General features: G+C 72.1%; 48 protein-coding genes and 1 pseudogene (2 of these 49 running past the window's edge). 24 read left to right on the forward strand and 25 right to left on the reverse strand.

Annotation, left to right across the window (positions count from 1 at the left end; all coding sequences use genetic code 11):
• The 7 genes from ABR737_RS41925 to ABR737_RS41955 form a co-directional block, all read left to right on the forward strand.
• Nucleotides 1-2663 carry the 3' portion of a SpoIIE family protein phosphatase gene (locus tag ABR737_RS41925; protein WP_350256384.1) on the forward strand. Its footprint begins 67 nt before the window's first position, so the window shows 2663 of its 2730 coding nt (coding positions 68-2730); its start codon lies beyond the left edge, outside the window; it ends in the stop codon at nucleotides 2661-2663.
• A 52-nt stretch (nucleotides 2664-2715) separates the two neighbouring features.
• Nucleotides 2716-3111, forward strand: a complete 396-nt coding sequence (locus ABR737_RS41930) for an SHOCT domain-containing protein (RefSeq protein ID WP_350256385.1) — start codon at nucleotides 2716-2718, stop codon at nucleotides 3109-3111.
• 156 nt (nucleotides 3112-3267) lie between these two features.
• Complete coding sequence (locus ABR737_RS41935; RefSeq protein ID WP_350256386.1) at nucleotides 3268-4098, forward strand: DeoR/GlpR family DNA-binding transcription regulator; 831 nt, start codon at nucleotides 3268-3270, stop codon at nucleotides 4096-4098.
• A 113-nt stretch (nucleotides 4099-4211) separates the two neighbouring features.
• Nucleotides 4212-5666, forward strand: coding sequence for a four-carbon acid sugar kinase family protein (locus tag ABR737_RS41940; protein ID WP_350256387.1), 1455 nt, complete (start codon nucleotides 4212-4214; stop codon nucleotides 5664-5666).
• Between the two features lie 25 nt (nucleotides 5667-5691).
• Nucleotides 5692-6795: a 4-hydroxythreonine-4-phosphate dehydrogenase PdxA gene (pdxA, locus tag ABR737_RS41945; protein ID WP_350256388.1), complete on the forward strand. Its 1104-nt coding sequence runs from the start codon at nucleotides 5692-5694 to the stop codon at nucleotides 6793-6795.
• On the forward strand, nucleotides 6792-8114 hold the full coding sequence (locus tag ABR737_RS41950) for an MFS transporter (protein ID WP_350256389.1): 1323 nt from the start codon (nucleotides 6792-6794) through the stop codon (nucleotides 8112-8114). The genes pdxA and ABR737_RS41950 overlap by 4 nt, the downstream gene beginning before the upstream one ends.
• A gap of 398 nt (nucleotides 8115-8512) precedes the next feature.
• Entirely contained in the window at nucleotides 8513-8731 is a 219-nt protein-coding gene (locus ABR737_RS41955; protein ID WP_350256390.1) for a hypothetical protein, read from the forward strand.
• 187 nt (nucleotides 8732-8918) lie between these two features.
• On the opposite strand, the gene ABR737_RS41960 is transcribed toward ABR737_RS41955, so the two are convergent.
• Nucleotides 8919-9239 carry a hypothetical protein gene (locus tag ABR737_RS41960; RefSeq protein ID WP_350256391.1) on the reverse strand — a complete coding sequence of 107 codons (321 nt, stop codon included), beginning with the start codon at nucleotides 9237-9239 and terminating at the stop codon, nucleotides 8919-8921.
• A 277-nt stretch (nucleotides 9240-9516) separates the two neighbouring features.
• Between ABR737_RS41960 and ABR737_RS41965 the strand changes: the two genes are divergently transcribed.
• Nucleotides 9517-10773, forward strand: a complete 1257-nt coding sequence (locus tag ABR737_RS41965; protein WP_350256392.1) for a cytochrome P450 — start codon at nucleotides 9517-9519, stop codon at nucleotides 10771-10773.
• Nucleotides 10774-10787: 14 nt separating this feature from the next.
• Here the strand turns inward: ABR737_RS41965 and ABR737_RS41970 are convergent, their stop codons facing one another.
• The 11 genes and pseudogenes from ABR737_RS41970 to ABR737_RS42020 form a co-directional block, all read right to left on the reverse strand.
• A complete protein-coding gene (locus ABR737_RS41970; protein ID WP_350256393.1) occupies nucleotides 10788-11987 on the reverse strand; it encodes an MFS transporter in 1200 nt (399 codons plus the stop codon).
• 133 nt (nucleotides 11988-12120) lie between these two features.
• Nucleotides 12121-13938 carry a M4 family metallopeptidase gene (locus ABR737_RS41975; protein ID WP_350256394.1) on the reverse strand — a complete coding sequence of 606 codons (1818 nt, stop codon included), beginning with the start codon at nucleotides 13936-13938 and terminating at the stop codon, nucleotides 12121-12123.
• Nucleotides 13939-14653: 715 nt separating this feature from the next.
• The gene (locus tag ABR737_RS41980; RefSeq protein WP_350256395.1) at nucleotides 14654-14944 is read right to left on the reverse strand and encodes a hypothetical protein; all 291 of its coding nucleotides are present in this window, start codon (nucleotides 14942-14944) and stop codon (nucleotides 14654-14656) included.
• Nucleotides 14945-15407: 463 nt separating this feature from the next.
• Entirely contained in the window at nucleotides 15408-15593 is a 186-nt protein-coding gene (locus tag ABR737_RS41985; protein ID WP_244417136.1) for a hypothetical protein, read from the reverse strand.
• A 330-nt stretch (nucleotides 15594-15923) separates the two neighbouring features.
• Nucleotides 15924-16997: a PP2C family protein-serine/threonine phosphatase gene (locus ABR737_RS41990; protein WP_350256396.1), complete on the reverse strand. Its 1074-nt coding sequence runs from the start codon at nucleotides 16995-16997 to the stop codon at nucleotides 15924-15926.
• Between the two features lie 216 nt (nucleotides 16998-17213).
• Complete coding sequence (locus ABR737_RS41995; RefSeq protein ID WP_350257129.1) at nucleotides 17214-20057, reverse strand: fumarate reductase/succinate dehydrogenase flavoprotein subunit; 2844 nt, start codon at nucleotides 20055-20057, stop codon at nucleotides 17214-17216.
• Nucleotides 20058-20211: 154 nt separating this feature from the next.
• The gene (locus ABR737_RS42000; protein WP_350256397.1) at nucleotides 20212-20994 is read right to left on the reverse strand and encodes an ABC transporter ATP-binding protein; all 783 of its coding nucleotides are present in this window, start codon (nucleotides 20992-20994) and stop codon (nucleotides 20212-20214) included.
• Entirely contained in the window at nucleotides 20991-21914 is a 924-nt protein-coding gene (locus tag ABR737_RS42005; protein WP_502964457.1) for an ABC transporter permease, read from the reverse strand. The genes ABR737_RS42000 and ABR737_RS42005 overlap by 4 nt, the downstream gene beginning before the upstream one ends.
• Nucleotides 21911-23377, reverse strand: a complete 1467-nt coding sequence (locus ABR737_RS42010) for an ABC transporter substrate-binding protein (RefSeq protein ID WP_350256398.1) — start codon at nucleotides 23375-23377, stop codon at nucleotides 21911-21913. The genes ABR737_RS42005 and ABR737_RS42010 overlap by 4 nt, the downstream gene beginning before the upstream one ends.
• A gap of 13 nt (nucleotides 23378-23390) precedes the next feature.
• On the reverse strand, nucleotides 23391-23618 hold the full coding sequence (locus ABR737_RS42015; protein WP_350256399.1) for a 4Fe-4S dicluster domain-containing protein: 228 nt from the start codon (nucleotides 23616-23618) through the stop codon (nucleotides 23391-23393).
• A gap of 103 nt (nucleotides 23619-23721) precedes the next feature.
• A pseudogene (locus ABR737_RS42020) lies at nucleotides 23722-24505 on the reverse strand (GntR family transcriptional regulator).
• A gap of 401 nt (nucleotides 24506-24906) precedes the next feature.
• Here ABR737_RS42020 and ABR737_RS42025 point away from each other — a divergent pair.
• Nucleotides 24907-25833, forward strand: a complete 927-nt coding sequence (locus tag ABR737_RS42025; RefSeq protein WP_350256400.1) for a DMT family transporter — start codon at nucleotides 24907-24909, stop codon at nucleotides 25831-25833.
• A gap of 69 nt (nucleotides 25834-25902) precedes the next feature.
• Here ABR737_RS42025 and ABR737_RS42030 read toward each other — a convergent pair whose 3' ends face one another.
• From ABR737_RS42030 to ABR737_RS42060, 7 genes are all read right to left on the reverse strand, one after another.
• On the reverse strand, nucleotides 25903-27336 hold the full coding sequence (locus tag ABR737_RS42030) for an aminobutyraldehyde dehydrogenase (RefSeq protein WP_350256401.1): 1434 nt from the start codon (nucleotides 27334-27336) through the stop codon (nucleotides 25903-25905).
• Complete coding sequence (locus ABR737_RS42035) at nucleotides 27329-28642, reverse strand: flavin monoamine oxidase family protein (protein WP_350256402.1); 1314 nt, start codon at nucleotides 28640-28642, stop codon at nucleotides 27329-27331. Before ABR737_RS42035 ends, ABR737_RS42030 begins: the two co-directional genes overlap by 8 nt.
• 107 nt (nucleotides 28643-28749) lie before the next feature.
• Nucleotides 28750-29871 carry an ABC transporter ATP-binding protein gene (locus ABR737_RS42040; protein ID WP_350256403.1) on the reverse strand — a complete coding sequence of 374 codons (1122 nt, stop codon included), beginning with the start codon at nucleotides 29869-29871 and terminating at the stop codon, nucleotides 28750-28752.
• A 5-nt stretch (nucleotides 29872-29876) separates the two neighbouring features.
• On the reverse strand, nucleotides 29877-30722 hold the full coding sequence (locus ABR737_RS42045; protein WP_350256404.1) for an ABC transporter permease: 846 nt from the start codon (nucleotides 30720-30722) through the stop codon (nucleotides 29877-29879).
• A complete protein-coding gene (locus tag ABR737_RS42050) occupies nucleotides 30719-31621 on the reverse strand; it encodes an ABC transporter permease (RefSeq protein WP_350256405.1) in 903 nt (300 codons plus the stop codon). Before ABR737_RS42050 ends, ABR737_RS42045 begins: the two co-directional genes overlap by 4 nt.
• Before the next feature lies 1 nt (nucleotide 31622).
• On the reverse strand, nucleotides 31623-32756 hold the full coding sequence (locus ABR737_RS42055) for a polyamine ABC transporter substrate-binding protein (protein ID WP_350256406.1): 1134 nt from the start codon (nucleotides 32754-32756) through the stop codon (nucleotides 31623-31625).
• 148 nt (nucleotides 32757-32904) lie between these two features.
• Complete coding sequence (locus ABR737_RS42060) at nucleotides 32905-34056, reverse strand: aromatic ring-hydroxylating oxygenase subunit alpha (protein WP_350256407.1); 1152 nt, start codon at nucleotides 34054-34056, stop codon at nucleotides 32905-32907.
• Between the two features lie 374 nt (nucleotides 34057-34430).
• On the opposite strand from ABR737_RS42060, the gene ABR737_RS42065 reads away from it, so the two are divergent.
• From ABR737_RS42065 to ABR737_RS42100, 8 genes are all read left to right on the forward strand, one after another.
• On the forward strand, nucleotides 34431-34859 hold the full coding sequence (locus tag ABR737_RS42065; RefSeq protein ID WP_350256408.1) for a hypothetical protein: 429 nt from the start codon (nucleotides 34431-34433) through the stop codon (nucleotides 34857-34859).
• Complete coding sequence (locus ABR737_RS42070; RefSeq protein ID WP_350256409.1) at nucleotides 34856-36130, forward strand: NADH-ubiquinone oxidoreductase-F iron-sulfur binding region domain-containing protein; 1275 nt, start codon at nucleotides 34856-34858, stop codon at nucleotides 36128-36130. The genes ABR737_RS42065 and ABR737_RS42070 overlap by 4 nt, the downstream gene beginning before the upstream one ends.
• 13 nt (nucleotides 36131-36143) lie before the next feature.
• Nucleotides 36144-36335, forward strand: coding sequence for a ferredoxin (locus tag ABR737_RS42075; protein ID WP_152104223.1), 192 nt, complete (start codon nucleotides 36144-36146; stop codon nucleotides 36333-36335).
• Nucleotides 36336-36337: 2 nt separating this feature from the next.
• Nucleotides 36338-38437, forward strand: coding sequence for an acetate--CoA ligase family protein (locus tag ABR737_RS42080; protein WP_350256410.1), 2100 nt, complete (start codon nucleotides 36338-36340; stop codon nucleotides 38435-38437).
• 42 nt (nucleotides 38438-38479) lie between these two features.
• A complete protein-coding gene (locus tag ABR737_RS42085) occupies nucleotides 38480-39652 on the forward strand; it encodes an acyl-CoA dehydrogenase family protein (RefSeq protein ID WP_350256411.1) in 1173 nt (390 codons plus the stop codon).
• Between the two features lie 68 nt (nucleotides 39653-39720).
• Entirely contained in the window at nucleotides 39721-40893 is a 1173-nt protein-coding gene (locus ABR737_RS42090) for an acyl-CoA dehydrogenase family protein (protein WP_350256412.1), read from the forward strand.
• Between the two features lie 127 nt (nucleotides 40894-41020).
• Nucleotides 41021-41887, forward strand: coding sequence for a 3-hydroxybutyryl-CoA dehydrogenase (locus ABR737_RS42095; protein WP_350256413.1), 867 nt, complete (start codon nucleotides 41021-41023; stop codon nucleotides 41885-41887).
• 32 nt (nucleotides 41888-41919) lie between these two features.
• Nucleotides 41920-42603, forward strand: coding sequence for a TetR/AcrR family transcriptional regulator (locus ABR737_RS42100; RefSeq protein WP_350256414.1), 684 nt, complete (start codon nucleotides 41920-41922; stop codon nucleotides 42601-42603).
• Between the two features lie 143 nt (nucleotides 42604-42746).
• Here ABR737_RS42100 and ABR737_RS42105 read toward each other — a convergent pair whose 3' ends face one another.
• On the reverse strand, nucleotides 42747-43748 hold the full coding sequence (locus ABR737_RS42105; protein ID WP_350256415.1) for a D-cysteine desulfhydrase family protein: 1002 nt from the start codon (nucleotides 43746-43748) through the stop codon (nucleotides 42747-42749).
• Between the two features lie 71 nt (nucleotides 43749-43819).
• Nucleotides 43820-44674, reverse strand: coding sequence for a FadR/GntR family transcriptional regulator (locus ABR737_RS42110; protein ID WP_350256416.1), 855 nt, complete (start codon nucleotides 44672-44674; stop codon nucleotides 43820-43822).
• A gap of 153 nt (nucleotides 44675-44827) precedes the next feature.
• On the opposite strand from ABR737_RS42110, the gene ABR737_RS42115 reads away from it, so the two are divergent.
• Nucleotides 44828-45727 (forward strand): carbon-nitrogen hydrolase family protein, encoded by a 900-nt coding sequence (locus tag ABR737_RS42115; RefSeq protein ID WP_350256417.1) that lies wholly within the window; start codon nucleotides 44828-44830, stop codon nucleotides 45725-45727.
• Nucleotides 45728-45777: 50 nt separating this feature from the next.
• Entirely contained in the window at nucleotides 45778-47136 is a 1359-nt protein-coding gene (locus ABR737_RS42120; RefSeq protein ID WP_350256418.1) for an APC family permease, read from the forward strand.
• Nucleotides 47137-47216: 80 nt separating this feature from the next.
• Here ABR737_RS42120 and ABR737_RS42125 read toward each other — a convergent pair whose 3' ends face one another.
• Nucleotides 47217-47609, reverse strand: a complete 393-nt coding sequence (locus tag ABR737_RS42125; RefSeq protein ID WP_350256419.1) for a PPOX class F420-dependent oxidoreductase — start codon at nucleotides 47607-47609, stop codon at nucleotides 47217-47219.
• Nucleotides 47610-47843: 234 nt separating this feature from the next.
• Here ABR737_RS42125 and ABR737_RS42130 point away from each other — a divergent pair, with 234 nt between their 5' ends.
• The 3 genes from ABR737_RS42130 to ABR737_RS42140 all read left to right on the forward strand — a co-directional run bounded on the left by ABR737_RS42130 (nucleotide 47844) and on the right by ABR737_RS42140 (nucleotide 52820).
• Entirely contained in the window at nucleotides 47844-48395 is a 552-nt protein-coding gene (locus ABR737_RS42130; protein ID WP_350256420.1) for a MarR family winged helix-turn-helix transcriptional regulator, read from the forward strand.
• Complete coding sequence (locus ABR737_RS42135; RefSeq protein ID WP_350256421.1) at nucleotides 48392-51019, forward strand: MFS transporter; 2628 nt, start codon at nucleotides 48392-48394, stop codon at nucleotides 51017-51019. Before ABR737_RS42130 ends, ABR737_RS42135 begins: the two co-directional genes overlap by 4 nt.
• A gap of 340 nt (nucleotides 51020-51359) precedes the next feature.
• A complete protein-coding gene (locus ABR737_RS42140) occupies nucleotides 51360-52820 on the forward strand; it encodes an SDR family NAD(P)-dependent oxidoreductase (RefSeq protein ID WP_350256422.1) in 1461 nt (486 codons plus the stop codon).
• On the opposite strand, the gene ABR737_RS42145 is transcribed toward ABR737_RS42140, so the two are convergent.
• Nucleotides 52799-53836 (reverse strand): LysR family transcriptional regulator, encoded by a 1038-nt coding sequence (locus ABR737_RS42145; RefSeq protein WP_350256423.1) that lies wholly within the window; start codon nucleotides 53834-53836, stop codon nucleotides 52799-52801. The genes ABR737_RS42140 and ABR737_RS42145 overlap by 22 nt on opposite strands.
• Nucleotides 53837-53952: 116 nt before the next feature.
• Here ABR737_RS42145 and ABR737_RS42150 point away from each other — a divergent pair, with 116 nt between their 5' ends.
• Nucleotides 53953-54579 carry a maleylpyruvate isomerase family mycothiol-dependent enzyme gene (locus tag ABR737_RS42150; RefSeq protein WP_350256424.1) on the forward strand — a complete coding sequence of 209 codons (627 nt, stop codon included), beginning with the start codon at nucleotides 53953-53955 and terminating at the stop codon, nucleotides 54577-54579.
• Between the two features lie 94 nt (nucleotides 54580-54673).
• Here ABR737_RS42150 and ABR737_RS42155 read toward each other — a convergent pair whose 3' ends face one another.
• Complete coding sequence (locus ABR737_RS42155; protein WP_502964458.1) at nucleotides 54674-56701, reverse strand: M3 family metallopeptidase; 2028 nt, start codon at nucleotides 56699-56701, stop codon at nucleotides 54674-54676.
• A gap of 199 nt (nucleotides 56702-56900) precedes the next feature.
• Between ABR737_RS42155 and ABR737_RS42160 the strand changes: the two genes are divergently transcribed.
• Nucleotides 56901-57338 carry a CBS domain-containing protein gene (locus ABR737_RS42160; RefSeq protein WP_350256426.1) on the forward strand — a complete coding sequence of 146 codons (438 nt, stop codon included), beginning with the start codon at nucleotides 56901-56903 and terminating at the stop codon, nucleotides 57336-57338.
• Nucleotides 57339-57592: 254 nt separating this feature from the next.
• Here the strand turns inward: ABR737_RS42160 and ABR737_RS42165 are convergent, their stop codons facing one another.
• Nucleotides 57593-57671: the end of a transglycosylase family protein gene (locus ABR737_RS42165; RefSeq protein ID WP_350256427.1), read on the reverse strand. Its footprint extends 650 nt past the window's final position; the window shows 79 of its 729 coding nt (coding positions 651-729); its start codon lies beyond the right edge, outside the window; the stop codon is at nucleotides 57593-57595.

Here is a 57671-nt window from a genome sequence, read left to right on the forward strand (position 1 = left end):
TCCTGCAGGTGGCGATCGTGGTGTTGCTCGTCGCCGCCGCCATCGCGGCGCTCGTGCTGCAGTCCAGGGCCGACGGCGACCGCGAGGCCCGCAACAGATCCGTCGCCGTGGCGGAGGCCTTCGCGAATGCGCCGGGCATCGAGGAAGCACTGAAAAGCGCCAATCCGACGCTGGTGCTGCAGCCGCGGACCGAGGCCGCGCGCAAGCGCTCCGAGGTCGACTTCATCGTCGTGATGAACACCCAGGGCATCCGCTACACCCACCCGATCCCCAACCGGATCGGCAAGAAGTTCGTCGGAACACTGCAGCCGGCGCTGTCCGGCGGGGTGGTCACCGAGCGGATCACCGGAACCATCGGGCCCCTCGTCCAGGCCGTGGTGCCGGTCTTCGGCCACAGCGGCAAGGACAAGGGAAAGGTCGTCGGGCTGGTCTCCGCCGGGATCACCGTCAACCGGGTGAGCGGCGTGGTCGACGACCAGTTCCCCCTGCTGTTCGGTGCCGCCGCCGGCGTTCTCCTGCTCACCACCGGCGGTACGGCGCTGGTGAGCCGCCGCCTGCGGCGCCAGACCCATGGCCTGGGCCCCGCCGAGATGACGCGGATGTACGAGCATCACGACGCGGTGCTGCACGCCGTACGCGAGGGCGTGATCATCGTGGCCGGCGACGGCTGCCTGCTGCTCGCCAACGACGAGGCACGCCGGCTGCTCGACCTGCCGCCGGACGTCGAAGGACGCCAGGTCGGCGATCTCGGACTCGACCCGGCCACCGCCCACCTGCTGGCCTCAGGGCGGGCCATCACCGACGAGGTCCACCCGGTCGGCGAGCGGCTGCTGGCGATCAACCAGCGCTCCACGGACCAGGCGGGCGGACCACCCGGCAGTGTGACGACGCTGCGGGACACCACGGAGCTCCGGGCGCTCACCGGTCGGGCCGATGTGGCCCGGGGCCGCCTGAAGCTGCTCTACGACGCCGGCACGGAGATCGGCACCACGCTCGACGTGGTGCGCACCTGCGAGGAGCTTGCGGAGTTCGGCGCGACCCGGTTCGCCGACGTCGTCACCGTCGACGTGGCCGAGGACGTGCTGATCGGCGAGGAGCCCACCGCCCCCACCGGCGCGGCCATCGAGATGCGGCGGACGGCCACCAGCGGCGCCCCGGCCGACAGCGGCCTCTACCCCGTCGGCAAGCTGATCCGGTTCGAGCCGGCCACCACCCTCGGCGCCAGCCTCACCAGCGGAAAAGCCGCCCTCGAAGCGGATCTGGCGGCGTTCTCCGGCTGGCATCTGCAAAGTCCGGGACGGGCCAGGAAGATCGTCGCGCACGGTATCCATTCGAGGATCGCGGTCCCGATGCGGGCCCGCGGGGTCATCCTCGGGGTGGCGATCTTCTGGCGCTCGCACAAACCGGAACCGTTCGAGGACGAAGAGCTCTCCCTCGCCGAGGAGCTGGTCGCCCGCGCCGCGGTCAGCATCGACAACGCCCGTCGCTACACCCGCGAGCACACCATGGCCGTCACCCTGCAGCGCAGCCTGCTGCCGCGCGGACTGCCCGAGCAGAACGCCGTGGAAGCCGCCTTCCGCTATCTGCCCGCACAGGCCGGGCTCGGCGGGCTCGGCGGCGTCGGGGGCGACTGGTTCGACATCATCCCGCTGCCCGGTGCCCGGGTGGCGCTCGTCGTCGGCGATGTCGTCGGGCACGGACTGCACGCCGCCGCCACGATGGGCCGGCTGCGCACCGCCGTGCACAACTTCGCCAACCTGGACCTGCCGCCCGACGAAATCCTCTGGCACCTCGACGAACTCGTCACCCGTATCGACCAGGACGAGAGCGCCGAGGAGGCCGAGGGCTCGGTCACCGGAGCCACCTGCCTCTACGCGATCTACGACCCGGCGTCCGGGAACTGCACCATGGCGCGCGCCGGGCACGTCCAGCCCATGTTCCTGCTGCCGGACGGCACCGCGGAGGTCGCCGAGGTGCCCGGCGGACCGCCCCTCGGCCTGGGCGGTCTGCCGTTCGAGACCTGGCAGCGGCAACTGCCCGAGGAGACCCGTCTGGTGCTGTTCACCGACGGGCTCGTCGAGGACCGGGACCGGGATCTCGACGAGGGCATGGCGCTGCTGAGCCGTACGCTGTCCGACCGGCCGGGCCGGACACCGGACGAGACCTGTGAGGCGGTGCTCGGTGCGCTGCTCCCGGAGCGCCCCAGCGATGACATCGCGCTGCTCGTGGCCCGTACGCGGGTGCTGGACACCGAGCACGTTGCCGACTGGGACGTGCCGCCCGACCCCTCGGCCGTGGCCCAGATACGGGCCGCTGCGGTCCGGAAACTGATCGAATGGGGCCTGGCCGAGGCGGCGTTCACCGCCGAGCTGATCCTCAGCGAGCTGGTCACCAACTCCATCCGGTACGCCGCGGGGCCCATCCGCGTACGGCTGATCCGTGACACCGCCCTGATCTGCGAGGTCTCCGACCGCAGCAGCACCTCTCCGCATCTGCGGCAGGCCGCCTCGATGGACGAGGGCGGCCGCGGCCTCTTCCTGGTCGCCCAGCTGGCGGAACGCTGGGGGACCCGCTACACCACCGGCGGCAAGGTGATCTGGACGGAGCAGGCGCTCACCGGCCTCGATCTGGTCGCGGAGGAGACCGACGGCGGGGATGCTTGAGCCGAGGGACGGACGAGTCCGGGGGCCCGAGCGAGCGCCTGAGGAGGCCGTGATGGATTACCCGCTGCTCAACGCCTTCTGGACCATGTGCCTGATCTTCTTGTGGGTTCTGTGGCTGATCCTGCTGTTCCGGATCATCGGCGACATCTTCCGCAGCCATGACCTCAACAACTGGGCCAAGACGGGGTGGCTGGTCCTGGTGATCGTGCTGCCCTTCCTGGGCGTCTTCATCTATGTCATCGCGCGGGGCCACGGCATGAGTGAACGGGAGGTCACGCAGGCCGAACGACAGCAGAAGCAACTGCGGGCCTACCTCCAGGACACCGCCGCGACCGGTGACGCGGCGGGTGGGCATGCGGACGCCCTGGCGAAGCTCGCCGACCTGAAGAACCACGGCGACATCACGGAGGAGGAGTTCCAGAAGGCCAAAGCGAAGATCCTCGCCTGACCGCGGCCCCGCCCCCCCCGGGCGGGTGGCGCCCGCCGGGGGCTCCTCGACCGGCTGCCCGACTGCTAACCTCGAATTGCGCGAAACACGCAACTTCCAGGGGGCGTCGAGCGCAGGGCGCCCGGCAGGCGACGGCAGGCAGAGGCGGGCAGCGAAGTGACCAGTGGAGAGCGCTCGGCCACCCGGCACCGGCGGGAGCAGATGGTGGAACTCCTCGGTGCCGGCGACCTCAGCGTGCACGATCTCGCCGCCGAGTTCGGCGTCTCGCTCTCCACCGTCCGCCGGGACCTCGCCACCCTCGCCGCGCTCGGCCGGGTCACCCGCACCTACGGCGGCGCGGTCGACCACCGGGCGGTGGAGCGCTCCTGGCACGACAAGGAACGCGAACAGCGGGGCGAGAAGGGTGCCATCGCCCGCACCGCCGCCGCGCTGGTCCGGGCCGGCGATGTCGTCCTCCTCGACGCGGGCACCACCGTCGCGCGGCTGGCCCATGAGCTGCGGGACCGCGGCGACCTCACGATCGTCACCAACGGCCTTTCCACGCTCGTCGAGCTGGCGGACGCGGAGGTGGAGGTGGTGGTGCTCGGTGGCCGGCTGCGGCGCCCCAACGAGTCGCTGCTGGGCACCCGGACCGATCAGACGCTGCGCCGGCTCACCCCGGACATCGCCTTCCTCGGCGTCGACGGTCTCGACCCCCGGCGCGGCATCAACTGCCCCGATCCCGAACAGGCCGCGCTCAAGGAGACGATGGCCGAGTGCGCCAGGGCCGCCTGGGTGCTCGCCGACCACTCCAAGCTCGGCGGGAGCGGGAGCGGGAGCGGCGTCGGGGGATTCCCCTACTGGGCGGCGATGCCGGCCGGTACGGGCCTGATCTCCGGGGGCGGCGAGCGGGAGCTGGCCGCTTTCACGGACGCGGGATGGTCGGTGTGTGCCGCCGTGGACGGTGGTCCGGCGCCCGTCGGAAGCGCCCGAGCGCACACCTCTTGACAGTCCGTCCGACGGGTCGCCACTCTGAATTGCGTGAACCGCGCAATCAATAATGCGTGGTCCCGTCACTTCGGGGTGCGCAGACGCTCCCGGAGCCGACAGGAGGAGACCTCGTGGCCCAGGTGCTCGTCATCGCGGACGACCTCACCGGCAGCAATGCCACCGGCGCGCTCTATGCGCGACTGGGCCTGCGGGCGGTCACCGTCGGCGCCCTCGCCCAAGTGGAGCGCTACGCCGACCGGGTGGACGTTCTCGTCATCAACACCGCATCGCGGCACCGGCCCCCGGACCGCGCCGCCGCGGCCGTCCGGGCCGCCGTCAGGACAGCGGGCGCGGCACCCCTGATCGTCAAGCGCGTCGACACCACTCTGCGGGGCAACCCCGGCAGCGAACTCGACCCGCTGGTGGACGTCCTGGCCGCCCGGGAACCCGCGGCCAGGATCCGGACGCTGGCCGTACCCGCCTTCCCCGACGCCGGCCGCACCACGGTCGGCGGACTGCATCTGGTCGACGGCGTCCCGCTGACCCGTACGCCGGTGGCCCGCGACCCGTTCGACCCCGTCCGGCACTCCCGGGTCGCGGCCGTGCTCGGCGCGCAGAGCGGGCGCAGCACGGGCGAGCTCGCCCTGGACGTGGTGGAGCGGGGGCCCGACGCGGTCGCCGCGGCGCTGCGGGAGAGCCCGGCCGAGATCGTGGTCTGCGACGCCACCGAGAACGCACATCTGCGCACGGTCGCGAGGGCCGCCGCCCGCCTCGCCGCCGAGGACCGGACCCGCTGGGTCGCGCTGGACTCCGGCCCGTTCGGCGCCGCCCTCGCCGGTGAACTGGGCCTGCGGCCCGCAGACGGCGAGCCCGCCCGCATCCTGGCGGTCGTCGGCAGCGTCACCGACCGCACCCGCGCCCAGCTGACCCGCACGGAAACCGCGCTCGGCGCCCGCTGGGCCGATCTCGACCCCGCCGCCCCTGACCCCGACGCGGTACTGGCCCGGTTGCGCGCGGCGGCAGCGGAGGGCGCCACGTTGCTCGGCGTCCGGGTGGCCGCCGGCCCGCCGGCCCCCGCCACCGGATCCGCTGCCGGTTCCCCTGCCGAATCCGCCACTGCATCCGCTGCCGGTTCCCCTGCCGAATCCGCCACTGCATCCGCTGCCGGTTCCCCTGCCGAATCCGCCACTGCATCCGCTGCCGGTTCCCCTGCCGAATCCGCCACTGCATCCGCTGCCGGATCCGCTGCCGGGTCCGCCCCTCGCGCCGCCGCCCGCATCCTGCGCGCACTCGCCGAGATCGCCCGCCGCGCGGTCGTCGAGCTGTGCCCCGGCGGCCTGTACGCCTCCGGCGGCGATGTCGCCGCCGCGGTCACCTCGGCACTGGGCGCCGACGGCTTCGCCATCGAGACCGAGGTGCTGCCGCTCGCCATCGCGGGGCACCTGGTGGGCGGCCCGCACGACGGTCTGCTCTTCGCCACGAAGGGCGGTCTGATCGGCGGCCCCGACGCCGCCCGTGACTGCCTGGAACACCTGCGCGCGGCCTGCACCCGGCACACCCTCGGCCCCACCCTGAGCACGGCCTGAACACCACACCCCGAAAGGCGCTCCCATGACCCAGCCTCCGACCCGGTCTCAGCAGGCGACCGACGACCGGACGGCCGCCACCGGCCGTTCCGCCTCCGACGGCCCGCTGCCCCTCCTGGCGGTCACTCTCGGCGATCCCGTCGGAATCGGCCCCGAGATCACCGCCCGCACCCTCGCCGACCCGGCGACCAGCGCCCGCGGCCGCGGCCTCGCCGTCGGTGACGCCGCTGTACTGCGCCGCGCCGTCACGGTCTGCGGTCTGGACGTGAAGGTCAACGCGGTCGGCACGCCCGGTGAGGCACGCTTCGAGCCCGGCACCATCGATGTGCTCGACCTCGGGATCGCCCCCGCCGGCCTCCCGTGGGGGACGATCGACGCGGTGGCCGGCCGTTCCGCCGTGGCCGCGATCGAGGCCGCCACCAGCGCCGCGCTGGCCGGCGAGGTCGACGGCATCGTCACCTCACCGATCAACAAGGAGGCGATCTGGGCGGCCGGTTCACAGCACCTCGGCCACACCGAGATGCTGGGCGAACTCACCGGCGCCGCCCACTTCGACACCATGTTCGTGGTCCGCGGCCTCAAGATCTTCTTCACCACCCGCCATGTCCCGCTGCGCAAGGCGCTCGACCAGATCACCGAGGAGCGGGTCGCCGCGAGCATCCGTCACGCCGCCACCGCACTGCGCGTCTTCGGCCATGACGACCCGCGGCTCGCCGTGGCCGCGATCAACCCGCACGGCGGCGAGGGCGGCCACTTCGGCGACGAGGAGATCACCGTCCTGCGCCCGGCGGTGGAGAAGGCGGCCGCCGAGGGGCTGGGCGTCGTGGGCCCGATCCCCGCGGACTCGGTCTTCCACCAGGGCCTCGAAGGCCGCTTCGACGGCGTGCTGTCCCACTTCCACGACCAGGGCCATATCCCCGCCAAGACCGTCGACTTCGACGGCACCGTGTCCGTCACCGTGGGCCTGCCGATCCTGCGCACCTCCGTCGACCACGGCACCGCGTTCGACATCGCCGGCAGCGGCCGCGCCTCCCACGGCACGATGGCTGCTGCCTTCCGTGCCGCCGCCGGCTTCAGCCGTTTCACCGACCGGATCCGCGCCGCCTACGGAACGGCGGCCGACCGGTGACGGACACCGGCCCGCAGCCGACCCCGCAGTCGCCGCCCGCGGCACCCACGACGCCCGCGCCACCCACGACGCCCGCCAAGCGCTGGGTCTACGTCATCCCGGTCGCCGCGATCATGTACATGCTGGCGTACCTCGACCGGAACAACGTCTCCGTCATCCTCCCCTACATGCACGGCGATCTACGGCTGTCCAACACCGACAAGGGGATGGTCGGCGGGGTCTTCTTCCTCGGCTATGTCTTCCTGCAGATCCCGGCCGCGATCCTCGCCCAGCGCTGGAGCGCCCGTAAGACCGTCCTCCTCCTCATGCTGGCGTGGGGGGTGGCCGCGTCGCTGTCCGGTCTCGTGCAGACCAAGTCGCAGTTCTACGCGGCCCGTTTCGTGCTGGGACTCTTCGAGGGCGGCGTCTGGCCCGCCGTACTCATCCTGCTCGCCTCGTGGTTCCCGCTGCGGGAGCGGGCCCGGGCCAACGCCTTGTGGATGGCCTGTCTGCCGCTCGCCTCGGTCCTGATGGCACCGCTGTCGGGGTGGATGCTCGACCAGGGCAGCTGGCGCTGGGTGCTGGTGCTGCAGGGTGTCCCGCCCCTGGTGTGGGCGGTGGTCTGGTGGTTCGCGGTCGCCGACCGGCCCGCGCAGGCCCGGTGGATCTCCCGCGCGGAGGCCGGTCACGTGGAGCGCGCGATCGCCGCCGACGAAGCCGCCAAACCACCGGCGGGCAGCGGCTCGTACCTCGATGCGGTCAAGCAGAAGCCGGTCCTCGTCCTCATCGGCGTCTACTTCTTCTGGATCACCGGCTTCTACGGCTTCAATCTGTGGCTGCCGTCGGTCATCAAAGAGCTGACACACGACGGCTCGTCCACCGAGGTCGGACTGCTCACCGCGATCCCGTTCACCGTGGCACTGGCCGTGATGATCGCCAACGCCGCCTGGTCCGACCGCACGGGCCGACGACGCCAGGCGGTGGCCGTCCCGCTCGTCGTGGGCATCGCCGCACTGCTGCTGGGACAGGCCGTGGACGGCGCTCTGCCCCGGATGCTGCTGCTGTGTGTGACGGCCGCCGCGGTCTACGCACCGTACGGACCGTTCTGGGCGATCCCCGGCGAACTGCTGCGCTTCGAGGTGGTGGCCGTCGCCATGGGGCTGATCAACGCCCTCGGAAACCTCGGCGGATTCGCCGGGCCCTATCTGGTCGGCTGGCTGACCGACGCCACCGGCTCCAGCGTGACCGGCTTCGCGGTGCTGTCCGCCTTCCTCGCCGTGGCCGTGGCACTGGTGACCCTGGGCCTGCGACCGGGCATACGCCCACTACGGCGTACCTGACAGCCCCCAGCGCATTTCTTCCGTAGATATTTTGACGGGTAATCAGATTTAAAAGGGCGATTGCTGTGCCTTTCTCCGCTGTCCGTCATCACCTCGAACGGGCGACGCCTGTAAGGCAATTCCCGGCGCACCGGTCCGCGTCCAGGGGGCCGCTCGTCTTCGCGGCCGAACGACCCCCGCTGGCGGGGAACGGGCTCTTCCCGTAAGCGTGTTGGGGGTGTACACGCCCTGCGGGAGAAGCCCGTTCGGTGTCGGCCCGACCGGGTGCGCCCTTCGTGCGGACCGGGGAACGATTACTCCGACTCACGCAATTAACGATGGGTCAGGTTTTGGGAGGTTCTGTGAAGGTGATTCCTGAAAAGGTCGATATACCCCTTTGATCCTCCTGAGGAGCACACATGCGCATCCGCGCCGCGATCGCAGCCAGCGCCCTGGCCACCACTATCGTCATGGGCGGTGCGAGCGCCGCCCTGGCTCACGGCAAGGACCGCCACCACCACAACCACCACGGTCACTACGCCTCCTGCTGGCTCTCCGCGGGCGTCCTCGAGCACGTCGGCCCGGTCTTCAGCGAGGGCTGCGAGAACGGCGGCTGGGGCGGCGGCAACCGGCGGTAATCCCGAGCGCTGTCCAGCCGGTGCCGGCCGAGAGGACCAGGAGTCCGCTTCGGTCGGCACCGGCTGTATGTCCGGGCTGCTCGCCGGGCCCGGAGCCTGCGTCAGCCGGCCAGGAAGGCCGGCAGATCGGCGTGGAAGTCCGAGACATGGCCGCGGGGCCCGTTGAGGCGGCTGTTCCCCGGGCCCCTCAACAACGGTCGGTCGACGGGACGTTGCCCCGCCGTCTGCGGACGCTCGCGACCAGCCCCGCGCCGGCCAGCAGGGTCAGACCGGCCATCGTGCCGAAGCCCATGAACACCAGTGGCTTGGTCCACGTCGCCGCCTCGGCGGGCTTCGCGGCCGGCCGGGCGGCACGGCCCACCGTCGAGGCCGCGCCCGGCCCTGCGGTGGCGCACACGGTGACGGACACCGCGGCGAGCAGCGCGACGAGAAGAGCGATGGGGAGAGCGACGGGGAGGTGCCCACGGCAAAGACGGCTCAGCGGGCCCGGGGCGGGTGGTGCGGACATGCGATTCTCACTTCTCCGCCTCGACGGGGAGGCTGCTGGATCGAGGTTGCCGGATCCCAGCGTTTCCGGCCTCGGCCGGAAGAGCGTGTCGTGGGAGGCAGAAGAGTGAAGGCGACCGCCCATCCGGGTGGTGGCCGGCCCTGCGGGGCATCCTGGCGCCCCGGCCCTTCGCTCAACGAAGCGCTCTGGACGGGCCCGGCGCCGTGCCCTAGCGTCACAAGCCGGCCGGGCCCCGCCGCGCGGGTCCGATTCCACCCAGGGAAGCCGAGGACACGTGGTGACCACTCTCCCGCAGCCGCCCGACATCCTGTCACCGGAGTTCGCGGCGGACCCCTATCCCGCGTACCGCATCCTGCGTGAGCACTATCCGCTCTTCCACGACAAGGGAACCGACAGCTATCTGCTCTCGCGGTACGAGGACGTGGCACGGGCCTTCCGCGAGCCGGTGTTCACCACCGACAACTACGAGTGGCAGCTCGAACCGGCGCACGGCGGCCGGACCCTCCCCCAGATGAGCGGCCGTGAGCACGCCGTGCGCCGTTCCCTGGTGGCCCCCGCCTTCCGCGGCCGGGAACTGCGGGAGAAGTTCCTGCCGGTCATCGAGCGCAACGCGAGGGAGCTGATCGACGCGTTCCGCGGTGACGCGGATGCCGATCTGGTGGGGCAGTTCGCCACCCGCTTCCCGATCAACGTGATCGTCGACATGCTCGGTCTGGACCGGGCCGACCACGACCGCTTCCACGGCTGGTACGCCTCCGTCGTCGGCTTCCTGTCCAATCTGGCCCAGGACCCCGAGACCGCGGCAGCCGGCCGGCGCGCCGGTGAGGAACTTGCCGCCTACCTGCGGCCGATCCTGGCCGAACGGCGTGCCGCACCCGGTGACGACCTGCTCTCCGGCCTGTGCACCACGGAGGTCGAGGGCACCCGGATGAACGATCAGGACATCACCTCGTTCGTCAGCCTGCTGCTGGCGGCCGGCGGCGAGACCACGGACAAGGCCCTCGCCGCCCTGTTCCGTAACCTGCTGGCCCACCCCGACCAGTTCGCCGCCGTACGCGCCGACCGGTCGCTGATTCCCGCGGCCTTCGCCGAGACCCTGCGCTACACCCCGCCGGTCCAGATGATCATGCGTCAGCCCGCTGCCGAGGTCACCCTCAGCGGTGGCACGGTCCCCGCGGGCGCCACGGTCACCTGCCTGATCGGCTCCGCCAACCGTGATGAGCGCCGCTACGCACGGCCCGCCGCCTTCGATATCTTCCGCACCGATCTGACCACCGCCACGGCCTTCAGCGCCGCCGCCGACCACGTGGCCTTCGCCCTCGGCCGGCACTTCTGCGTAGGCGCACTCCTGGCCAGGACCGAGATCGAGGTCGGAGCCAACCAGTTGCTCGACGCGTTCCCCGCCATGGGCTTCGCGGAGGACGCCGCGCCCGCCGACGAGGGAGTGTTCACCCGGGGGCCGGCCCGGCTGCGGGTGCGGCTCGGGCCGGGTGAGGGCGCGGCACGGACTGCCGGAGCTGCCGGTACTGCCTGAGGCTGCCGGGCAGTTCAGCCGGCGGCCGTCGGAGGCCGGCGCAGTACGTAGAGGCCGACGGTGACGGCCAGCGCGATGACGCAGGCGGCGAAGGCCAGGCCGGCGCCGCGCAGGCCGAGCACCAGCGTGAGCGCTCCGACGCCGACGACCGGCAGGGAGATGCCGAGGTAGGCAACGAGGAAGAAGGCCGAGATGGTGCCGCCCCGGTGCTCGGGTGGTGCCGCGCGGCCCACGGCGGTCAGACCGGCGCGGAACGCCAGGCCCTGGCCCATCCCGCCGCACACCGCACCGATGACCAGCACCGGCAGTGAGGTCACGGCCAGCGAGGTGGCGACGAGTACCAGGCCCGCCACCAGCACCAGGCAGCCGCCAGGAAGGGCCCTGCGCACACCGATCCGTTCCGTGAGCGACTGTCCGGCGGTCGACCCCAGGAACACCGTGAAGACGATGAGCCCGGCAACGGCCAGGTTGCGGACGCCCAGGGTCTGGCCGACGAAGCTCGGTGCGACCGCGGTGAACAGTCCCAGGAGGGAGAAGCCGGCGAAGGCGGCGACGGCCGCGGGGGTGAAGACACCCCGCACTTCGGGCGGCAGCCGAAGGGCCCGCGGCCGCAGTGTCCGTGGGCGGTGCGGATGCCCGACGGTCTCCGGCAGAAGCCAGGTCGCCGCGGCCGCCACCGCCACCAGCACCAGGTGCGCCAGGAACGGCAGGGTCAACGGCCACGGTGCGTACTGGGCCAGCAGGCCCGACAGCAACGGGCCGCAGCCGAGACCGCCCATGTTCGCGGCGGTGGCGGCAAATCCCGCCCGCGCTTCCTGGCCCGGCTTCGCCAGCTCCAGCACGGACGCCGTGGCCGCGCCGCTGAACAGCCCCGCGGCAAACCCGGAGAGCATCCGCCCCAGCAGCAGCATCGGCAGCCCGCCCTCGAAGATGAAGCACAGGGCACTCGCCGCCGACAACCCCAGGGCGCAGAACAGCACCGGGCGCCGGCCCACCTCGTCGGAGAGATGGCCCGCGAGGAGGAGCACCGTGATCACACCGAGGGCGTACACGGCGAAGACCACGGTCACCATCAGCTCGGAGAATCCCAGCTGCTCGCGATAGAGCCCGTACAGCGGGGTGGGAAGTGTCGTGCCGGCCATGCCGATCGCGAACACGCCCGCCGCCACCGGATAGCCGGGCCGCCAGGAGCCGCCCGTGCGATCGCTGATCATGGTCTCCAACGTAGGCTGCCGCCCGCCGTGGCGTCGAGAACCGCGGCAAGGACCCGCGGGCCGGGCCGTGGACGGGACGCAGGTGGTGCCCCCGCACGCGGCGGGGGCACCACACTGCACCTGGCCGGGGTGGTCAGTGCTGGGCGGAGGGTGCGTTGGCCGCCGTGACATTGACGGCGGCCCAGGCCTTGTCCACCGTCTTGTACTCGGTGCTCCCGGCGCCGTACAGGTCCTTGGCCGCGTGCAGCGTCGCGGTCCGGGCGTCATGGAAGTCGGTCGTGGAGACCATGTACCGGGTGAGCGCCCGGTAGAAGATCGCCGTTGCCTTCTTCCGGCCGATGCCGGTCACCTTCGAGCCCTTGTACGTGGCGGAGTCGTAGTGGACACCACCGATCGTCTTCTTGCCGCTGCCCTCGGCGAGGAGGTAATAGGCGTGCGAGGAGACACCGGAACCGCCGTGGACCTCTGTGTCGTAGGACGCCTTCGACCAGTAGTCGACCGTGCTCTCGAGCTTGTCGAGGGACGGCTTGTCCAGACGGCGCAGGAACTTCTGGTCGAGGCCCAGCTTCTCGCCCAGCAGGTAGTTCGGCGGGTTCTTCGGGTTGTTGGCCGAGAACTCGACCGCGCTGCCGAAGATGTCCGCCAGCGACTCGTTGAGGGCGCCGGGCTCGCCGAACGCGTTCCCCTCCTCGTCGGTGCGGGTGGGCTGCAGGTCGGCCGTTGCCTCGACGACACCGTGGGTGAGCTCATGGCCGGTGACGTCCAGCACGACCAAGGGCTTGGCGAACGTCTTGCCGTCGCCGTCGCCGTAGAGCATGCAGCCGCAGTCCGGGCTCCAGTAGGCGTTGCCCACCTTCTGGCCGAAGTGCACCAGGGCGTGTGCCCCGCGGCCGTCGTTCTTGATGCCGTTACGGCCGAAGGTCTTCTTGTAGAAGTCCAGGGTGCTGGTGACGCCGTACTGGGCGTCGACGGCGGCGGTCGTCCGGTCCTTCGTGGTGCCGTTGCCCCAGCGGTTGGTGGTGCTGGTGAACGCCTTGCCGTCGGTGAACTTCTTCGCCTCCTTGTCGCCGGCGTCCCGGGTCTCGGTGTTCCCTCGGGTGGAGTCCTTGAGGGTGAAGGACTTCTGCGCGGTCCGGGTGGTGGACAGCGGCACCTTGCCGACGAAGAGGGAGGCACCGGAGCCGGTGGCCGCGGACGGGAAGCCGGCGCTCCCGGCCGCCTTTTCCGTGGCGGACGGGGCCGCCGGGGCGGTGGAACCCAGGCCGGTGGCGGGGCTGAGCCGTTCGCCCCTGGCGCGCAACTTGGCCTGGACGGCGGGCGACAGGAAGGAGTCGTCGGCCGCGGTGTTGCTGAGCACCGCACCGGAGGCCGCGTCGAGGACGAGCGTACGGGCGCCGCCGGCCTCGGAGGTGCGGCTGCCGGCCACCTGCACCCGGTAGGCCAGCGTGGTCCGGTTCGCGCGGGCATCCACGACCAGTTCGGGCTCGCCGGCGCGGCCCTTCGCCACGGCGGCGGCCTTCGTCCTGGCCTGACCGGCCGACAGCTTCGGCTTCGCGTCGGGCACATCGACCTGGTGACGGTAGGCCCGGGTCACGCTCTCGTACGCCGACTTGGCGGTCAGGTGGATGACGAGGTCGCCACCGAGCACCGGCAGCCCGCGGTGGGTGCGGACGAAGCGGACGTGCTGCCGCCCGTCCGGATCGATGAGCGTGTCCGTGACCTTGAGGGTGTCCTTCTTGCCGACTCCGGTGGCCGAGGCGTGGGCGTACGCGGCGGCGCGGGCCGCCGCTACGGCCTTCTGCAGAGCGGGAGTTGAGGCGGAGGGGGAAGTGGCCGGCGAGGCCGCGGGGCCGGCGAAGGCGCTGCCTGCCGCCCCCGCGGTGAGAGTGGCGGCCGCCGTCACGGCGACGGCGATGGCCAAGCGGCGCCCGCGTATGTGGGGTCTACGCACTGCTGTGGGTCCTTAGCGCTGCGGGGGCGGTCGGCTGGCCAACCGCCCGTACGCGCGGTGCTGTTGTGCACCGCGGGGGCCGTGGGGCCCCGCGCAAACCCTGGTATGTCTGGCATGTGCATGTAAAGAGAAATGATCAGGATGCGAGATTTCTGATCGAGATTTAACAATTGGCAAACTTGAGATGGCCAAAAGTTGACCAACAGTGCTTCATGGGGAGAGACATGGAGTGGCGCCACTTGGTTGCTCGGGAGTCGAGTCGAATCGTCGGGCACTGGCGATTCGGTATCGTCCGCGTCGTCCGCCCTGCCTGACCGGTTGGCTTGGCTGGCCTTCACCGGAGGCGCGTCGATACGCGGCGGGCCGGCGCCGGGGCGAGGCGGGGGGGGGGAGCCGCCGGGGGAGCGCGGGGGAGGCGCCGACGGCGAGCTGAAGGCCGTCGGTCAGGTGGACGGCGCGGCGGGCGAGGCCGTGCCGGGTGTCGCGTGGCGCCGGCTGCCGGGCACCGCGTGGAGGCCGGTGGTCAGAGTGCTCCCGCTCCCGCGCTCACCGGTGGGGCCGCGTCGGCCGGAGGGCTCCTCCGACCGGAGGGGCCACGCTGACGAGCGGAGGCTCAGCTGACCTGTGGAGGCCGGAGTGACCTGTGGGGGGCGAGCCGGTCTGCGAGGGCGGCGTTGATCGTTCGGGTCGTGCAGACCCTTCGGGCCACGGCGGGCTACCGGTGGAAGAGTTCCTCCAGGGAGGCCTCGGCCCGTTCGCCGCCGCGGGCGGCTTCGACGACGGCTTGGTGGAAGGCGCGGCTGGCTTCTTCGGAATGGCACGGGACGGGGCTGCCGGACATGGTGTACCAGTCCGTGGCTCCGGTGTACTGCACAGCTACATGAGCCAGGTCGTCCGACCAGGTCGTATGGATGGTCAGGTCGCCGTTGATCACGCCGATCTCCGCGGTGTGAACCGCGCCGGGTAGCGCGTGGATCCCGACAGTGGTCCAAGATGCCCAGGTCATGGTGTTCCCCTCGGCGGCAAGGGACCCGGCCGGCCGCCGGGCGCGGTGACTCAAGTTTGGCACCTGAGGTGCGGGAGCGCACCGCATGCGGCGGCACAGATTCCACAACAGACGCGTGGGCCCCGGCGGGCCCTCCTGTCCGGCGGGTCGTACGCGCCGGTGCTCGGGGCGCCGCCGGGCCGGAACGGCAGCATTCCGGCCCGCGGTGGCCGGCTCTTCCTGGGTGAGGTAGGTGACTGCTGACGGGCATGGACCGGTCACCTTCCGTGCCCGGCCCGTGGGCAGCCCATCCTGCTATGTGTTCGACGGCCGGCCCTTGGCCTGCATCCCTCCGGCGCTCACCGCTCGATCCAAGTGCGAGGGTGGCTCCGGTACTTGGGCATCATCGTGCGCGTTGTCGGCGATGAGGGTCCGGGCCCCGGTGAGCAGCCGGGCCGGGGAGCGCCGATGGCGCGGCGGAATCTCAGTCGATGACCGTATGGAAGAAGGTGACGGCGGCCCCGAAGGCGGCGCCGCCGACGAGGGTGGCGGAAGCCGGGGTGCCGCCGTTGAAGAAGGTGAGTACACCGGCGCCGATAGCGGTGAGGGCGCCAAGCAGGAAGATGACGGCGGCGCGCTGACTCAGCAGGGTTGATCTGTTATCGGACACATCAACTCCCATCTGCGCGGGAGCGACGGATCGCTCGGTGCGGATGCTGATGCTCTGACTGATCCTCTCATCTCACTCACCCGATTTTCGGCAGCACACGAGGAAATCCGGAAAGAGCCACGGAAAGCATCAAGGCGGGGCCCGGGGGCGGGTGAGAGCGCAGAGGCCCGAGGGTCGCCGAACTCCCCCTGGTTGGCGGGATTTGTAGTGCGGTTCGATAGCGCAAGGGGGTGCCGTCCGAACTGACGGGGCCGGCATCGGCGCTTCGCGGTTTCCTTACGCCGGTCGCGTCCGCGAACAGTTGAATCGGCGGCGGCAGGCGGCGGCTCGTCAGCGTTCGGTGCTGCTTCCCCCTGGGGTGGGCCTCCCGCGGCCCGGCACCTGCCGGGTGATCGCGAGGACCGCCATATCGTCGTCGCGCGGCCCGCCGGTCCAGTGCTCGACATCCGCCGCCAAGCGGTCGATCAACTCCCGGGGGCCACGGAACGGGCCGTGGTCCGCCAGCTGTGTCGCGGGGTCGTAGAACGTTCCGGCGTGGTCCCTGGCCTCCGTCACCCCGTCGGTGAGCAGCAGCAGTGTGCTGCCCGCAGGGAACGGCCAGTCGGTGGGCCCGGTCCGGGCCGCGCCCAGGGCACCCATCCCCAGTGGCAGGCCCGGATCGTCGACCTCCAGCGCGCGCACCTCGTCGTCGTGGCAGAGGTAGGGCGCGGGGTGGCCGCAGTTCAGCAGCCGCAGCCCCGCGGCCCCCGGGAGGACTTCGCAGATCAGGGCCGTGATGAAGCCTTCGAGTCGGTTCTCCTCCGAGGTGTGCTCGCTCTCCCGCAGCAGTGCGTGCTCCATCCGGTCGGCCAGCGCCCTCAGGTCCAGCTCCTGCTCTGCGGCCTCGCGGAACGCACCCAGCAACACCGATACCGCGCTCACCGCCCCGAGTCCCTTGCCCCGCACATCGGCGATCATCAGCCGTACGCCGAACGGGGTGCGCTGCACGGCGTAGGCGTCGCCGCCGATCCGCGCCTCGCTCTGCGCGGCCTGGTAGCGGGCGGCGATGGCCAGCCGGCCGATACGTTCCGGCGGGGCGGGCAGTACGGCGCGCTGGGCCGCCTCCGCCACCGAGCGGACGACATCCAGATGGCGTCCGTAACGGGCGAGCACCCGGTTGACCCCGACGCCCATGAGCGCGGCGAAGAGGGTGTTGACGAGTTCCAGATGGCCTTCGAGGTTGTCGGCGGTGCCATCCTTCACCGTCAGCGCGAAGACACCCACGACGATGGCGGCGCCGATCGCCAGGGTGTGCCGCAGGGTGAGCAGCGCACCGGCCGTGACGCTGGCGGCCGTCAGCATCGGGTCGCCCCAGTAGTCCGCCGGTGAGAACGCGTCCCAGACGAGCCCTCCGGCGACCAGCACGCTCGGAGCGAACCGGACGTATCGGGGCCAACGCGGGGAGAAAAGGGGCATAGGGATTCCTGACCAGCCGTCCATGTCGGATAGCAGGAATATGCCTGTTTCGGGGAGATTTATACAGCGTGCTTCGGTGGTCGGGCGAGGCCCGCGGCTCGCCCGACCGGCCCCCTGCGCCCGCAGCCTTCGGCCACCGGCGTCGCGGGGCGGCCCGAACGTGTGTCACTCCTTCGAGGCGAGCCGGGCGTATGCGCGGACATCGGCGTCCGGGTCGTCCGCGACCGCGGCCCAGGCCCGGTGGACGTCTTCGCGGCCGGAGTGCGCACGCAGCGCGAGAACCCCGGCCTTGCGCACATCCGCGTGTGCGTCGCGGAGCGCGGAGCGCAGCGCGGACACGGCGAGCTCGGGGTCGGCGGCCGCCAGGGCCGTAGCGGCACCGGCCCGGACCTGCCAGGCCGGGTCGCCGAGCGCCGCGGCGGCCGCTGCGTCGTAGGGCGGCGGGCAGCCGGTGGTGGCCAGCGCCGCGAGCGCCGCGGCCCGTACGAGAAGATCCTCGTCGCGCAGCAGCACCGCCAGGTCGCCGGGGCCGCCGACCGTGCCGAGGCCGTGCGCGGCAGCTACCCGGACCTCGCGGGCGGGGTCCGCGGCGGCATGCCGCAGCGCATCGGAGGCATCGACGGAGACCAGGCCGCGGACGGCCTGGAGGCGTACCTCCACGGCCCGGTCGGTGAGCGCGGTGGCGAAGAGGGCCCGGTCGCCGAGGCGGAGCGCGCGCAAGACCTCCACCGCTGCCGAGCGGACCACGGCGTCGGGTCCGTGCAGGGCGGTGGCCAGCGGCGTACGCAGGCCGGGGTCCGGTGTCAGGACCTCGATCAGCTCCCGCAGCGAGGCAGCGGCGGCGGCCCGTACGGCCGGGGCGGGGTCGGCGAGGGCGCCGGCGAGGGCCCGGCCCGTGCCGGACGGGACGCTTTCGGTGAGCGCGTCGACGGCGGCGCGGCGGACGGCCGGGTCGGGGTCGGTGAGGTACGGCTGCAGGGTGCCGAGATCCGGCTGGTCCTCGGTGAGGGCGAGGAGTTCGAGAATGCGGGGGGACGCGCCGGGTGCGGACCCGGTATCGGGCCCGGTGGCGGTCGTGGTGTCGGCGCTTGGCACCGCTTCGTCCGGCACCGCTTCGTCCGTCGTCCCGGCGCCCGTCGTCCCCGCGCCCGCCGCCTCGGCGTCCGCCGCCCCCGCTCCGGAACCCGTGGATCCCACCGGCGGTGTGTCCCTCCGCCCCGCCGTGGCGACCTGCTCCGGGTGGACCTCGCCGAGGAACCGGGGGGTGCCGCCCACGGGGGTGTACTCGTCGACCGGGACGAGGTACGGCGCCACCGGGCGGGCCGTGAACTCCATCGTTCCGTTGGGTGATTTGCGCAGGTCGAGGTGGTGCAGCCAGTCGTCGTCCTTGCTCTCCGGATGGTCCGTGCGCTCGTGGTAGAGGCCCCAGCGGGACTCGGTGCGGGCCAGCGACGACCGGGCGGCCATCTCGGCGCAGTCGCGGATGAAGCCGACCTCCGCGCAGCGCATCAGTTCATGCGGGGTGCGGGCGCCCATGCCGGCGATCTCGGTCTGAATCCGAGCGAAGTGCTCGACGGCCAGCGACAGGCGGGCGCCGCTCTTGGGCGGGGCGACATAGTCGTTGACGAAGCGGCGGAGCTTGTATTCGACCTGGGGCTGCGGCGGGCCGTCGGGGTGGTGCAGCGGCCGGTAGACCAGTTCGTGGGCGGCCTGCAGCTGGTCGGCGGGCAACTCTCCCTCGTACGGCCGGTATTGGGCCGCGTCCGCGCCCGCCAGGTCGCCGAAGACGAATGCGCCGATCATGTAGTTGTGCGGGACGCAGGCCAGGTCACCCGCCGCGTAGAGGCCCGGCACGGTGGTGCGGGCGTGGTCGTCGACGCGTACGCCGGACGCCGAGTGCCCGCCGCACAGGCCGATCTCGGAGATGTGCATCTCCACGTCGTGGGTGCGGTAGTCGTGGCCGCGTCCGGCGTGGAAGGTGCCGCGGGTGGGGCGTTCGGTGGTGTGCAGGATCGTCTCCAGCGCGGAGACGGACTCCTCGGGGAGGTGGCTCAGCTTCAGGTAGACCGGACCGCGTTCGGAGGCGACCTCGGCCGCGAACTCCGCCATCATCTGCCCCGACCAGTAGTCGGATTCCCCGAACCGCTCGCCGTGCCGGTTGACCTGGTAGCCGCCGAAGGGGTTCGCGACATAGGCACAGGCCGGGCCGTTGTAGTCCTTGATCAGCGGATTGATCTGGAAGCACTCGATGCCGGTCAGTTCGGCGCCCGCGTGGTACGCCATGGCGTAGCCGTCGCCCGCGTTGGTGGGGTTCTCGTACGTACCGTAGAGATAGCCGGAGGCGGGCAGGCCGAGGCGGCCGCAAGCGCCGGTGGCGAGGATCACCGCGCCGGCCCGGACCGTGACGAAGTGCCCCGTGCGGGTGTGGAAGCCTGCCGCGCCGACCGCCCGGCCGCCGGAGGTCAGCACGCGCACCGGCATGACGCGGTTCTCGATGCGGATCCGCTCCCGCATCTCGCGGCGTCGCAACTGCCGGTAGAGGACCTTCTTCACATCCTTTCCCTCGGGCATCGGCAGCACATACGAGCCGGAGCGGTGCACCTGGCGCACCGCGTACTCCCCGTGCTCGTCCTTCTCGAACTTCACGCCGTACGACTCCAGCCGCTGCACCATCGCGAAGCCGCGGGTCGCGGTCTGGCGGACGGTGGACTGGTCGACGATGCCGTCGTTGGCGCGGGTGATCTCGGCGACATAGTCGTCGGGTTCCGCGCGGCCGGGGACGACGGCGTTGTTGACCCCGTCCATGCCCATGGCGAGCGCACCGGAGTGGCGGACATGGGCCTTCTCCAACAGCAGCACGCGGGCGCCGTGTTCGGCGGCGGTGAGCGCCGCCATGGTCCCGGCGGTGCCGCCGCCGATCACCAGGACGTCACAGGACAGCTCTTCGGCGGCGTCGAGGGCGGGGATCTTCGTGACTTCCGTGACTTCCGTGACGTCCGTGGCTTCCATGGCTTCCATGGCTTCTGTGGTCTCCGGGGCGGTGCCTTTCGGCAGTGCGGTGCCGTGCGGCATGGCGGTGCCTTTCGGTTGCCCGGTCACGTCGTGTGACGCGCCGGTCAGATCGGGTCATGTCAGTCGGGTCGTGAGGGTGGCCGGCATCGGGTCAGGGGGCGGGCCGGTCGGTCAGGGAAGCGAGGATTTCGCGGCGCAGGGCGGCCGTCGCCGGTTCGGCGTGCGCCGTGCGGGAGCGTGGCCGCGGGACGTCCAGCACCCGGCCGGTGCCCAGCAGTGCGACCCGGTCGCCGAGAAACAGCGCCTCGTCCACGTCGTGGGTGACGAAGACGACGGTGGCGCCGGTGCCACGCAGTGCCGTCACCAGCAACTGCTGCATGCCGGCCCGGGTCTGCGCGTCGAGTGCCCCGAACGGCTCGTCCATCAGGACCGCACGCGGCCGCCCGGCCAGCGCGCGGGCCAGCTGGGTGCGCTGCCGCTGGCCGCCGGAGACGTGGTGCGGCAGGCGCGCGGCGTGCACGCCGAGTCCGACCCGCGCCAGCCATTCGTCCGCCCGCGCCCGGCGCTCGGCGCGGGCCACGCCCCGGACGGCCAGGGGGAGTTCCACATTGGCGCGCAGGGTGCGCCAGGGCAGCAGCGCATCCTCCTGGAAGACCAGCGCCCGGTCGGCCGCGGGCCCCTCGACCGGCCGACCGTCCTGGCTCAGCCGGCCGCCGAGCAGCGGCAGCAGACCAGCCAGAGTACGCAGCAGGGTCGATTTGCCGCAGCCGGACGGTCCGACTACGGTAACGATCTCGCCGGGGGCGACATCGAGGTCCAGGCCCTCCAGCACGGGGGCGCCGGGCCGGCCCAGCACGGCGGCATCGAGGGTCAGACCGAGGCCCGGGAGGGCTTCCGGCGCCGCGGCCGCCGTGGTGATCTCGGTACGGGTCATGAGGACTCCCCGAGCGCCGAACGGCGCACCCTCCACCGGCCGACCTGCCATCGGCCGACCCGCCACCCGCCCCGGCCGCCCGTGGGCGGAGGGGAGCCCTCGGCGGCCCGCGGCAGCCACCGGGTCAGCCGGCGCCCCAGCAGTTCCACCGCCGTGGAGGTGAACCGGCCGAGCAGTCCGATGGTGGCCATCCCGACGAAGACCCCCGGGTAGTCGAGAATGGTGTAGTCCTGCCAGGTCCGGTACCCCACGCCGTACTCTCCGGAGATCATCTCGGCGGAGATCACACAGATCCACGAGACACCGATGCCCACCGACAGCCCGCCGAGGATGCCGGGCAACGCCCCCGGCACCACCACCGACCGCAGTACCCGCCACCGGCCCCCGCCCATGGTGCGCACCGCCTCCTCCCAAACGGGAGTCAGCGCCCGCACCGCGTGCCGGGTGGAGACCGTGACGGGGAAGAACGCGGCGGTGCACGTGATGAAGACGATGCCCTGTTCATTACTGGGGAACAGCAGGATCGCCACCGGCACCAGCGCGATCGCCGGTATCGGGCGCAGCACTTCGAGCAGCGGGCCGAGGAGGTCGGAGGCGAGCGGGGAGCGGGCGACCGCGATGCCGACGGTGACGCCGAGCACGGCCGCGAGGGCGAAGCCGCCGACGATCCGGGTCAGGCTGTCGGTGACGTCCTGCCAGTACGCGGCGGTGCCGAGCCGGCGGGCGAACGCCTCAGCCGTTTCGGTGACGGTGGGGAACTGGGAGAACCGCAACCACAGGTTGACCCGGAACTGGGCGAGCAGCTGCCACACCGCGAGCGCCGCGAGGACCGCCGCGGTGCGCCGGGCACGGCGGGTCCAGGCCCGGCGGCGCGGGCCCGCCCGGCCCGGCCCGGTGGTCGTGGAGGTGGGCGCGCTCACCGGGCCTGCTCCAGAGCGGCGGCGTAGCTGAGAGTGCGGGCACCGCGATGGTGCCGGGTCCAGGTGTCGGCGGTGGCGCGGGTGGCGAAGGGCAGCAGCCGGGCGCCGTCGTGGACCCAGACCGACTTGTCGGCGAACCAGCGGGTGCCGGTCGTCGCGTCGGCCACATACGCGGCCCGTACCGCGTCGCGATGGGCGGCGGCGAACCGCAGGAGGGCTTGTGGGCCGCTGAAGGAGTGGGTGCGGTCCTCGCCGCGCAGCCACACCTCGTCGGGCGACGGGTGTGCGGTGCTGCTCCGGGCCTTGGCGTACCCGCTGCCGTAACTCTGTTTGACGTAACGGTCATTGACAAACGAGTCAACGTTGACCGGCCCGGTCAGCTCGGCCGCGCGCAGCACCGTCACATCCTTCTTCAGCGCGGCGATCAGCTGTGGCTTGAGCGTGGGATCGAAGGTGGCGAGGCCGCCGGCGCCGTTGTAGAGGTAGACCACCTCGGGCGGCAGACCGGTGGCCTTGGCAACCCGCTGCGCGGCGTCGACGGGGTGGGTCTGCAGATAGCGCGTCGCATCCCGCTGTGCGGTGAGGAACGCCCTGACCACGGCCGGGCGTTGTCCGGCGAAGGCGTCCCGTACGGTCACACCGTGGAAGGTGGGCAGGCCGAGCGCGCCCCCGTCGTAGAGCGCCTGCGCCTTGCCCTGGAAGGCGAGCAGACCCGGCCAGGCCACGAACTGCGACAGGGCGTCCGCGCTGCCCGACTGGAGCGCCGAGGCACCCACGGCCGGCTGCTGGTTGAGCTTGTGAATGCCGCGTTCCGGATCGATCCCGGCCCGCTGCAGGGCCCGTACGAGAGTGCCGTCGGAGGCCGAGCCGACGCTGCTGGAGACCCTCTTGCCACGCAGGTCCGCCGGCGAGCGCAGGGCCGAACCCGGCTTGGTGACAATGGTGTTGAGCGCGCCGCGCAGGTTGTAGCCGGTGACGGAGACCAGCCGGGTGGGGGCGTGCAGCTGTGTGCCGCGGGCGGCGTTGAGGAGCAGCGGGAAGTCGCCCATCGAACCGATGTCGACCTTCCCGGCGACCATCTGCGCGGTGATCGGCGCACCGGTCGCGTAATCCTGCCACCGCACCTTGTACACCTTGCCGTCCCGCTTGCCCTGGGCGCGCAGCGCACGCTCGAAGGAACCGAGCGAGCGCAGCAGGGTGCCGGCGGTGACCGTGTTGATGGTCTTGGACTGGTAGCCGACGGTCACGGTGACGGTCTTGCCGTCCGAGGCGTCCGCGGTGGTGCCGCAGCCGCTGAGCAAGGCCGCCGGCAGCGCGGTCGCGAGCGCCGTGGCGAGCGACGCCCTGCGGCGCGCCGTACGCCGTGCGGTGGAGGAAGGGTCCGGCGAGCGCCGGAAGAAGGGCGAGGGCGGGAAGGAGGACGGGGACGGTGCGAACCGGGAGCCCGTGAATCGGGAGCTCATGGACGGGGGCCTCTCATCGCAACAGATAGGGCATGTTGACCGTGACCGCGCCGGTGGGGCAGCGTGCGGCGCACGGCCCGCAGTACCAGCACTCGTCGACGTGCATGTACGCCTTGTTGCTCGCCGGATTGATGGCGAGCGAGTCCAGTGGGCACATGTCGACGCACAGCGTGCAGCCGTCGATGCACTTGGACTCGTCGATGGTCACGGGCACGTCGGCGCGTTGGGGCGCAACAGGCATGGCGGTCTCCAGGGCATGGCGAGGGCGGGGGAGCGGGAAGCGGTGAGAGGAGGGGCGAGTGGGAAGTCGGCGGGGAAAGGGAGTCGGCGGGGACGGCGGCGGCTCAGAGCGTGCGGCGCAACAGGCCCCGCATGGTGAGGCGATCGCCGCGGAAGCGGATGAACTCCAGGTCGACGGGGGCGCCGTCGGCGAGATGGGTGAGACGTTCGAGCATCAGCACGGCGGTGCCGCGCGGGGCTTCCAGCACGGCGGCGGAGTGCGCGTCGGCATTGACGGCCTCCAGGGTGATCTCCGCGGTGCCCAGCGGTTGTCCGGCGGTCTCCTCGATCAGCCGGAAAACGTCGTTGTTCTCCAGATCGGCGTCGAGCAGGGGGAAGCCCGATGTGCATCGGGACATAGGTCAGGTCCAGGGACAGCGGCAGACCGTCGAGTCTGCGCAGTCGTTCCACGTACAGCACTTCGGCACGCGGCGGGATCCGCAGCCGCTGTGCCACCGGGGCCGGAGCCGCGACCGGGTTGATGGTGCGCACCTCATTGGTGACCCTGCCGTGCGGGTGCAGGGTCTCGGCGAGCCCCATCAGCCGGTCGAGCGCATGCGGGTACTTCCGGCACACCACCACCGTGCCCACACCCGGCTGACGCGCCACGAGCTGTTCGGCGCGCAGCAGATCGAGGGCCTGGCGGACGGTGTTACGGGACTCGCCGTAGTCCGCGCCGATCACCTCCTCGTGGGGCAGTACGCCGCCGGGGAAGCCGCCCCCGAGCACCTGGTGGCGCAGCAGGTCGGCGAGCTGCCGGGCGCGGTCCGCGCGGAGCCGGCGACGGCGCGCGGCCGCTACCGGAGTGGTGTGCTGGCGGGTGCGTGGGGCGGACATGCGGTGGACCATACCGACGAGATCCGGCCAGTGGTGTTGCCGCAGTGTTGCGCCACCTGCCACCGGTTGGGGCGAGCCTGTGACCTGGTGGTTCGACGCCGACGCGACAAGATCTGCCACCCCGGGTAGCAGGCGTACGGCACCTGGGAGGCGGCCGTCCGGCACCCGGGGCGCGGCCGTACGGCACCCGGGACCCGCCTGCCCGGCACCCGGGAACGGCCGCCCCGCACCCGGGAAACGTCCGTCCGGCCCAGCGAATGCGGCCCCCGGCGCCCGTGTCGCCGGGCGGTCCCGGCCGGCTGCCGGATAGCGTCGAGGACCGGTACAGCGCCGCACGCCGCCCGCCCGACCGCCGCCCGACCACCGCGGCGCGGCTCCGCCGGGTGCCCGGGCGGCCGACGAGGAGGTGGGCCGTGACCACGTGGCCGGCCGTGGTGTTCGCCGTGCTCGCGGCAGCCAGCAATGCGCTGGCCACGGTCCTGCAGCGGCGTGCCGCCCGTACGGTCCCGCTGTCCAGCGGACTGCGCCTCGGCCTGCTCGTCGACCTGCTGCACCGTGCGGTCTGGCTCGGCGGGATGCTCGCGGTCGTCGCCGCGGCCTGCTTCCAGGCGCTGGCTCTGTCCCAGGGTGCACTGTCGGTGGTGCAGCCCCTCTTCGTCCTCGAACTGCCCCTCGCCCTGCTCATCGGACGGGTCCTGCTGGGCGGACACATCCCCCGCACCGGCTGGATCGGTGTGGGGCTGCTCGTCGTCGGGCTCGGAACCGCCCTCGCTGCCGCCGCGCCCACCATCGGTACCACCCACGCCCCGTTCGACCGCTGGGTGCCCGCCCTGGTGGTCTGCGCCGCTGTGATCGCCACGGCGGTCGGTGCCGCGCTCCGCCGCGGGGCGGGCGGCGTACGGGCCGCCTGCTTCGCCGGGGCGACAGCGGTCGGGTACGCCCTCACCGCGGCCATGCTGAAGGACGCCACCCATGCCTGGCAGACCGGCGGGCCCGCCGCGTTCTTCAGCACCTGGCAGACCTACGGCTTCGCCGCCACCGGCGTACTGGCCATCTTCCTCCTGGAGAACGCCATGCAGTCGGGCCCGCTGACCGCCTCCCAGCCGGTCCTCACCCTCGGCGACGCGCTGGTGAGCCTGTCGCTGGGCGTCACCCTGTACGACGAACGGGTACGGGCCGGCTGGTGGCTGATCCCCGAGGCGATTGGCGTCGCACTGGTCCTGTGGGGCGCCGTGTTGCTCTCCCGCGTGGCGCTGGCCCGGGACCTGACAGGTGCTCAGGAGACGACACCGGCCGCCGCCCACGACGCGGGTACGGCGCCCGGACCGGCGGATACCTGAGCGCCGTGCGGTGCCGGGGGGCTACCGGACCCACCCGCGCCCGGTAGCCCCCACCGCACCACATGAGCCTCACAGCATGACGTGCTTGACCTGGGTGTAGTCCAACAGGCCCGCGAGGGACAGGTCGCTGCCGTAGCCGGAGTGCTTGACCCCGCCGTGCGGCATCTCCGACACCGTCGTCCCGTGGGTGTTCACCCAGACGATCCCGGTGTGCAGGGCGCGGGTGGCCCGCATGACGCGGGTGTGATCGGCGGTCCACACGCTCGCCGCCAGACCGAACCGGACCCCGTTCGCCAGCCGGACGGCCTCGTCCTCGTCGGTGAAGGGCTGCACCGTGACGACCGGGCCGAAGATCTCCTCCTGCACGATCTCGTCGTCCTGGCGCACCCCGGCCACGACCGTGGGGGAGTGGAACCAGCCCGCCCCTCCCGGTGCCGTGCCTCCCGCCACCACCTCGGCATGGTCCGGCAGTCGGCGCAACAACCCCTGTACGGAGGTGAGTTGGGCCTCGCTGTTGAGCGGGCCGTAGTCGGCGGCCGGATCGCCGGGCGGCCCGGTCCGCAGGGTGCGCGCCGCCGCCGCGAACGCGGTCACAAAGGCGTCGTAGCGGCGGTGGTGGACCAGGAACCGGGTGGGGGCGGTGCAGTCCTGGCCGGCGTTGTAGTACGCCACGGCCGCGAGCTCGGCCGCGGCGGCCCCGGCGTCCACGTCCTCGTGGACGAGAACCGGCGCATTGCCGCCCAGTTCCAGGTGCACCCGTTTGAGGTCCGCCGCGGCGGTGGCGGCGATCTCCCGCCCGGCCCGGACACTGCCGGTGACGGCGACGAGCCGGGGCACCGGGTGCGCGGTCAGGGACCGCCCGGTGTCGCGGTCCCCGCAGACCACATTGAGTACGCCGGGCGGCAGATGCTCCGCGGCGATCCGGGCGAGCAGCACCGTGGACGACGGGGTGGTGTCGGCGGGCTTGAGTACCGTGGTGTTGCCCGCCGCGAGCGCCGGGGCGACCTTCCACGCGGCCATCATCAGCGGGTAGTTCCAGGGGGTGATCTGCGCGCAGACACCGACCGGTTCGCGACGCAGCACCGAGGTGCGGCCCTCGGTGTACTCGGCCGCGGCCGCCCCCGGCAGATTGCGCGCCGCCCCCGCGAAGAAGCGGAAGGTGTCGATGACCGCGGGCAGTTCCTCGGTCCGGAACTGTTCCGGCGGCTTGCCGGTGTCCCCGACCTCGGCGGCCACCAGGGCGTCGGCGTGCTCCTCGACCGCCTCGGCGATCCGCAGCAGCGCCCGCTGCCGCTCGGCGGGAGTGGTCGTCGACCAGCGGACGAGAGCGTTCTGCGCGGCGGTGCAGGCCGCGTCCGTGTCGGACGGGCCGGAGCGCGGCGCGCTGCCGTGCACCTCGCCGGTGGCGGGGTTGACCAGGTCCATCGTCGCGCCGGAGGCCGCCGGGCGGCCCGTCCCCGCGAGGTGATTGCGGACCGGGGCGGGCTTGGGGTCCTCAGCCATGACGCAGCACCTCCCGTGCCGCGTCGCGGCCGGTGCGGACGGCGCCCTCCATATAGCCGGCGACCCACTGGTCGGACCCGCAGACGTAGAAGGGCGGTTCGTGTGTGCCGTGCAGCGGGCCGACGGCCATGACATCGCCGGGATTCCACTGCGTGACGTACCCCTGGGTCCAGGGGTCGGTGCCCCACAGCCGCAGATACGACGTGAACGGCTGGAAGGCCTCGGCACCGTAGAGGCGCGCCACGTCCGAGAGCAGTTCGTGGTCACGGACCGAGGCGGGCATGCCCAGCAGGACGCCGTAGCGCTCGGGCGGGATCAGCGCGGAGAGGATGCCCTCGCTCTGCGGCCAGGTGCTGCCGAGCACGCCTTCGCACTCGGAGAGACCGTTGAGGTCCCGGCTGCGCCAGAAGGGCTTGTCGTAGGCCGCGGCGAACTTGGCCGCGACGGCGTGCCGCTGGCGGTGCAGTGAGGCGAGCCGGGCCTCGGAGACGCCGGTGACGGCGATCGAGCGGAGCGGACCGACCGGCAGCGCGCTGACCACGGCATCCGCCGTCAGGGTCTCCCCGCAGGACAGCCGCACCCGGCAGCCTCCCGGCCGCACCGCCACCTCCTCGACGGGCGCTTCGAGCCGGATGCGGCGGCCGAGCTCCGCGGCCATGCGCAGCGCCACCGTCGCCGAGCCCTCGGCCACCCGCAGCCCCTCCCAGTCCTCGTAGGCGTAGGGATCGTCCCCGGGGACCGCGGCGTGTTTGCGCAGCGCGGAGAGCAGGGAGGTGCGCTCGTAGGAGCCGCTGGCCAGGGCGAGTTGGCCTATTTCCCAGAGCCGTACGACGGCGGGGCTCGCGCCTTCGCCGCGCAGCCAGGCGCCGACCGACAGGCGGTCGAGGGTCGCCGCGTGCGGATGGGACCACGGGTCCCCGGGGTCGACGGTCCGGGCCAGCGCGACGAAGGCGTCGGTGACCTTACGGTGGCAGGCCTCGTCGCCGGGGCCGAACCAGTGCGGCGGATCGCCCGCCGAGACCCCTTCCGCGGTGGCCCGCGCCATCTTGCCGGGCTCGGCGACATAGCTGGGAATGAGGGTCAGGCCGAGCTCCGCGGCCAGCGCGAGGTAGGCGGTATGGGCCCGGCCGACCACCTCGCCGCCGAGCTGGACCAGCCGGCCGTCGGGCAGCACGGCCTGCTCGACGCGTCCGCCGACCCGGTCGCGGGCTTCGAGGACGAGGACATCGGCGCCGGCCGCGCTCAGGTCACGCGCCGCGGCGAGCCCGGCGAGGCCGGCACCGAGCACGATGACATCGTGGTTCATGGGGAGGGCTTCCTTTGCTGTCGGTGAACGGCTGCTGGGGCGGGCGCACCAGGGCCCGGCCGGCGCAGCTGCCGGAGCGGGCCCGGGCTGATCCGGAGGGCGCGGCCCTACTCCAGGACCAGGCAGTGCTCCGGCCGCCAGCCGATCTCCACGCTCTCGCCGCCGCTCCAGCGGTCCTCCATGCGCGAGCGGTCGGTGTTCTGCTCCAGTACGGTCACCGTGACGCCGGGGGCGAGTTCGATCAGATAGGTGGTGGTGGGGCCGGAGTAGACGGTCTCCCGGACCACGCCCTGCACCAGCGCCATGCCCGGTTCGAAGTCGGAGAGCCAGATCTTCTCCGGCCGGACCGACAGGCTGACGCTGCTGCCGTCGGCCACACCACTCCGGTCGCCGACCGGGAGAGCCGGACCGCAGTCGAGGACGACCTGCCCGTCCCGGTAGGTGCCGGGGACCAGGTTGGAAGTGCCCATGAAGGACGCCACGAAGCGGCTCGCGGGGCGTTCGTAGACGTCCTCGGGCGTGCCGCACTGCTCCACGTGGCCCTCGTTCATCACCGCCACCCGGTCCGACATGGTCAGCGCCTCGTCCTGGTCGTGGGTGACGAAGACGAAGGTGATGCCGACCTCGCGCTGGATCTGCTTGAGTTCGACCTGCATCCGCCGCCGGAGCTTGAGGTCGAGCGCGGCCAGCGGCTCGTCGAGCAGCAGCACCTGGGGCCGGTTGACCAGGGCGCGGGCCAGGGCCACCCGCTGGCGCTGGCCGCCGGAGAGCGTACCGGGCTTGCGGTCGCCCAGGCCGCCGAGCTGCACCCGCTCGAGCATGGCGCCGACCCGCTCGCGGATCTCGGCCCGGCCGACGCCCTTGCGCTTGAGGCCGAAGGCCACGTTGTCGGCCACCGAGAGGTGGTCGAAGAGGGCGTAACTCTGGAAGACCGTATTGACGTTGCGCTTGTCCGGCGGGAGCGCGGTCACGTCCTCGCCGCTGAGCAGGATGGTGCCCGCGGTGGGGTCGGTGAAGCCGCCGATCATCCGCAGCGAGGTGGTCTTGCCGCAGCCGGACGGGCCCAGCAGGGAGAAGAACTCGCCGGCTGCGATGTCCAGGGAGAGGTCCTGCACCGCGTAGGAGCCGCCGTAGTTCTTGCTGAGGTGGTCGAGCCGGACGGCGGGCGGGGCACCGGCCGGGTCGCCGGCCGGGGCCGCGCCGGCGGAGGGGGTGTCGGAGGAGGTCATGGGTGTCACTTCCCGGAGAGCAGATCGAGGCCACCGCGGCGGCCGAACAGACGCGGGATGGCCAGGGCGAGACCGATGAGGCCGATGGAGCCGATGAGCATCAGCGTGCCGACCGCGTTGATGGTGGGCTGTACGCCGAACCGGATCGCCGAGTAGATGCGGACGGACAGCGGCTGCGGGTCCACGCCGGTGGTGAAGTAGGCCAGTACGAAGTCGTCGAAGACCAGGGCGAAGACGAGGACCGCGGAGGCCAGGATGCTGGGCAGCAGCGCGGGCAGGGTGACCAGGCGGAGCGCCTGCCACCGGGTGGCGCCCAGGTCCATCGCGGCCTCCTCCACCTCCGGGTTGAGGGCGGCGATCCGCGAGCGCAGGATCACCGTCACATAGGAGATGGAGAAGGTGATCTCCGCGAGCATCACGGTGCCGGAGGAGAGGGTGATGTCCATGCCCTTGAAGAGCAGCATCGCCGCGACACCGGTGACGATCTCCGGGGTGATCAGCGGGACCAGCATGATCAGGCCGGCCAGCGAGCCGAGTCGGGTACGGCAGCGCACCAGCCCCAGGGCCAGCGCCACGCCCAGGACCACCGAGCCCGCCATGGCCACCAGGGAGACCCGCAGGCTCATGCCGAGCGATTCGATCAGCACGTTGTCGTGGAAGAAGTCGGAGTACCAGCGGAGGCTGAAGCCCTTGAAGACGGTGAGCGACTTCTGCCCGTTGAAGGAGAAGAGGACCACCACGCCGATGGGGAGGTAGAGCAGCAGGAAGAAGAGGGTGGTGGCGGTGAGGGCGAGCCGGGGCTTGCGGTCGGTGCCGCGGCGGTGCCGGCGGTGCGGGGTGCGGAGCGTCATCGGGCGGCCTCCGCCTCGTCCTTGCGGGTGCGCCGGAGATAGCCGAGCATCCCGATGAAGAGCACCGCCATCATCAGCATGGTGAGGGCGGAGCCGAGCGGCCAGTTCTGGCCCTGGAAGAACTTGTCCTGGATCAGGTTGCCGATCATGATCTGGTCCGGCCCGCCCATCAGCTGGGCGCTCACGAAGTCCCCCATGGCGGGCAGGAAGACCAGGACGGCGCCCGCGGCCGCGCCCTGCCGGGTCGCCGGGAGGGTGACGAAGAAGAAGGTCCGCAACGGCCCTCCGTACAGATCGCGTCCCGCCTCGATCAGCGAGAGGTCCATCCGCTCCAGCGCCGCGTACAGCGGGATGATCATGAAGACGATGAAGCCGTAGACGAGCCCGGCGATGACGCCGACCCCGCTCTGCAGGATCTTGGTGTGCGCGTCGGCGAGTCCGACCGCCCGCAGCGCCTTCAGCACCGGGCCGCCGTCGGAGAGCACCACCGACCAGCCGTACATCCGCACCAGGTAGTTGGCGAAGAACGGGACGACGATGGCGGCGATCAGCAGATTCTTGAACCGCCCGCCGTGCAGGGCGATGGTGTAGGCGACCGGATAGGCCACGACCAGGCAGACGGCGCAGGCGATCAGGGCGAAGCCCAGCGAGCGCAGCAGCACGATGCGGTAGGCCGGGTCGGCCATGGCCGCGATGTTGTCGAAGTTGAACCCGAAGCGCGGGTTGCCGAGGGGGTCGGTGGTGCCCAGGGCCAGGGTGGCCACGAGGATCAGGGAGGCGATGAGGAACCCGGTCATCCACAGGGTGCCGGGAAGCATCAGCCAGGTCCACAGCCGGGTGCCGGACGCGGAGCGCCCGCGGCGGCCGGGGAGTGCTCCGGAGGGGGTGCGTTGTGCCATGTCAGCCGGCTTTCACGTGGGTCCAGGCGGTATCGCGGGCCTGCTCGCCCTTCGACGACGCATTGCGGAAGAAGAGATCGGCCTTGAGGTCGTCGGGGGCGACCAGGCACTGCGGGAACGGCTTCACGATCGAGGCGTAGACCTCCTCGCTGCCGCCGACCGGCATGGGGTAGCCGATGTACCGGATGTTCTTCCGCACGTTCTCGGGTCTGAGCATGTAGTCGATGAAGAGCATCGCCGTGCCGGGGTGGCGGGCGTTGGCGGGGATCGCGTAGCAGTCCGAGTTGATCGGCGCGCCCTCCCGCGCCACTTCGAAGCCGAGTACGGACGGGTCCTTGGCCTGTCCGAGCATCGCGGCCATGTCGCCGCTCCAGGCCTGGGTCATCGCCGCGTTGCCGTTGAGCAGGTTGTTGTAGCTGTCGCTGGAGAAGCCGCGCAGCCGGGGGCGCAGGCTCTGCAGCGCCTTGGTGATACGGGCGAGGTCGTGCGCGTCGGAGGTGTCGATGTCCAGGCCGAGCTTGAACGCGGCCATGCCCAGCACCTCGTCGCGGTCGTCGAGGACGAACACCTGGCCCTTGGCCCGGGCGCTCCACAGGTCGCCCCAGGAGCCGGTCAGGTCGTCGCCTATCCGGTCTTTCCGCCAGCCGATGCCCGTCTTGTACATGGTGAACGGGACGGTATGCGCCGAGCGGCGGTCGTACCAGGGGTCGGCGAAGTAGTGGTAGCGGCCGAACACCGCGTCGGCGTGGCGCAGGCGGGAGTGGTCGATACGGCGCAGCCGCCGGCCCTGGGCCAGCCGCTGCGCCCATTTCGCGGTGGGAAAGATGATGTCGTAGCGGTTCCCGGCGTTGAGCTTGGCGGCCATGCCCTCCATCGAGTCGAAGTTCGACTGGATGACCTTGACGCCGTACTCCTTCTCGAATCCGTCGAAGACGGCCGGGGCGACGAAGTCCGCCCAGTTGAAATAGACCAGGTCGCCGTCCGCCTTCACGTCGATCGGCTGGTCCGGATCGCCGAAGGCGTTGCGGTCCTCCGGCAGAAAGCCGCATCCGGCCAGGCCGACACCGAGAGCCGCGGCGGCGCCCGAGCGCAGGAACGCGCGCCGGGACGGAGATGGAGGTTCCTCGGGGGACATGGGGTCCTCTCCGTAGGGGATGTGCGCTGCTTCAGGGAGCGGTCACGGATGCACGGAAGCCCTGTCCGCCGTGCGGGACCTGTCAGCCGTGGCGCGGGGCGTGGCGCGCCGTGGGGGACGGCTCGTGGCGCTGTCTCACCGGTGGGGGTCAGCGCATCGCGCCACCGAGGTCGGTGCGTACCCGGTCGGCGAACCAGCCGACCGCGGCCTCGCGGCGGGACAGGGGGCCCGGCTCGAAGCCCGGGGTGCCGAGGCCCTTTTGCACCCGGGACACCAATTCGGCGTCTTCGTCATTGGTGATCCAGCCGATGTGGATGTTGAGCCGGCGCGCGAGCCGGGTCCGCGCACTCGTCCCGCGGCGCGTGTAGAAAGCGCCGGGGACGGCCACCCGGTCGACCGCCGTCGGTAGGGCGGTCCAGGCAAGCACATGGTCGGGGTAGAAGTCGATGAGCGTGTTGGGGTAGATCACCGCGTACCGCCAGATCCGCCGGTCGGCCTCGGTCAGCCCCGGCATGGGGGAGGCGAGGCGCTGGTAGAGACGTTCGGCCCAGTTGGAGGACGGCTTGTCGCGCAGCGGTGAGGCGAAGAGGACATAGGACTCGTCGATCTCGCTGGTGTAGCCCTGGTAGTCGAGCAGGCGCATCAGCCCGGGGTGGGCGACCGGGACGTGGTAGCCCTCCAGGTAGTTGTCGACCGCGACCTTCCAGTTGGCGTGCTGTACCTCCGCGCCGGCCAGGTCGTGGATGCGGTTGCGTCCGACGGGCACCAGATCGGTCCCCGCGTAGTGGCCGACGGCCTCCGCCAGCCCGGCGCACTGCTCCGCCAGCGGCACGGCGTCCGGATCGAGGTTGGCGAACACGAATCCCAGAAAGGACTCGACCCGGACCGGGAAGAGGCCGAGGGCGGGCTTGTCCAGGCAGGGGATCTGCCGTGCTTCGGGCGCGCCGACCAGCCGTCCGTCGAGCTTGTAGGTCCAGCCGTGATACGGGCAGCGGATGGCCTTGCCGGACGCCTCGGGGGCGGAGACCAGGCGGGTGCCGCGGTGCCGGCACACATTGAGGTGCCCGGTCAGGGTGCCGTCCTCGGTGCGGACGACCAGGACCTCGCGGTCGGCGACGGTGGCGGCGAGCCGTGCGCCGGGGCCGGGGAGATCGGACTCGTGGCACACGAGCTGCCAGGACTTGGCGAAGATGTGCCGCGTCTCGGCGGCGGCCGTGACCGGGTCGGTGTAGTAACGGCCGGACAGCGCCCGGCCGGGGACATCCTGAGGGGTCGGTGCCGTGGTGGCTTCGGGGTGCATCGGGTCACTCCTCCATGCCGCACGGGGTGCTGGGTGCCGAGGCGGCAGGGCGCGGTGAAAAGCCCCTGAACCGGCGCACCGGCGCCTCGGATTCCGTGCTGACTAATTGGTCAGTCAGATTGCTGGCGGGTTTCAACGAAGTCAAGACTTGTGTCCTGACTAATTGGTTAGTTAGCTTAGTGGCATCGTCGCTCCGGCGCTCCGCCGCACGGATCCCGGGCAGCGAGCGGGCGCGCCGCGCCCCGATCACGCAGGCCGAAGCCCCGTAACGGCACGTCACCGGCACCTCACCCCGGCGCCGGGTCACCAGGCTCCGCCCCCACCCGGCCGCCCCGGTCCGTGCCGGCACCCCACCCCTCTCCCCGGAGGCACGCATGAGCGGTCGTCGGAACCTGATCTGGCTCGGGCTCACCCCCGAACCCGAACGGGAGCTGCCCGCCACCGTCGCGGCCCTGCGCAGCGCCGCGCGGCGGACGCCGGACGTTCCCGCGGAAGCGGAAGCGGAAGCGGAGGCGACCGCGGCCGAACGGCGCCGCGTCGAGCGCCTGATCCTGCACGGCACCCAGCACGGCTGGCTCCGCTACCTCGCCGAGGTGACCGACCTCGTGACCGCGGTCGCCGGCCGTACCCGCCCCGGCGACCGCCGGGCCGCCCTCCGCGCGGCCGAGGTCGTGCTCGACCACCACCGCATGCTGATCGGCCTCCCCGGACCGGGGTACGACCGGACGGCCGCGGACCGCGGCGCCCTGGAACGCGCGGTGCGCACCCTGCGCACCACCCCACCGGACGGAGACCGAGGATGACCGGGACCGACTCGCTCCTACCGCAGGGGACCCCCTCCGTGCTCGGCGCGATGCCCGGCGTGACCGAGGACGCCAGGGCGTACCTGGCCGCCGGTGGCTACCGCCGGACGATCGGCGCGGCGGAACTCCTCGACCGCCTCGACGGCCTGCGCGGACGCGGCGGCGCCGGCTTCCCCACCGCGGCGAAACTCCGCGCCGTCCGCGACGCCGGGCCCCGGCCCGTCGTGGTGGCCAACGGCGAGGAAGGCGAGCCCGGCTCCGTCAAGGACCGCTGGCTGCTGCGGGCCCGCCCGCATCTGGTCCTGGACGGGCTGGCGCGGGCCGCCGAGATCACCGGCGCGGAACGCGGCTATGTCTACGTCTCCGACACCGCGGCGGGCGAACGGATCCGCCGTGCGCTCGCCGAACGGGCACCCCAACTGCCGTGCGACGTCGTCGACACCCCGCACACCTATGTCGCGGGGGAGGAGAGCGCCGTGGTCCGCCGGATCAACGGCGGCCCCGCCCTCCCCACCGCCAAACCGCCCCGCCCCTACCAGCAGGGCGTCGGCGGCGCACCCACCCTCGTCGCCAACGTCGAGTCCCTGGCCCGGATCGCGCTCATCGCCGCCCAGCCGGACCGCGGGCGCCACACGGCCCGCGCCACCCTGGTGACGCTCGCCGGCGGCGGCGCCGCACCCCTGCTCGCCGAGGTGCCCTACGGCTGCACACTGCGGACCCTGGCGCGGGCCCAGGGCACCCCCGAACCGGCCGGCGTCCTCATGGGCGGCCTCTTCGGTGGGCTGCTCGGCCCCGGCCGGCTCGATCTCGCGCTGGACCCCGACACCCTCACGGCCGCGGGCACGGCACTGGGCTGCGGGGCGATCCGCTTCCTCGCCCCCGACGAGTGCCCAGTCTCCCTCGTCTCCGCCGCCGTCGCCCATCTCGCCGCCGAGAGCGCCCGGCAGTGCGGCATCTGCGTCGCGGGTACCGGCTCCGTGCGCGACGCCGTCGGTGCGCTGACGAACGGCACGGCCGACGCGGGTCTCCTCACCCGGCTGCGGCGCTGGTCCACCTCGCTGCCCGGCCGCGGCGCCTGCGGTCTGCTCGACGCCGCGGCGGGCACGGCCGGCAGCCTCCTGCGGGCCTTCCCCGACCTGGTCCGCGCCCACCTCGACGCCCCCTGCCCGGGCTGCGCCGCGCCCGCCGACGCCGGCCGGCTCACCGTCCCCGTCCCCTACGTCGCCCGCCGCACCGTGCCCCGCCCCCGCTCCGCCGCCTCCCCCCGCTGAAAGGACGACCGCCGTGAAACTCCGTCTCGACGCCACCCGCTGCCAGGGCTACGGCCTGTGCCAGGAACCCGCACCGGACCTCATCGACCTCGACGAGTTCGGCTACGCCGCGGTCACCGCCGACCCGGCCCCGGGCGCTTCCGAGGACGCCGCCCGCGCCGCCGCCGAGGCCTGCCCCAACTCCGCGCTCCGGCTGGAGAGGTGACCATGGGACGTGACCTGTCGGCCCTGTTCGACCCGAAGTCGGTCGCGGTGGTCGGGGCCAGTGACGACCCGGCGAAGTACGGCCATGCGGTCGCCGCCCAGGCGCTGCGGGCACCCGACCGCCGCCCCGTCCACCTCGTCAACCGCCGCGGCGGCACGGTCCTCGGGCGCACCGCGGCCACCTCGCTCGCCGGGATCGGCGAACCCGTCGACCTCGTGGTGATCTCCGTACCGGGCCCCGGCTTCGAGGCCGCCGTCGACGACGCGCTCGCCTGCGGTGCCCGCGCCCTCGTCGGCATCACCGCCGGCTTCGCCGAGACCGGCGCCGTCGGGCTGGCCCGCCAGCAGGCGATCGCCGAGCGGGTACGCGCCGCCGGCGCCGTCCTCGTCGGCCCCAACTGCCTCGGCATCGCCGACAACACCACCGAGCTCTACCTCGCCTCGGACCGCTTCGCGCCCGGCGGCATCGCCCTGCTGAGCCAGAGCGGCAACCTCGCCCTCGAACTCCAACTCCGCTGCGCCCCGCACGGCCTGGGGTTCTCCCGCTTCGTCTCGCTGGGCAACCAGGCCGATGTCACCCTCGTCGACCTGATCGAGGACGCCGCCCGGCACGACGCCACCCGGGCCATCGCCGTCTACGCGGAGGACTTCGGCGACGGCCGGGCCTTCGCCGAGGCGGCCGCCGCCGCGGGCAAACCGGTGGTCCTGCTCACCGCAGGGCGGGGCGCCGCCTCCGCGCGCAGCGCCCAGTCGCACACCGGGGCCCTGACCACCTCCGCCGATGTCGTGGCCGCCGCCTGCCGGGACGCGGGCGTCGAACTGGTCGCCACCCCCCATGAGATGACCGTCGTCCTCGCCGCGCTGCACGGGGGGCGGCGCGCCACCGGACCCCGCACCGCGGTCTGCACCGACGGCGGCGGCCACGGCGCCATCGCCGCCGACGCCGCCGAAACCGCCGGGCTGGCCGTCCCCGAACTCGGACCCGCCGCACAGCAACGGCTCAGGACGCTGCTGTGGGAACAGTCCGCGGTGGGCAACCCCGTCGACCTGGCCGGGATGGGGGAGCAGAACCCGCACTCCTACGGCGACACCGTCGCCGCCCTGCTCGCCCTGGACGAGGTCGACTCCGTCCTGTTGACCGGGTACTTCGGCGGCTACTCGGCGGCGACCGGCGGCCTGGGCGGCCCGGCGGCCGAGAGCGGCACCGCGGGCGGCGGCAGCGCGCTCGCGGCCGGCGAGCTGGAGACCGCGCAGCAGATGGCCGCCCGTGCGACGAGCGCCGCCAAGCCCCTGGTGGTGCAGTCGATGTTCCCGGACGCCCCCAGCTGCCGGACGCTGGTCGAGGCGGGCATACCGGTGTTCGCCGCCACCGAGGACGCGGCCCGCGCGCTGGCGGCCATGACCCCGGCTCCCGAGATGCACGAGGCCGCCGGCCCGCCCGGCGTCCGCCCGCTGCCCCCGGCCGCACCGCCGCTGGACGACCCCGGCTACCACGGCATACGCGCCCTGCTGAGCGCCGCCGGGGTGCCCTTCCCCGAGGCCCGTGAGATCACCGACGAGGCCCAACTGCTCGCCGCGGCGGACGCGTTCGAGGGCCCCTTCGTCCTCAAGGCCCTCCACCTCCTGCACAAGTCCGACGCCGGCGGTGTCGCGCTGGGGCTGCCGGACCGCGCCGCGCTCGTCACCGCCTTCCGGGAGATGCACGCCCGGCTCGGCGCCGCCTCCTACTCCGTCGAGGCGATGGCCGACCTGACCGACGGCGTCGAGCTGATCGTGGGGGTGCACCGCGATCCCCGGTTCGGGCCGGTCGCCATGGTCGGCCTGGGCGGGGTGCTCACCGAGGCACTGCACGATGTCGCCTTCGCCCTGGCGCCCGTCCCGGCGGACCGTGCCGCACAGCTGCTGACCGGGCTGCGGACCGCCGCGCTCCTCCAGGGCGTCCGCGGCCGCCCCGCCGTCGACCTGGCGGCCGCGGCAGCCGTGGTTGAGCGCGTCACCACGCTCGCCGCCGCCCACCCCGAGATCGCGGAGATCGAGGTCAACCCGCTGCTCGTCCGCCCGGACGGCGCCCTCGCCCTCGACGCCCGCGCCGTACTGGCCTGACGCCCGCCCTGCCCCCGCCCCGCCCGCCGTTCCGGAGGAACCATGGACTTCCGCTACACCGCCCGACAGGCCGATCTCAAGGCCCGCGCCGCCGCCTACACCGAGCTGCTGTTCCCGTACGAGCAGCAGGCCGAGGAGGCCGGGGGACCGCTGCCCGCCGAAACCGTCCGCGAGCTGACCCGGGCCGCGATCGACGCCGGCGTCTACGCCATCAACATGCCCGAGAAGTGGGGCGGCCCGGGACTCTCGCTGCTCGACCAGGTCATCGTCGAGGAGGAATTCGGCAAGGTCACCAACTGCCTGTGGGACATCCCCTGGCGGCCGGCCAACGTGCTGGCGTACGGCACCGAGGCCCAGCGGGAGAAGTACCTCCTCCCCGTCATCCGGGGCGAGCGCTTCGACGCCTTCGCGGTGACCGAACCCGGTGCGGGCTCGGACCCCTCCTCGGGCACCAGCACCGCCACCCGTACCGAGGGCGGCTGGCTGCTCAACGGCGAGAAGTGGTTCGTGACCTGCGGCGACATCGCGGACTTCCTGCTGGTGCAGGCGGACGCCGGCCCGGAGCGGGCGGCCACCCTCTTCTTCGTCGACAAGCAGGCACCGGGCGTACGGATGACCCGGGTGCCGCGCTTCATGCACTCCGCGGTCAACGGGCACCCCGAATTCACCTTCACCGATGTCTTCGTCCCCGACGACGACGTGCTCGGCGGCGTCGGCAACGGCTACGAGCTCACCAAGGAATGGTTCACCGACGAACGGCTGATGATCGCGGCCAGGACGACGGGCGCCGCCGAGCGGGCCCTGCAACTGGCCCGCGACTGGGCGGTGGAGCGCAAGCAGTTCGGATCGCCGATCGCTGATTTCCAGCTGGTGCAGGGGATGCTGGCGGACTGCGCGGTCGATATCGCGGTCAACCGGGCCTACACCCACCAGGTCGCCTGGGAGGCCGACCAGCCGGGCGCCGACCCCAAGACGCTGCACGCCAAGGCCTCGACGGCCAAGCTCGCGGCGAGCGAGGCGGCGGGCCGGGTCATCGACCGCTGTGTGCAGATCTTCGGCGGCCGTGGCTACGACCGCTCGTACCCCGTGGAGCGCCTGTACCGGGAGCTGCGGGTGGACCGGATCTGGGAGGGCACCTCCGAGATCCAGCGCCTGATCATCGCCAACGAGCTCATCAAGCGCGGCACCCGCGCCCTCGACCTGCCCCTGCCCTGACCGCCGCCCGCACCCCGCCCGCCACTCGCCACCCGCACCCCGGCCCCTCACGACCTTCGAGGACTGACATGGACTTCCGTCTCACCACCCGCCAGGCGGACCTCAAGCGCACCGCGTGCGAGCTCACCGAGACCCTCACCGCGTACGAAACCGACTGCGAGGAGAACAACGGTCTGACGGCGCAGGACCACGCCGCCATCCGCGATGCCGTCCTCGCCTCCGGTCTGCAGGCCGTCAACATGCCCCGCGAGTGGGGCGGCGCCGGGCTGACCATCCTGGAACAGGCCATCGTCCAGGAGGAGTTGGGGCAGCTCACCGGCGCCCTGTGGGACACCGTCTGGCGCCCCGCCAACGCCCTGCGCTTCTGCACCCCCGCCCAGCGCGAGCGCTACCTCGAACCGGTCATCCGCGGCGAGCGCCGCGACTGCTACGCGGTGACCGAGCCCGGGGCCGGCTCCGACCCGCAGAACCTGGCGACCACCGCGACGCGGACCGCCGACGGCTGGACACTGAACGGCGAGAAGTGGTTCGTGACCGTCGGCGACCACGCCGACTTCATGATCGTCCTCGCCGCGGCGGGCCCGGACCGGGAACCGACGCTCTTCCTCGTCGACAAGGACACCCCCGGCATCGAGATGACCCGGGTGCCGCGCTTCATGCACACCTTCGTCTACGAGCACCCCGAGTTCACCTTCACCGAGGTGCACGTCCCCGAGGACGCCGTGCTCGGTGGCGTCGGCAAGGGCTATGACATCACCCGGTCCTGGTTCACCGAGGAGCGGCTGATGATCGCGGCCCGGACGACGGGGGCCGCCGAGCGGGCGCTGCGGCTGGCCAGGGACTGGGCGGTGGAGCGCCAGCAGTTCGGGTCGCCGATCGCCGACTTCCAGCTGGTGCAGGGGATGCTGGCGGACTGCGCGGTCGATATCGCGGTCAACCGTGCCTATGCGCACCAGGTCGCCTGGGAGGTGGACGAGGGCACCGTCGACCGCAAGACCCTGCACGCCAAGGCGGCGATCGCCAAGCTCGCGGCGAGCGAGGCGGCGGGCCGGGTCATCGACCGCTGTGTGCAGATTTTCGGCGGCCGTGGCTACGACCGCTCGTACCCGGTGGAGCGCCTGTACCGGGAGCTGCGGGTGGACCGGATCTGGGAGGGCACCTCCGAGATCCAGCGCCTGATCATCGCCGGCGAACTGGTCAAGCGCGGCACGGGCGTCCTGCAGCTGCCCACCGCCTCCTGACCCCGGCCGGGTACCCCGCCCACCGGGCGGGGTACCCGGCCCGGCCCCCCGCTGTAATCCGCCCGGCACCACCCACTCGCCGGGCGGGGCCCGCGAAACGTCCCGGAACACCGGCCGAGGAGGAGCGATGTCCGAGAGTGCAGTCGACAGAATCGGGGTCGTGGGCTGCGGCCTGATGGGCTCCGGCATCGCCGAGGTGTGTGCCCGTGCGGGCCGGGAGGTGTGTGTCGTCGAGACCGGACCGGCCGCAGCGGACGCCGGGCTCCGCCGGATCACCGGCTCCCTGGAACGTGCCACGGCCGCCGGCAAACTCTCCGACCGGGACCGGGACTCCGCGCTCGCCAGGATCACGGTGACCACCGACCTGGCCGCGCTGGCCGACCGCGATCTGGTCGTCGAGGCCGTCGCCGAGGACGAGAGCGCCAAGCTGGCCGTCTTCACCCGGCTCGACGAGGTGGTCCGGAGCCCGGACGCGATCCTGGCGACCAACACCTCGTCCCTCCCCGTCATCCGCCTCGCCGCCGCCACCGCACGGCCCCAGCAGGTCATCGGCCTGCACTTCTTCAACCCCGTGCCGGTGCTGCCGCTCGTCGAGCTGGTGCCCTCCCTGCTGACCGGTGACGACACCACCCGCAGGACACACGCCTTCGCCGCCGACGTACTGGGCAAGGAGGTCGTGCACGCCGCGGACCGTGCCGGTTTCATCGTCAACGCCCTGCTCGTCCCCTACCTGCTGGACGCGGTGCGGATGGTCGAGTCCGGCGCGGCCTCGGCGGGTGACATCGACCGCGGGATGCGGCTGGGCTGCGCCCACCCGCTGGGGCCGCTCGCGCTGGCCGACCTGATCGGCCTCGACACGACACGGGCGATCGCCGAATCGCTCTACGAGGAGTTCCGTGAACCGCGCTACGCGCCTCCGCCGCTGCTGGCCCGGATGGTGGAGGCGGGCCTGCTCGGCCGCAAGTCGGGCCGGGGCTTCCACCCCTACCGATGAACCCGGCATGCGACGGACGGCCGAAGGCGGTGATGCGGGAAGATGGACGGGACGGGCCCGCAGAGCCCGCCGAGGACACCGACACCGACCCGGGGGGCACTCACGTGGCCAAGGCTGAACGCACTCTCGAAACGCGGGAACGGATCCTGTCCGCCGCGTGCGAAGTGATCGCCGAGGTCGGCTTCGAGAAGATCCGGATGCGGATGGTCGCGGAACACGCCGGCGTGTCCACCGCCCTGCTCCACTACCACTTCGAGAACCGTGAGCGGCTGTTCGCCGAGGCGATGACCCACTCCTTCGCGCAGACCGGCACGGAGCTCGAACGGGACGCCGACACGGTGCCCGCCTCCGTGGTCCTGGCCCGCATCCTGCACAACATGCTGCCCACGGATCCCGAGCTGCGACAGGACTGGCGGCTGTGGCAGGAGCTGTGGGTGCGGGCCCTGCGCGACGAGACCGCCCGGCATTTCGCCGTCGACCTGTACGACCAGCTGCACACCTGGATCGGCGAGGCCATCCGGCGGGGCATCGCGTCGGGCGAGTTCGCCGACTGTGATGTGGAGGCGGCCAGCACACTGCTGGTCGCCCTGAGCGACGGGTTCGGCATCCGGCTGATGCTGGGCGATCCCCGGACCGACCTCGCCCGTGCCCAAGCGGCCATCTGGCGGGCGGTCGCGGGGACGCTCGGCGTGCCCGACGCCTTCCCCGACATCTGATCTCTTCCCCGGGCAGGCCGCCGCGGTCGGACGGCCGCCCGGCCGAGGCGGCCGAGGACAACGGTCCCGCCGGGAGACCCGGCTCCCGGCGCGGGGCGGCTCAGGCGTTCCCCCTGCCCCGGTCGGCGTCCGCCCCGCCGTGCTCACTCGTGGATCGGAAGGACCGTGAGCGCTTCCTGGCACCGGGTGACGGCATCGCCGTGGCCGAACAGACCGGGCAGCCCGCCGGAGTGCAGCAGGACGGTGCGCCGCCCGGGTGCCACGCTTTCGTCCCGCACCGCCGCCCGCAGTCCGGCCAGCGCACGCCCGGTGTAGACGGGGTCGAGCGCGATGCCCTCCGTACGGCCCGCCAGTGTCAGGGCGTCCATCGAGTCCTCGGTCAACGTGCTGTAACCGGCGCCGACTTGATCACGCCGCAGGTGCAGGGCCTCCGGTGCGTGGACGGTGCCGGACAGCGCGGTGACCAGGCTGGTGACCGTGCCCGCCGGGTCACGCACCGCGCCGCAGTCGACGCCCAGCACCTTTTCGGGGCCGAGGGTGTCCACCAGGCCGGCCATCGTGCCCCCGGAGCCCAGGGCGACGACGACGGTGTCCAAATCGGGGGCCTGGGCCAGGAGTTCACGCCCGCACTCGGCATAGCCGTACGCGCCCAGCGGGCTGGAGCCGCCCAGCGGAATCACCGCCGGAACGGCCCCCCGCTCCCGGAGCCGCCGCGCCACTTCCTCCGCCGCGGCCGCGAGCCGGTCGCCGCCCACCTCCCCGGCCCAGACGACGGTGGCCCCGAAGAGGCCGTCGAGGACGAGGTTCCCGGAGGCCGAGGAGCCGTCCGCGCCGGCCAGCACCAGGACCACATCGAGCCCGAGCCGCGCGCCGGCGGCCGCGGTCAGCCGGGCGTGGTTGCTCTGTGCGGCGCCGGTCGTCACCAGGGTCGTGGCGCCCTCGGCGAGCGCCGCACCGCAGATCCACTCCAGTTTGCGGACCTTGTTCCCGCCGCCACCGAGACCGGTGAGGTCATCGCGCTTGATCCAGAGGTCGTCCGCCCCGAGGCCGAGCGCGCGGGCCAGCCGCGGCGCCGGCTCCAGCGGGGTCGGCCAGGTCGCGAGCGCTGCCCGCCGGGGGGTGCCGTGGTCCGAACTCATCGTCATGCCCTTCCGTCTTTCCTGCGGTGCCGGTTCGCCGGCCAGGGTGCCATGCCGTACCCGGCGCCGGACCCCGCTCAGCCGGCGGCCGCCCCGCCGGCCTTCGCCCCGCCGGCCCCGGCGGCCTCCGCCCCGGCGTCGTCCATCAGGCCCACGAACATCGTCCGGTGCAGCCGGCCGACATGCTGCCGGGCGACCTCGGCGGCGGCCACCGGGTCACCGCGGCGCAGGGCGTCGACCAGGGCGCGGTGCTCGCAGTTGGACCGCCGGAGGATGTCCAGCGGATACGGCAGGTAGTAGCGGTAGAGGTCCCGCAGCACCGCGCCGTACGGTGCGGCGGCGAAGGCGACGCCGGTGGCCTCCGCCACCGCCAGGTGGAAGCGCTCGTCGTGGCCGCGGAACTCGGTCCAGCTGCCGGCCTCGTCCATCGCGCCGACCAGCCGGTCGAGGGCATCGAGGGCGGCCCCGTCGGCGTGCAGCGCGGCCAGATGGGCGACCCCGCATTCGAGGACGAGCCGGTGGTCGATCAGCCGGTGGACCTCGGCCGCTGCCGCGCGGTAGGCCGCGGCCTCGGTGACGGTCCCCTTCGCGGGCCGCTCGGCGACCAGGGTGCCGCCGGTCCGTCCGCGCCGGCGCTCCAGTACACCGTCGGTGTGCAGCGAGGCGAGCGCGCGGCGGACGGTGATGTCCCCGACGCCCAGCGCGGCGGCGATCTCGTCGGTCGGCGGAAGGCGCTCACCGGGGGCCAGCAGGCCGAGCTCGACGGCGAGGGCGATACGGGCCCGCACCGTGTCCAGGGCGGAGAGTCGCTGAATGCCGCCCAGCGGCGGGGCGTTCAGGCCCCGCATGGCCTCGGGCTCCGTGGCCTCGGGCTCCGTGGCCTCGGGCTCCGTGGCCCCGGGCTCCGTGGCGTCGGGAAGGTGTCCGGGCATGGCTCAGCCTAACAAATATCTCATGATGAGATCTCTTGAATAAGAGCTCATCTTGCTCTAATTTCATCCGGGTCGCGCCGCCGCCCGGCGGCCCGTCGTCCGACACCCCCGCCGACGCCCCCGTCCGGCCCCTGAGAACGCAGGTGAGGCCCCATGTCCCGACCCCTGCCCGTAGCCCTCGTCCAGGCGCCGCCCCGCCCGGCCACGGCACCCCTGTCCGGCTTCGCCGAGGAGGTCGGGGAGCTGATCGCCCGCTTCCCGCAGACCCGGCTCGTGGTGTACCCCGAGCTGCATCTGTGCGGGGTGACCGGCTCCGCCGACGCGTCCGAGGACCAACTACGGGCGGCGGCCGAACCGCTGGACGGCCCCCGTGCGCGGCAGCTCGCCGAGCTCGCCGGTGACCTCGGCATCTGGCTGGTACCCGGCAGCGTCTGCGAACAGGGGCCGGCCGGCGAACTGTTCAACACGGCGCTGGCGTTCTCGCCCGAGGGCCGTCCTGCCGCCTCCTACCGCAAGATCTTCCCGTGGCGGCCGCACGAGCCCTATGTCCCCGGGGACCGCTTCGTCGTCCTCGACCTGCCGGGCACCGGCCGGGTCGGCTTCTCGATCTGCTACGACGCCTGGTTCCCCGAAGTGGCCCGCCACCTCGCCTGGATGGGTGCCGAGGTGATCGTCAACCCCGTCATGACCACCACCGCCGACCGCGCGCAGGAGCTGGTGCTCGCCCGCGCCAACGCCATCGTGAACCAGGTGTTCGTGCTCAGCGTCAACACCGCCGGCCCCACCGGCACCGGCCGCAGCCTCGTCGTCGACCCCGAAGGCCGGGTCCGCACCGAGGCCTCCGGCGAAGGCCCCGCCGTCCTCACCGACGTGCTGGACCTCGACGACGTCACCCGGGTACGGGAATTCGGCACGGCAGGCCTCAACCGCATGTGGGACCAGTTCACCGACGCCGACGCTCCGCTGGAACTCCCGCTCTACGACGGACGCATCGACCCAAGCCGCTGGCGGCCCGCCGGACCCGCCCCGTTTCCTCCCGGCACGGGCGGCTGACCCCCCGACCCGCCCCTCCCCGTACCACGGCACATCCCCCGGAACCACCCATGGACCCCTCCCCGCACACGCTCGCCCGCACCCTCACCCTCAAGTCCGTCGTCCTGTTCGGGCTCGCGTACATGACCCCGCTGATCGTCCTGGGGACCTTCGGCGTCGTGGCCGGCACCACCGGGGGCGCCGTCCCTACGGCGTACCTCCTCGCCCTGTGCGCCATGCTGTTCACCGCGCACAGCTACGGGAAGATGGCGGCCGCCCACCCGGTCGCGGGCTCGGCGTACACCTATGTCAGGGAAGCCATCGACGGACGCGTCGGCTTCCTCGTCGGCTGGGCGACGCTGCTGGACTACTTCTTCCTGCCCATGGTCATCTGGCTCATCGGCGGCGCCTACCTGCAGGCCCAGTTCCCCGGCGTCCCGTTCTGGGTGTGGATCCTCGGCTTCATCGTGCTGACCACGGCGCTGAACATCCGGGGCATCAAAACCGCGGAACGCGTCAACGACCTGCTGATGCTCTTCCAGTTCCTGGTGATCGCCTTCTTCGTGCTGCTGTCCCTGCGGCACGTGGTCCAGCTCGGCGGAGCGGGCGCGCTCGCCGACGCCACACCCTTCGCCAACCACGCCACCACCCTGGCCGGCATCTCGGCCGGCGCCGCCATCGCGGCCTACTCCTTTCTCGGCTTCGACGCGGTCACCACCCTCACCGAGGAGACCATCGAGCCGGAACGGACCATGCCGCGCGCCATCCTCCTCGTCGCGCTCATCGGCGGCGGGATCTTCGTCGCGGTGGCCTATGCGACCCAACTCGTCCACCCGGGCAGCGTGTTCACCGATGCCGACTCCGCGGCCTTCGAGATCGCCCGGGGCATCGGCGGGGACGTCTTCGCGTCCGTCTTCCTCGCCGGGCTGGTCGTCGCCCAGTTCGCCTCCGGCATCTCGGCCCAGGCCAGCACCTCCCGGCTGCTGCTCGCCATGGGCCGCGACTCGGTCCTCCCGCGCAAGACCTTCGGGTGGATCCACCCCCGGCTGCGCACCCCCGTCTTCAACATCCTGCTCACCGGCGCCGTCGGCCTCATCGCCCTGCGCATGAACGTGACCACCTCCACGTCCTTCATCAACTTCGGCGCCTTCACCGCCTTCACCTTCGTCAACCTCAGCGTCCTCGCCACCTACCTCCGCCGCCGCCGGGCCGGCGACCGCCCCCGCGTCCTGCCCTATGCGGTCGCCCCGGTGATCGGCGCCGCGGTCGACATCTGGCTACTGGTCCACCTCGACACCAAGGCCCAACTCCTGGGCCTGGCCTGGCTGGTGATCGGCATCGCCTACCTCGCCCACCTCACGAAGGGCTTCCGCAGGCCCCCGCCGAAGATGGACCTCACCGAGGACTCGCGTGCTGCCGCGATCACCTAGTCAGGGGAGACACCCCTTAGAGCCCGTGGCCCGGAGTGCCGTCGCGGCGGCACTCCGGGCCACGGGCCGCAGTATCCGCCTCAGCCCGTGCCGCTGATGCTCTCCGGTGCGATGACGAAGAGCACCCGCTCCTCGTTGCGGCCCCCGTACCAGGGGTAGGGCGTGCCGAGGTACTTCTGGGCGAGCTGTTCGATGTGCTCGACGGCGCCCTCGGTCGTGGTCTCGACCACTCGGCCGCGCACCTGGAAGTAGCGCGCGGGGTGGTCCGGGTCGCAGACGGCGACGGCCACACGGGGGTCGCGGGCGATGTTGCGGGTCTTCACATGGCTCCGGACGCTGTTGATCAGCACATGGGTGCCGTCGGTGTCGACCCAGGTCTGGGTCACCTGCGGGGAGCCGTCGGGCATCGAGGTGGCCAGAAAGCAGGTGCTCGGCCGGCGGAGCAGCGCGAGCAGTTCAGGGGAAAGGTGCACAGCGGTCTCCCGGCCGGTCGGATGGGGCGAAGGGCTGTCCGGTCTGCCGGCCCGCCGGACGTACCTTCTCACCCCCACCCCCTCTCCCGTGCTCCCCACCCCTCTCCCATGGGTCCACCTCCTCGCCCACAGACAGGTGTCGGGGTGCGAAGCATTCACTTCCAGCCGCTATGCTTGCTGGATACAAGCAATGCATTCAGCGGATCGACCGCTTCACCGCGAAGGATCACGACGATGAGTAAGGGCACGGTCCACGCCTGCGACCGGGCTGCTGTGCAGGTCACCGCCTCCTCGGGGCTGGACGAGGCGGCCGCCGGGCTGGGAACGGAGATCGTCCGCTTCTCGCGGCTGATCGCCGCGTGGAAACAGCGCGCCAAGACCGACGGAGGCGCCGCCGACCGGGTGCTGCTGGCCAGGCTGGTCGTCGGCGGGGACCAGCGGGCGACCGACCTGGCCGCCGACGCGTTCCTCGATCTGTCGACCGTCAGCCGCCAGGTGCGCTCGCTGGTCGAGCGGGGACTGGTGACCCGCCGCCCCGATCCGGAGGACCGCCGCGGGTCCTTGCTGGCGGCGACCGACGCGGGACGCGCCGCATTCGCGCACTACCGCCGTCAGCGCGATGCCGAACTGGCCGCGCTGCTCGCACCGTGGTCGCCCGAGGACCGGGCCGACCTGATCCGGCTGCTGGGCCGTCTCAACGAAGACATGGCAGAACGACAACACACACGGCTGGGCCCCGGGGGAGACCAGGGCAGGGCCGTGGAGCAGGGAGACATACGTACATGAGCACAGCCACCTCCCCGCCCGCGGCGGGAGCCGAGGCGATACCCGAACCCGGGACCCTGAGCCACCGTCAGATCCTCACTATCCTCAGTGGCTTGATGCTGGGGATGTTCCTGGCCGCGCTCGACCAGACCATCGTCAGCACCTCGATCCGGACCATCGCCGACGATCTGCACGGCCTCAGCGAGCAGGCCTGGGCGACCACCGCCTACCTGATCACCTCGACGATCGCCACCCCGCTGTACGGCAAGCTGTCCGACCTGTACGGGCGCAAGCCGTACTACCTGGCCGCGATCACCATCTTCGTCGCGGGCTCGGTGCTGTGCACGTTCTCCACCTCGATGACCGAACTCGCCGCCTTCCGGGCGGTGCAGGGCCTGGGCGCCGGCGGTCTGATGTCGCTGGCGCTGGCGATCATCGGTGACATCGTCCCGCCCCGGGAACGCGCCCGGTACCAGGGCTACATGCTGGGCACCTTCGCCACCTCCAGCGTGGCCGGCCCGCTGATCGGCGGGGCGCTCGCCGGACAGGACCAGCTGCTGGGCATCACCGGCTGGCGCTGGGTCTTCCTGGTCAACGTGCCGATCGGCATCATCGCGCTGTTCGTGGTCGCGAAGGTGCTCAACATCCCGCACACCCGGCGCGACCACCGCATCGACTGGTGGGGAGCGCTCACCATCTCCGTCGGCGTCGTACCGCTGCTGCTCGTCGCGGAGCAGGGCCGGGAGTGGGGCTGGGACTCGTCCCGGTCGATCGCCTGTTACGCCATCGGGGTCGTCGGCATCATCGCCTGGATCTTCGTCGAGCGCCGGATCGGCGACGATGCGCTGATCCCGATGCGGCTGTTCCGCAACGGCACCTTCAGCAAGACCAGTCTGCTGTCCGTGCTGATCGGTATGGGCATGTTCGGCGGGATGCTGATGATCCCGCAGTACCTCCAGATCGTGAAGGGCGCCAGCCCCACCAAGTCGGGCCTGGAAATGCTGCCGCTGATGGCGGGCATGTTCATCGCCTCGATCGCCTCGGGCCAGATCACCTCGAAGACCGGCCGCTACAAGATCTTCCCGATCATCGGCACCGCGCTGATGGTCGCGGCGATGCTGCTCTTCCACTTCCGGGTCCAGTGGGACACCCCGCTGTGGGAAACCATGGTGTACATGCTGGTCTTCGGCCTGGGCCTGGGCGGCTGTATGCAGACCCTGGTGCTGGCCGTGCAGAACGCGGTGCCGCCGCGGGACATGGGCGTGGCGACCGCCTCGTCCACGTTCTTCCGTCAGATGGGCGCCACGGCGGGTACCGCGATCTTCCTGTCGGTGCTGTTCAGCACGGTCGGCGACAAGATCTCCTCGGCTTTCAAGAGCGCCGCCTCCACCGAGCGCTTCCAGGCCGCACTGCACGACCCCGCGGTGCTGCACGACCCCGCCAACAAGCCCGTGCTGGACATGCTCAAGCACCCCGGCAACGGCAACTCCTCGGGCGTGCTCAGCGATTCGTCGTTCATCCAGCACCTCGATCCGCGGCTGGCCGAGCCGTTCAAGCGCGGCTTCGCCGACTCGATGCACACCGTGTTCCTCATGGGCGCGGTCGTCGTCGCCCTGGCCTTCGTGCTGATGTGGTTCATCAAGGAGATGCCGCTGCGGCAGATCTCCGGTCTGCAGGCACGTGCGCAGGCCGAGGCCGAGGAGGAATCCGCCAAGAGCGCGGCGAACGCCGTTGAAGGTGCGGCGAACGGTGCCGAGGGCGCTGCCGACGGCACCGGCGGTGCGGACCCGCACGGGCCGGGCGATGCCCCGGTCGCCGATGCCGTACCGGTCCCCGCCGCGGCGCCCGCGGGCACCGCGGACCGCGAAACCGGCACGAGTGGCCCGGTGATCCGGGGAACGGTGCGGGACGGCGACGGCAGGCCGGTGGCGCAGGCCGCGGTCACCCTGATCAGCGTCGGCGGCCGGCAGCTCGGCCGGACGTCGACCGCGGCCGATGGCGGCTACGCCCTGCCCACGACGGGCGCCGGCACCTACGTGCTGATCGGCTCCGCCGGGGCCCGCAGGCCGCAGGCCGTGACCGTGGTGGTGGGCGGCGAGCCCGTCTCGTTCGATCTGACCCTCAGCGGAGCGGCCGGTCTCTCGGGCGAGGTCCGCGAGGAGAAGGGCGACGAACCGGTGCCCGGCGCGCTCGTCGTGGCCACCGACGTACGCGGCGAGGTCGTGGCCTCCGGCGTGGCCGGCCAGGACGGCGGCTTCGCCTTCGGTGAGCTGACCCCGGGCAGCTACACCCTGGCCGTCAGCGCCGAGCACCACCGCCCGTCCGCCCTCCAGGTGGAGGTCACCTCGGCCGACCGCAACTGGTACGAGGTGCGGCTCACGCTCGGCGCCCAGGTCCGGGGAACCGTCCGTACGGTGCGCGGCGGCCCGGTGGACGACGCCCGGGTGACCCTGCTGGACCCGGCGGGCAACGTGGTGGCCAGTGCCACCAGCGGTCAGGACGGTGAGTACGTCTTCACCGACCTCGACAGCGGCGAGTACACCCTGATCGCCGCCGGCTATCCGCCGGCCGCCGCTCCGCTGCAGCTGGGAGCCGACGGGAACACCGCGTTCGACATCGAGCTGAACCACGACCCGGCGAGCTGACGAGGGTCGGTCGATGCCGGTGCATCGATGCGGTGGATCGACGCCGGTGAGTTGATACCGGTGAATCGATGTGGCTGAGGGGCCCGGTGCGGGAGCGCCGGGCCCCTTGACCGTGACCGTGACCGGCCCGGAGCGGCGGGGCGGAGCGGGGGCGGGGGTGGGGGCGGCGCGCACCGGCCGCCGCGTCCCCCGGCGCCGCGCTCACCGGCCACTGCCGCCCCCACTGGGGCCGCTCACCAGTGCGAGCGACCCCACCGGGTTTGGCGCCGCAGCCCCCCGCTACGTAAAGTTCCGCCGAAGCGTGAATAGAACAAACGATCCCAGGAAAGCGGCAGCGGCGATGACGGTGACCGAAACAGGCCGGGCCGATGGCACGGGTATCGACTCGGAGCGGATGGCGGTCTGCCTGAGCGTGCTGGAAGAGCTCGACGCGCTGCCCGTCGACCACCCGGACGCCATCGCGATACGGCGGGCCACCGCCGGGATCTACCGCAAGGTCAAGCAGCGCCGCCGGCAGGAACGCCGGGCGGCCAAGTCCGCCAACGACCGAGCGGTGACCGCGGCCACGGCCACTGGTGCGCCCGACCGGATCGACGACGAGACCCAGGGACTGGCCCTCGCCAGCTCCGTGACCACCGAGATCGCCGGCATCCTGCAGCGCCCCCGGTCCTGCTACACCTGCAAGTCGCGCTACGTCGAGGTCGACGCCTTCTACCACCAGCTCTGCCCGCCGTGCGCCAAGGAGAACCGGTCCCGCCGCGACGCCCGCACGGACCTCACCGGCCGGCGCGCACTGCTCACCGGCGGCCGGGCCAAGATCGGCATGTATATCGCCCTCCGCCTGCTGCGGGACGGCGCCCACACCACCGTCACCACCCGCTTCCCGAGCGACGCCATCCGCCGCTTCAAGGCGATGCCGGACAGTGCGGAATGGCTGCACCGGCTGAAGATCGTCGGAATCGATCTCCGTGACCCGGCCCAGGTCATCGCGCTCGCCGACACGGTGAGCGCCGAGGGCCCGCTCGACATTCTGATCAACAACGCCGCCCAGACCGTCCGCCGGTCTCCCGAGGCGTACGGACAGCTGATCGCCGCCGAGTCCGCACCGCTGCCCGCCGGGGAGCTGCCCGCCTCCGTCGTCCTCGGCCACTTCGGCAGCGGCACGCCCGCCGCTCTCACCGCCGCCTCCGCGGCTCCCGGCGCGCTGACCGCAGACGACCTCACCGCCCTCGCCCTGACCACCGGCTCCGCCACCCCCGCCCGCATCGAGGCGGGCACCGCGATCGACGCCGGCGGCCTGGTACCGGATCTGCACTCGACCAACACCTGGATCCAGAAGGTGGACCAGGTCGACCCCATCGAGCTGCTGGAAGTCCAGCTGTGCAATATGACCGCGCCCTTCCTGCTGGTGAGCAAGCTGCGCCCGGCGATGGCAGCGGCCCCCGCACGCCGTAAGTACGTCGTGAACGTCTCGGCGATGGAAGGCCAGTTCAGCCGCGGCTACAAGGGCGCCGGCCATCCGCACACCAATATGGCCAAGGCGGCGCTGAATATGCTCACCCGCACCAGCGCCCGGGAGATGCTGGAGACCGACGGCATCCTCATGACGGCCGTGGACACCGGCTGGATCACCGATGAGCGCCCGCATCCCGACAAGATGCGCCTGGCCGAAGAGGGCTTCCACGCTCCCCTCGACCTGGTCGACGGAGCGGCCCGGGTGTACGACCCGATCGTCCGCGGCGAGTCGGGCGAGGATCTGTTCGGCTGCTTCCTGAAGGACTACGCGCCCGCGGCCTGGTGATCCGGACCGCCGGCCGGCGCGGGCCGGGTGTTCCTGGTCCGCGGTCCGGCGGCTGACTCCTCATGGGTTGCCGGTACTCCCGGTACTCCCGTTAGTCCCTGTACTCCCGGTTCGGGAAGGCCGGCACGCAGCCGTTCGAGGAGAGCTCTGGCCGCCGGGCCGGCCGGCCCCTCCGTCCGCCAGGCCAGGGCGACCCGGCCACGCAGCCGCGGCCCGGTGATCTCCAGCGTCCGCAGCCCGGCGGCTGACGCCTCGTCCGCCGGCAGCGCCGGGACGACGGCCACACCGAGGCCACGGGACGCCAGTCGCGCCAGCACCTGCAGCACGGACGCCTCGAAGGCGACACGGGGCCGGAAGCCGGCTTCCGCGCAGGCGCGTTCGAGCACCCCGCGGACGCCGGTACCACGCGGCAGGGCAATCAACGGGCGCTCGCGGAGCGCGGCCAGCGGGACGCTCGTACGGTCGGCATGCGCCGCCAGGAGCGGGTCGCCCGGCGCGACGGCGGCGACCAGGGGGGCGTCGACCACGACCTGGCAGGAGAGGCCCGCGGGTGGCTGCGCTTCCGCCAGCCCGATCAGGGCGACGTCGAGTGCACCGCCGAGCAGTGCCGCGCACATCCGCTCCGATGTGTCGTCGGCGAGGGAGATCTCCACCTGCGGATGCGCATCGTGGAAATCGGCCAGCAGCGACGCCAGATCGAATCTGCGGGTGCCGGCGCCGGAGACCAGGCCGACCCGGACGCGACCGCGGAGCAGACCGCTGAACTCGTCCACGGTCTGCCGGATCTCCTCGACGGCCGCGAGTGCCGCCCGCGCATGGGTGAGGACGGTCCGGCCCACCTCCGTCGTGGTCACCGAACGGCCGGAGCGGTCCAGGAGCGGCTGCCCCAACTCCCTTTCGAGCTGCCGGATCCGGGCGCTCACCCCGGGCTGCGCCAGATGCAGCCGGGCGGCCGCACGGGTGAAGTTGGCCTCCTCCACCACCGCGACGAAGTACTGCAGCTGCCGAAGTTCCATAACCGCTGATTCTAGAGAGGAGAACAGCTAGCTCTTGGACTTATGGAGAAGTGCACAAGACCATGGAAACCGGAGGCAGTTCGCCAGAACAACCCTCATGGGGGAGGAACAGTCGGATGGGCATCGAAGCGGCGATCGCGGCCGAACGCCGGGAACTGGCCGACCTGTTGGACGGCCTGACGGCCGAGCAGTGGGCGGCGCCGACACTGTGCGCGGGGTGGCGGGTCCGCGAGGTCGTGGCCCATATGTCGATGGGGTTCCGCTACTCATTCGCCAGGACGGCCGCCGAACTCGTCAGAGCGGGCGGCAGTCTCCACCGGATGACCGACCGCTGTGCCCGCAGGGACGCGGCCGCCGCCTCAACGGGTGAGCTCGCCGGCTTCCTCCGGGACAACGCACATCACCCCTGGACACCGCCGGTCGGCGGCCTCGCGTCGGCGCTGGGTCACGACGTGGTCCACGGGCTGGACATCACGGTCGCCCTCGGCCTCGGCCGCCGCGTTCCCGAAGACCGGGTGCGCCTCCTCCTAGAGAAGGTCACCCCCAGGTCCGCCAGGTTCTTCGGAGCCGACCTCAGCAGTGTCGAGCTCCGTGCCGACGACCTCGACTGGTCCTTCGGCACCGGTACGCCGCTGTCCGGCGCCGCCCAGGATCTGCTGCTGGTCGCGTTCGGCCGCAAGCTCCCGCCGGGCCGCCTCCACGGGGAGCGGCAGGACCGGTTCGTCGCCTTGGCCGCCGGCTGAGGCCCGGCCGGCGGGCCGGCGGCGGCTCCTGCCACCACACGGCAACCGCCGGCCCCGTACCACCGGGCCCGGGCGCCCGCCCGGCCTGCCGGGATCAGCCCTGCAGACCGTGGCGCGCCAGCAGCGGCGCGAGGTCCGGGTCCCGGCCGACCACCGCACGGAAAGCGCCGAGCGGGTCGACGCTGCCGCCCTTGCCGAGGAGTTCCCGGCGGAAGATCTCACCGCTCTCGCGGATCGTCTTCCCGTTCTCGCGGAACCAGCGCACGGTGTCGGCGTCCAGCACTTCCGCCCAGCGGTAGCCGTAGTACCCGGCCGCATAGCCGCCGCTGAAGATATGGGCGAAGTAGCCGGTGCGATAGCGCGGCGGGATCGCGGACACCGAGAGCCCGTAGCGCTCCAGCGCGGCCGCCTCGAACGCCTCGGCCTCGTCGGCGGCCGGTGCCTCGCCGGCGGAGAGGGAGTGCCAGGCCCAGTCCAGCACCGCGGCGGCCTGGTGCTCGACCATCCGGAAGCCCGCGCCGAAGTTCTCGGCCTCGCGCAGCCGGGCCGGCAGTTCGGCCGGCATCGGCTCGCCGGTGACGTGGTGCCGGGCGTAGTGGGACAGGATCTCCGGCCAGTCCGCCCACACCTCGTTGACCTGGGAGGGGAACTCGACGAAGTCACGAGGCACCTGGGTGCCGGACAGCAGCGGGTAGCGCACATCGGAGAACAGGCCGTGCAGCGCATGCCCGAACTCGTGGAACAGCGTGTTGACCTCGCTCCAGGTCAGCAGCACCGGCTCGCCCGCCGGAGGCTTGGCGACATTCAGGTTGTTGACCACGACCGGCTTGTGGCCGAGCAGCCGGGACTGCGGGACGAGGGCGTCCATCCAGGCGCCGCCCCGCTTCGACTCGCGGGCGTGGAAATCGACGATGTAGAGCCCGAGCGGGCCGCCGTCGGCGTCGTGCACCTCGTAGACACGGGCGTCCGGGTGGTAGGACACCAGGTCGGGGCGCGGGGTGAAGGTGATCCCGTAGACCAGCTCGGCGGCGTGGAAGACACCGTCGTGCAGCACGGTCTCCAGCTCCAGATAGGGCCGCAGCACCGACGCGTCGAGCGCGAACCGCTCCCTGCGTACCCGCTCGGAGTAGTACTGCCAGTCCGCCGCGTTGATCTTGGCCACGCCGGCCGCCTCGGCCAGGGCCGCGCCCTCCCGCTCGGCATTGGCGGTGGCGGGAGCGACCAGCCGGCCGAGCAGTTCCTCGACGGCTTCCGTGGTGCCGGCGGTCCGGTCGGCGACCTCCCAGGCAGCGTGGCTGGGGTAGCCGAGCAGGGCGGCGCGCTCGGCGCGCAAGGCGGCCAGCGCGACGGCGACCGGGCCGTTGGTGTCGGTACCGCGACCGAGGGACGCGGCCAGCAGGCGCTCGCGCAGCGCCGGGTCGTCCAGCGCGGCGAGCTCGGTCTGCTGGGAGAAGTTCTTCAGGCTGAGCACGTACTTGCCGTCGTGCCCCAGCGCCCGGGCGTTCGCGGCGGCGGCTGCGATCTGGTCCTCGGGCAGCCCGGCCAGCTCCTCGGCGCGGTCCAGTACGAGCGCGGCGTCCGCGGTGGCCGCCCGGAGGTTCTGCCCGAACTCGGTGCACCGGGCGGCGATCTCGGCATTCAGCGCGCGCAGGCGCTGTTGCTGCTCCGGGGCGAGGCGGGCGCCGGCCCGGACCCGGTCCGTATGGTGGCGCTCCAGCAGCCGCAACTGCTCGGTGTCCCATCCGGACTGCTCGCGCCGCGCGAAGAGCGCGTCCAGCCGGGCGAACAGCGCGGAGTCGAGCAGCAGCGCATCATCATGGGCGGCCAGCCGGGGAGCGATCTCGACCTCGAGCGCCTGGATCTCCTCGTCGGTATCCGTCGCCGCCTTGTTGAAGAACACCCTGCACACCCGGCCCAGCAGCGCGCCGCTGCGCTCCAGCGCCTCCACGGTGTTCTCGAAGGTGGCCGGCTCGGCGCAGGCACCGATGGCCGCGATCTCGTCCAGCTGGTCGGCTATGCCGCGGGCAAAGGCGGGGAGAAAGTGATCGTTCCGGATCCGCGCGAAAGGCGGCAGGGCGTAGGGCAGATCACTCGGCTCGAAGAAAGGATTCGACGTCGTCACAGAGGCTGACACTACGCCCGGAGGTGACATCCGGTCCCGCAGTCGTGCTATGACGACGCTTGCGGGCGCGGGTAGTTGTCACCCCCAACGTGTGGACCGGACGCGCGGCGGTGGCCGGTCCCGTCCCCGGGGAGCGTCGTGGGGCCATCCGTGATGTGATCGAAGCGAGGCAAGCAACACTCCTGAGACAGGAGGAATCATGGCCAGCAAGCTGCGAGCCCGCGACATCATGTCCGGCGGAGCGCGCTGTGTGGGTGCACATGAATCGTTGATGGATGCGGCGAAGATGATGCGGGACCTGAACGTCGGCTGCCTGCCCATCTGCGGTGACAACAACAGGCTGATGGGGGTGATCACCGATCGCGACATCGTCGTCACCTGTTGTGCCGAAGGTGTCGACCCGGCGACGGTGCAGGCCGGTTCCATGGGCGGCAAGCTGCACTGGATCGACGCCGAAGCGGACGCCTCCGAGGTCCTGCGGACCATGGAGGAGCACCACATCAAGCGCCTGCCGGTGATCGACGTCAAGGGCGGCCACCAACTGGTAGGAATGATCACAGAGGCGAACCTCGCCAAGAATCTCAGCGACGCGGAGATCGCGGAGTTCGCCAACCGCGTGTACGCGACCGCGGGCTGACCGATCTGCCCGCATCGCACCACCCGAGGCCGGGGGCAAGCACGTACGGACGGGGGCCGGCCCGGCCCCGCCGTCATGTCCCACGATGGCCCGTCCCCGTCATGTCCCACGATGGCCCGTCGCAGTCAGCCACCGTCACGTCCCACGGTGGTGGCCCGTCCGCTGTGACGAGCCACCGTGGCGTGAAAGAGCGGGGAATTGGCGGAATTCCCCCGGCTGTGCACCAGGGGAATTCCGAGTATTCCGTTACCCGCTCAGTGGGCGCCGGAGTGTGGTACGGCTAGCCGTGTGCCGGGGAAAATCAGATGAGGATTCGCCCCGATCACCTGCCGG

The organism is Streptomyces sp. Edi2, from assembly GCF_040253635.1.
Lineage (GTDB): Bacteria > Actinomycetota > Actinomycetes > Streptomycetales > Streptomycetaceae > Streptomyces.

Coding starts and splice junctions, on each gene's coding strand:
- ABR737_RS41930 (WP_350256385.1), top strand. CDS start 2,716: ATGGATTACCCGCTGCTCAACGCCTTCTGGACCATGTGCCTGATCTTC.
- pdxA (WP_350256388.1), top strand. CDS start 5,692: ATGACCCAGCCTCCGACCCGGTCTCAGCAGGCGACCGACGACCGGACG.
- ABR737_RS41955 (WP_350256390.1), top strand. CDS start 8,513: ATGCGCATCCGCGCCGCGATCGCAGCCAGCGCCCTGGCCACCACTATC.
- ABR737_RS41960 (WP_350256391.1), bottom strand. CDS start 9,239: ATGTCCGCACCACCCGCCCCGGGCCCGCTGAGCCGTCTTTGCCGTGGG.
- ABR737_RS41970 (WP_350256393.1), bottom strand. CDS start 11,987: ATGATCAGCGATCGCACGGGCGGCTCCTGGCGGCCCGGCTATCCGGTG.
- ABR737_RS41980 (WP_350256395.1), bottom strand. CDS start 14,944: ATGACCTGGGCATCTTGGACCACTGTCGGGATCCACGCGCTACCCGGC.
- ABR737_RS41995 (WP_350257129.1), bottom strand. CDS start 20,057: ATGGAAGCCACGGACGTCACGGAAGTCACGGAAGTCACGAAGATCCCC.
- ABR737_RS42000 (WP_350256397.1), bottom strand. CDS start 20,994: ATGACCCGTACCGAGATCACCACGGCGGCCGCGGCGCCGGAAGCCCTC.
- ABR737_RS42010 (WP_350256398.1), bottom strand. CDS start 23,377: ATGAGCTCCCGATTCACGGGCTCCCGGTTCGCACCGTCCCCGTCCTCC.
- ABR737_RS42015 (WP_350256399.1), bottom strand. CDS start 23,618: ATGCCTGTTGCGCCCCAACGCGCCGACGTGCCCGTGACCATCGACGAG.
- ABR737_RS42030 (WP_350256401.1), bottom strand. CDS start 27,336: ATGGCTGAGGACCCCAAGCCCGCCCCGGTCCGCAATCACCTCGCGGGG.
- ABR737_RS42035 (WP_350256402.1), bottom strand. CDS start 28,642: ATGAACCACGATGTCATCGTGCTCGGTGCCGGCCTCGCCGGGCTCGCC.
- ABR737_RS42040 (WP_350256403.1), bottom strand. CDS start 29,871: ATGACCTCCTCCGACACCCCCTCCGCCGGCGCGGCCCCGGCCGGCGAC.
- ABR737_RS42045 (WP_350256404.1), bottom strand. CDS start 30,722: ATGACGCTCCGCACCCCGCACCGCCGGCACCGCCGCGGCACCGACCGC.
- ABR737_RS42050 (WP_350256405.1), bottom strand. CDS start 31,621: ATGGCACAACGCACCCCCTCCGGAGCACTCCCCGGCCGCCGCGGGCGC.
- ABR737_RS42055 (WP_350256406.1), bottom strand. CDS start 32,756: ATGTCCCCCGAGGAACCTCCATCTCCGTCCCGGCGCGCGTTCCTGCGC.
- ABR737_RS42060 (WP_350256407.1), bottom strand. CDS start 34,056: ATGCACCCCGAAGCCACCACGGCACCGACCCCTCAGGATGTCCCCGGC.
- ABR737_RS42065 (WP_350256408.1), top strand. CDS start 34,431: ATGAGCGGTCGTCGGAACCTGATCTGGCTCGGGCTCACCCCCGAACCC.
- ABR737_RS42070 (WP_350256409.1), top strand. CDS start 34,856: ATGACCGGGACCGACTCGCTCCTACCGCAGGGGACCCCCTCCGTGCTC.
- ABR737_RS42080 (WP_350256410.1), top strand. CDS start 36,338: ATGGGACGTGACCTGTCGGCCCTGTTCGACCCGAAGTCGGTCGCGGTG.
- ABR737_RS42085 (WP_350256411.1), top strand. CDS start 38,480: ATGGACTTCCGCTACACCGCCCGACAGGCCGATCTCAAGGCCCGCGCC.
- ABR737_RS42090 (WP_350256412.1), top strand. CDS start 39,721: ATGGACTTCCGTCTCACCACCCGCCAGGCGGACCTCAAGCGCACCGCG.
- ABR737_RS42095 (WP_350256413.1), top strand. CDS start 41,021: ATGTCCGAGAGTGCAGTCGACAGAATCGGGGTCGTGGGCTGCGGCCTG.
- ABR737_RS42100 (WP_350256414.1), top strand. CDS start 41,920: ATGCGGGAAGATGGACGGGACGGGCCCGCAGAGCCCGCCGAGGACACC.
- ABR737_RS42105 (WP_350256415.1), bottom strand. CDS start 43,748: ATGACGATGAGTTCGGACCACGGCACCCCCCGGCGGGCAGCGCTCGCG.
- ABR737_RS42110 (WP_350256416.1), bottom strand. CDS start 44,674: ATGCCCGGACACCTTCCCGACGCCACGGAGCCCGGGGCCACGGAGCCC.
- ABR737_RS42115 (WP_350256417.1), top strand. CDS start 44,828: ATGTCCCGACCCCTGCCCGTAGCCCTCGTCCAGGCGCCGCCCCGCCCG.
- ABR737_RS42120 (WP_350256418.1), top strand. CDS start 45,778: ATGGACCCCTCCCCGCACACGCTCGCCCGCACCCTCACCCTCAAGTCC.
- ABR737_RS42130 (WP_350256420.1), top strand. CDS start 47,844: ATGAGTAAGGGCACGGTCCACGCCTGCGACCGGGCTGCTGTGCAGGTC.
- ABR737_RS42135 (WP_350256421.1), top strand. CDS start 48,392: ATGAGCACAGCCACCTCCCCGCCCGCGGCGGGAGCCGAGGCGATACCC.
- ABR737_RS42140 (WP_350256422.1), top strand. CDS start 51,360: ATGACGGTGACCGAAACAGGCCGGGCCGATGGCACGGGTATCGACTCG.
- ABR737_RS42145 (WP_350256423.1), bottom strand. CDS start 53,836: ATGGAACTTCGGCAGCTGCAGTACTTCGTCGCGGTGGTGGAGGAGGCC.
- ABR737_RS42150 (WP_350256424.1), top strand. CDS start 53,953: ATGGGCATCGAAGCGGCGATCGCGGCCGAACGCCGGGAACTGGCCGAC.
- ABR737_RS42160 (WP_350256426.1), top strand. CDS start 56,901: ATGGCCAGCAAGCTGCGAGCCCGCGACATCATGTCCGGCGGAGCGCGC.